Source organism: Xanthomonas sp. CFBP 8445, from assembly GCF_025666235.1.
Taxonomy (GTDB): Bacteria; Pseudomonadota; Gammaproteobacteria; order Xanthomonadales; family Xanthomonadaceae; genus Xanthomonas_A; species Xanthomonas_A indica.
The window spans coordinates 4521415-4576305 of sequence record NZ_CP102594.1 but is presented as its reverse complement, the minus strand read 5'-3'; the positions used below and the strand labels follow the sequence as shown (position 1 = coordinate 4576305).

Annotated in this window: 53 protein-coding genes and 1 pseudogene (1 of these 54 only partly in view); 25 read left to right on the top strand and 29 right to left on the bottom strand. The window is 69.2% G+C overall.

What is annotated here, in order from left to right; all coding sequences use genetic code 11:
- Positions 1-174 precede the first annotated feature (174 nt).
- From rocF to NUG21_RS19815, 4 genes are all read left to right on the top strand, one after another.
- Positions 175-1098 (top strand): arginase, encoded by a 924-nt coding sequence (gene rocF / locus NUG21_RS19830; RefSeq protein ID WP_160946089.1) that lies wholly within the window; start codon positions 175-177, stop codon positions 1096-1098.
- A gap of 141 nt (positions 1099-1239) precedes the next feature.
- A complete protein-coding gene (locus NUG21_RS19825; protein ID WP_010341023.1) occupies positions 1240-1392 on the top strand; it encodes an entericidin A/B family lipoprotein in 153 nt (50 codons plus the stop codon).
- 53 nt (positions 1393-1445) lie between these two features.
- Positions 1446-1580, top strand: a complete 135-nt coding sequence (locus NUG21_RS19820) for an entericidin A/B family lipoprotein (protein ID WP_010341024.1) — start codon at positions 1446-1448, stop codon at positions 1578-1580.
- Positions 1581-1763: 183 nt separating this feature from the next.
- Positions 1764-1979 (top strand): CsbD family protein, encoded by a 216-nt coding sequence (locus NUG21_RS19815; protein ID WP_010341025.1) that lies wholly within the window; start codon positions 1764-1766, stop codon positions 1977-1979.
- Positions 1980-2050: 71 nt separating this feature from the next.
- Here the strand turns inward: NUG21_RS19815 and NUG21_RS19810 are convergent, their stop codons facing one another.
- Positions 2051-3001, bottom strand: a complete 951-nt coding sequence (locus NUG21_RS19810; protein ID WP_263391805.1) for a hypothetical protein — start codon at positions 2999-3001, stop codon at positions 2051-2053.
- Positions 3002-3110: 109 nt separating this feature from the next.
- On the opposite strand from NUG21_RS19810, the gene NUG21_RS19805 reads away from it, so the two are divergent.
- The 3 genes and pseudogenes from NUG21_RS19805 to NUG21_RS19795 form a co-directional block, all read left to right on the top strand.
- On the top strand, positions 3111-4403 hold the full coding sequence (locus tag NUG21_RS19805) for a tryptophan--tRNA ligase (protein WP_263391804.1): 1293 nt from the start codon (positions 3111-3113) through the stop codon (positions 4401-4403).
- 226 nt (positions 4404-4629) lie between these two features.
- Positions 4630-5562 (top strand): MBL fold metallo-hydrolase, encoded by a 933-nt coding sequence (locus NUG21_RS19800; protein WP_263391803.1) that lies wholly within the window; start codon positions 4630-4632, stop codon positions 5560-5562.
- Between the two features lie 107 nt (positions 5563-5669).
- Positions 5670-5780 (top strand): annotated as a pseudogene (locus tag NUG21_RS19795) (peptidase); the annotation flags it as partial.
- A gap of 367 nt (positions 5781-6147) precedes the next feature.
- On the opposite strand, the gene NUG21_RS19790 reads toward NUG21_RS19795, so the two are convergent.
- Together NUG21_RS19790 and NUG21_RS19785 are read right to left on the bottom strand one after the other, a co-directional pair.
- Positions 6148-6762, bottom strand: a complete 615-nt coding sequence (locus tag NUG21_RS19790; protein WP_019797324.1) for a hypothetical protein — start codon at positions 6760-6762, stop codon at positions 6148-6150.
- 439 nt (positions 6763-7201) lie between these two features.
- A complete protein-coding gene (locus NUG21_RS19785; RefSeq protein WP_263391802.1) occupies positions 7202-7612 on the bottom strand; it encodes a Rap1a/Tai family immunity protein in 411 nt (136 codons plus the stop codon).
- A gap of 122 nt (positions 7613-7734) precedes the next feature.
- Here NUG21_RS19785 and yedA point away from each other — a divergent pair, with 122 nt between their 5' ends.
- Together yedA and rarD are read left to right on the top strand one after the other, a co-directional pair.
- Positions 7735-8631, top strand: coding sequence for a drug/metabolite exporter YedA (gene yedA, locus NUG21_RS19780; protein WP_263391801.1), 897 nt, complete (start codon positions 7735-7737; stop codon positions 8629-8631).
- Positions 8628-9545: an EamA family transporter RarD gene (gene rarD / locus NUG21_RS19775; protein WP_263391800.1), complete on the top strand. Its 918-nt coding sequence runs from the start codon at positions 8628-8630 to the stop codon at positions 9543-9545. Before yedA ends, rarD begins: the two co-directional genes overlap by 4 nt.
- A gap of 100 nt (positions 9546-9645) precedes the next feature.
- Here the strand turns inward: rarD and NUG21_RS19770 are convergent, their stop codons facing one another.
- From NUG21_RS19770 to NUG21_RS19750, 5 genes are all read right to left on the bottom strand, one after another.
- Complete coding sequence (locus NUG21_RS19770; RefSeq protein ID WP_263391799.1) at positions 9646-10788, bottom strand: alpha/beta fold hydrolase; 1143 nt, start codon at positions 10786-10788, stop codon at positions 9646-9648.
- A 150-nt stretch (positions 10789-10938) separates the two neighbouring features.
- Complete coding sequence (locus NUG21_RS19765; protein ID WP_263391798.1) at positions 10939-12249, bottom strand: ABC transporter permease; 1311 nt, start codon at positions 12247-12249, stop codon at positions 10939-10941.
- Positions 12250-12313: 64 nt separating this feature from the next.
- Positions 12314-13471, bottom strand: a complete 1158-nt coding sequence (locus tag NUG21_RS19760; RefSeq protein ID WP_263391797.1) for an ABC transporter permease — start codon at positions 13469-13471, stop codon at positions 12314-12316.
- 13 nt (positions 13472-13484) lie between these two features.
- Positions 13485-14174 (bottom strand): ABC transporter ATP-binding protein, encoded by a 690-nt coding sequence (locus NUG21_RS19755; protein WP_010340093.1) that lies wholly within the window; start codon positions 14172-14174, stop codon positions 13485-13487.
- A gap of 812 nt (positions 14175-14986) precedes the next feature.
- Positions 14987-16231 carry an efflux RND transporter periplasmic adaptor subunit gene (locus NUG21_RS19750; RefSeq protein ID WP_263391796.1) on the bottom strand — a complete coding sequence of 415 codons (1245 nt, stop codon included), beginning with the start codon at positions 16229-16231 and terminating at the stop codon, positions 14987-14989.
- Between the two features lie 250 nt (positions 16232-16481).
- On the opposite strand from NUG21_RS19750, the gene NUG21_RS19745 reads away from it, so the two are divergent.
- From NUG21_RS19745 to NUG21_RS19725, 5 genes are all read left to right on the top strand, one after another.
- Positions 16482-17384, top strand: a complete 903-nt coding sequence (locus NUG21_RS19745) for an ABC transporter ATP-binding protein (protein ID WP_263391795.1) — start codon at positions 16482-16484, stop codon at positions 17382-17384.
- Positions 17381-18166 carry an ABC transporter permease gene (locus tag NUG21_RS19740; protein WP_263391794.1) on the top strand — a complete coding sequence of 262 codons (786 nt, stop codon included), beginning with the start codon at positions 17381-17383 and terminating at the stop codon, positions 18164-18166. Before NUG21_RS19745 ends, NUG21_RS19740 begins: the two co-directional genes overlap by 4 nt.
- A 79-nt stretch (positions 18167-18245) precedes the next feature.
- Positions 18246-19469 carry a sensor histidine kinase gene (locus NUG21_RS19735; protein ID WP_263391793.1) on the top strand — a complete coding sequence of 408 codons (1224 nt, stop codon included), beginning with the start codon at positions 18246-18248 and terminating at the stop codon, positions 19467-19469.
- A 52-nt stretch (positions 19470-19521) separates the two neighbouring features.
- Positions 19522-20124 (top strand): response regulator transcription factor, encoded by a 603-nt coding sequence (locus NUG21_RS19730; protein WP_160946104.1) that lies wholly within the window; start codon positions 19522-19524, stop codon positions 20122-20124.
- A 103-nt stretch (positions 20125-20227) separates the two neighbouring features.
- Positions 20228-21916, top strand: coding sequence for a diguanylate cyclase (locus tag NUG21_RS19725; protein WP_263391792.1), 1689 nt, complete (start codon positions 20228-20230; stop codon positions 21914-21916).
- A gap of 57 nt (positions 21917-21973) precedes the next feature.
- Here the strand turns inward: NUG21_RS19725 and fhuE are convergent, their stop codons facing one another.
- The 3 genes from fhuE to NUG21_RS19710 form a co-directional block, all read right to left on the bottom strand.
- The gene (fhuE, locus tag NUG21_RS19720) at positions 21974-24139 is read right to left on the bottom strand and encodes a ferric-rhodotorulic acid/ferric-coprogen receptor FhuE (RefSeq protein WP_263391791.1); all 2166 of its coding nucleotides are present in this window, start codon (positions 24137-24139) and stop codon (positions 21974-21976) included.
- A gap of 394 nt (positions 24140-24533) precedes the next feature.
- The gene (locus NUG21_RS19715) at positions 24534-25100 is read right to left on the bottom strand and encodes a cytochrome b (RefSeq protein WP_263391790.1); all 567 of its coding nucleotides are present in this window, start codon (positions 25098-25100) and stop codon (positions 24534-24536) included.
- Complete coding sequence (locus NUG21_RS19710; RefSeq protein ID WP_263391789.1) at positions 25097-26194, bottom strand: catalase family peroxidase; 1098 nt, start codon at positions 26192-26194, stop codon at positions 25097-25099. The genes NUG21_RS19715 and NUG21_RS19710 overlap by 4 nt, the downstream gene beginning before the upstream one ends.
- A 210-nt stretch (positions 26195-26404) precedes the next feature.
- On the opposite strand from NUG21_RS19710, the gene NUG21_RS19705 reads away from it, so the two are divergent.
- Entirely contained in the window at positions 26405-27355 is a 951-nt protein-coding gene (locus NUG21_RS19705) for a calcium/sodium antiporter (RefSeq protein WP_263391788.1), read from the top strand.
- Between the two features lie 181 nt (positions 27356-27536).
- Here NUG21_RS19705 and NUG21_RS19700 read toward each other — a convergent pair whose 3' ends face one another.
- Genes NUG21_RS19700 through NUG21_RS19675 form a run of 6 tightly spaced genes read right to left on the bottom strand, consistent with a single transcriptional unit; the run spans position 27537 to position 33446 of the window.
- The gene (locus NUG21_RS19700) at positions 27537-27908 is read right to left on the bottom strand and encodes a Na+/H+ antiporter subunit G (protein WP_019797517.1); all 372 of its coding nucleotides are present in this window, start codon (positions 27906-27908) and stop codon (positions 27537-27539) included.
- On the bottom strand, positions 27905-28189 hold the full coding sequence (locus NUG21_RS19695; RefSeq protein ID WP_019797516.1) for a K+/H+ antiporter subunit F: 285 nt from the start codon (positions 28187-28189) through the stop codon (positions 27905-27907). Before NUG21_RS19695 ends, NUG21_RS19700 begins: the two co-directional genes overlap by 4 nt.
- Complete coding sequence (locus NUG21_RS19690; RefSeq protein ID WP_160946110.1) at positions 28186-28689, bottom strand: Na+/H+ antiporter subunit E; 504 nt, start codon at positions 28687-28689, stop codon at positions 28186-28188. Before NUG21_RS19690 ends, NUG21_RS19695 begins: the two co-directional genes overlap by 4 nt.
- A gap of 1 nt (position 28690) precedes the next feature.
- Positions 28691-30253, bottom strand: coding sequence for a monovalent cation/H+ antiporter subunit D (locus NUG21_RS19685; protein WP_263391787.1), 1563 nt, complete (start codon positions 30251-30253; stop codon positions 28691-28693).
- Positions 30250-30615 (bottom strand): Na+/H+ antiporter subunit C, encoded by a 366-nt coding sequence (locus tag NUG21_RS19680; RefSeq protein WP_017908199.1) that lies wholly within the window; start codon positions 30613-30615, stop codon positions 30250-30252. The genes NUG21_RS19685 and NUG21_RS19680 overlap by 4 nt, the downstream gene beginning before the upstream one ends.
- A complete protein-coding gene (locus tag NUG21_RS19675; protein WP_263391786.1) occupies positions 30615-33446 on the bottom strand; it encodes a monovalent cation/H+ antiporter subunit A in 2832 nt (943 codons plus the stop codon). Before NUG21_RS19675 ends, NUG21_RS19680 begins: the two co-directional genes overlap by 1 nt.
- Positions 33447-33868: 422 nt before the next feature.
- On the opposite strand from NUG21_RS19675, the gene NUG21_RS19670 reads away from it, so the two are divergent.
- The gene (locus tag NUG21_RS19670; protein ID WP_263391785.1) at positions 33869-34804 is read left to right on the top strand and encodes an NAD-dependent epimerase/dehydratase family protein; all 936 of its coding nucleotides are present in this window, start codon (positions 33869-33871) and stop codon (positions 34802-34804) included.
- 122 nt (positions 34805-34926) lie between these two features.
- On the opposite strand, the gene NUG21_RS19665 is transcribed toward NUG21_RS19670, so the two are convergent.
- From NUG21_RS19665 to NUG21_RS19645, 5 genes are all read right to left on the bottom strand, one after another.
- Complete coding sequence (locus NUG21_RS19665) at positions 34927-35409, bottom strand: Mpo1 family 2-hydroxy fatty acid dioxygenase (protein ID WP_160946114.1); 483 nt, start codon at positions 35407-35409, stop codon at positions 34927-34929.
- Between the two features lie 515 nt (positions 35410-35924).
- Positions 35925-37694: a peptidoglycan-binding protein gene (locus tag NUG21_RS19660; protein ID WP_263391784.1), complete on the bottom strand. Its 1770-nt coding sequence runs from the start codon at positions 37692-37694 to the stop codon at positions 35925-35927.
- A gap of 107 nt (positions 37695-37801) precedes the next feature.
- Entirely contained in the window at positions 37802-38365 is a 564-nt protein-coding gene (locus NUG21_RS19655; RefSeq protein ID WP_263391783.1) for a hypothetical protein, read from the bottom strand.
- 213 nt (positions 38366-38578) lie between these two features.
- Positions 38579-39061 (bottom strand): hypothetical protein, encoded by a 483-nt coding sequence (locus NUG21_RS19650; protein ID WP_263391782.1) that lies wholly within the window; start codon positions 39059-39061, stop codon positions 38579-38581.
- A gap of 309 nt (positions 39062-39370) precedes the next feature.
- Positions 39371-40297 (bottom strand): phosphoribosylaminoimidazolesuccinocarboxamide synthase, encoded by a 927-nt coding sequence (locus NUG21_RS19645; protein WP_019796669.1) that lies wholly within the window; start codon positions 40295-40297, stop codon positions 39371-39373.
- 142 nt (positions 40298-40439) lie between these two features.
- Here NUG21_RS19645 and NUG21_RS19640 point away from each other — a divergent pair, with 142 nt between their 5' ends.
- The 9 genes from NUG21_RS19640 to NUG21_RS19600 all read left to right on the top strand — a co-directional run bounded on the left by NUG21_RS19640 (position 40440) and on the right by NUG21_RS19600 (position 49096).
- Complete coding sequence (locus tag NUG21_RS19640; RefSeq protein WP_010341396.1) at positions 40440-40772, top strand: J domain-containing protein; 333 nt, start codon at positions 40440-40442, stop codon at positions 40770-40772.
- Between the two features lie 9 nt (positions 40773-40781).
- Positions 40782-41450 carry a ribulose-phosphate 3-epimerase gene (rpe, locus tag NUG21_RS19635; RefSeq protein WP_160946117.1) on the top strand — a complete coding sequence of 223 codons (669 nt, stop codon included), beginning with the start codon at positions 40782-40784 and terminating at the stop codon, positions 41448-41450.
- Position 41451: 1 nt separating this feature from the next.
- Entirely contained in the window at positions 41452-41934 is a 483-nt protein-coding gene (locus tag NUG21_RS19630; RefSeq protein WP_017910180.1) for a GNAT family N-acetyltransferase, read from the top strand.
- Positions 41935-42151: 217 nt separating this feature from the next.
- Entirely contained in the window at positions 42152-43090 is a 939-nt protein-coding gene (gene yegS, locus NUG21_RS19625) for a lipid kinase YegS (RefSeq protein WP_160946119.1), read from the top strand.
- Between the two features lie 373 nt (positions 43091-43463).
- A complete protein-coding gene (trpE, locus tag NUG21_RS19620) occupies positions 43464-44939 on the top strand; it encodes an anthranilate synthase component I (RefSeq protein ID WP_242084719.1) in 1476 nt (491 codons plus the stop codon).
- A complete protein-coding gene (locus tag NUG21_RS19615; RefSeq protein WP_263391781.1) occupies positions 44936-46006 on the top strand; it encodes a threonine aldolase family protein in 1071 nt (356 codons plus the stop codon). The genes trpE and NUG21_RS19615 overlap by 4 nt, the downstream gene beginning before the upstream one ends.
- Positions 46007-46027: 21 nt before the next feature.
- On the top strand, positions 46028-46804 hold the full coding sequence (locus NUG21_RS19610; protein WP_160946122.1) for an SIMPL domain-containing protein: 777 nt from the start codon (positions 46028-46030) through the stop codon (positions 46802-46804).
- A gap of 192 nt (positions 46805-46996) precedes the next feature.
- Positions 46997-48262 (top strand): tyrosine-type recombinase/integrase, encoded by a 1266-nt coding sequence (locus NUG21_RS19605; protein WP_011793666.1) that lies wholly within the window; start codon positions 46997-46999, stop codon positions 48260-48262.
- 297 nt (positions 48263-48559) lie between these two features.
- Positions 48560-49096, top strand: coding sequence for a HEPN domain-containing protein (locus NUG21_RS19600; protein ID WP_263391780.1), 537 nt, complete (start codon positions 48560-48562; stop codon positions 49094-49096).
- Between the two features lie 89 nt (positions 49097-49185).
- On the opposite strand, the gene NUG21_RS19595 is transcribed toward NUG21_RS19600, so the two are convergent.
- The 7 genes from NUG21_RS19595 to NUG21_RS19565 form a co-directional block, all read right to left on the bottom strand.
- Entirely contained in the window at positions 49186-49539 is a 354-nt protein-coding gene (locus tag NUG21_RS19595; protein ID WP_263391779.1) for a hypothetical protein, read from the bottom strand.
- Positions 49536-50498 carry a phosphoadenosine phosphosulfate reductase domain-containing protein gene (locus NUG21_RS19590; RefSeq protein ID WP_263391778.1) on the bottom strand — a complete coding sequence of 321 codons (963 nt, stop codon included), beginning with the start codon at positions 50496-50498 and terminating at the stop codon, positions 49536-49538. Before NUG21_RS19590 ends, NUG21_RS19595 begins: the two co-directional genes overlap by 4 nt.
- Positions 50495-51886, bottom strand: a complete 1392-nt coding sequence (locus NUG21_RS19585; RefSeq protein ID WP_263393126.1) for an integrating conjugative element protein — start codon at positions 51884-51886, stop codon at positions 50495-50497. Before NUG21_RS19585 ends, NUG21_RS19590 begins: the two co-directional genes overlap by 4 nt.
- Positions 51887-51915: 29 nt before the next feature.
- Positions 51916-52845 carry a TIGR03756 family integrating conjugative element protein gene (locus NUG21_RS19580; protein ID WP_019796064.1) on the bottom strand — a complete coding sequence of 310 codons (930 nt, stop codon included), beginning with the start codon at positions 52843-52845 and terminating at the stop codon, positions 51916-51918.
- Positions 52845-53216, bottom strand: coding sequence for a TIGR03757 family integrating conjugative element protein (locus tag NUG21_RS19575; protein WP_263391777.1), 372 nt, complete (start codon positions 53214-53216; stop codon positions 52845-52847). The genes NUG21_RS19580 and NUG21_RS19575 overlap by 1 nt, the downstream gene beginning before the upstream one ends.
- Before the next feature lie 208 nt (positions 53217-53424).
- The gene (locus NUG21_RS19570) at positions 53425-53928 is read right to left on the bottom strand and encodes a JAB domain-containing protein (RefSeq protein ID WP_263391776.1); all 504 of its coding nucleotides are present in this window, start codon (positions 53926-53928) and stop codon (positions 53425-53427) included.
- A 273-nt stretch (positions 53929-54201) separates the two neighbouring features.
- Positions 54202-54891, bottom strand: the 3' portion of a protein-coding gene (locus NUG21_RS19565; protein ID WP_263391775.1) for a hypothetical protein. The gene runs 252 nt beyond the window's last position; the window shows 690 of its 942 coding nt (coding positions 253-942); the start codon falls outside the window, past its right edge — the gene reads right to left on this strand; its stop codon occupies positions 54202-54204.

Here is a 54891-nt window from a genome sequence, read left to right as displayed (position 1 = left end):
TCGGTAGCGCGGGTCCTTTCGTCTTGCATCGCCAGTGGCATGCACCGTTCGCCGAACGCTGTCACCCAGCATGGTCACCATCGCATGTGCCCGTGTCGCCTGCTGCGCCGCGGCGGGTCGTGTCATGCCGGTCCCGCTAGACTGGGCCACTTTTTTTGGCTGGAGCGTATGCGCATGAAGTCGTCTTTCTTGCCGGTGTCCCTGATCGGCGTGCCTACCGATATCGGTGCGGGTCATCGCGGTGCGCGCATGGGGCCGGAGGCGCTGCGCATTGCCGGCCTGCACGAGGCGCTGGCCAATCGTGGCGTGGAGGTGCGCGACATCGGCAATATCGACGGCCCGCGCAATCCCTGGCAGGCGCCGGTCGACGGCTATCGCCACTTGGTCGAAGTGGTGGCCTGGAACCGCGCGCTGATGGAGGCCAGCTATGCCGAGCTGCGCGACGGGCGCATGCCGATCGTGCTCGGCGGCGACCACTGCCTGGGCATCGGCTCGATCACCGCGGTGGCGCGGCATTGCCGCGAGCAGGGCCGCAAGCTGCGCGTGCTGTGGCTGGACGCGCACTCGGACTTCAACACCAGCGAGGTGACGCCCTCGGGCAACGTGCACGGCATGCCGGTGGCCTGCCTGTGCGGGCTGGGGCCGCAGGCGCTGACCGAACTCGGCGGCAGCGCGCCGGCGCTGCGGCCGGAGCAGGTGCGGCAGATCGGCATCCGTTCGGTCGATCCGGACGAGAAGCGGTTGATCAAGCAGCACCGCGTCGACGTGTACGACATGCGCTACATCGACGAGATGGGCATGAAGCGGACCATGGAGGCCGCGCTGGACGGGCTGGATGCCGACACCCACCTGCACGTCAGTTTCGACGTGGACTTCCTCGACCCCAGCATCGCCCCGGGCGTCGGCACCACCGTTCCGGGCGGCCCCAATTACCGCGAGGCGCAGCTGGTGATGGAGATGATCGCCGACAGCGGACGCATGGCCTCGCTGGACATCGTGGAGCTGAACCCGGTGCTGGACCATCGCAACCTGACCGCGGAACTGGCGGTGGACCTGGTGGAGAGCCTGTTCGGCAAATCGACGCTGATGCGCGACTGATCCGGTGGCGTCAGCCTGAATGGGCCGCCGGTTCATTCACGTGAAATCCACAGTCGTGACGGCAGATTCACCGCCAGACGGTAGCGCGGCGACGCCTATCGCCGCCCACCCGACCACCTGCGATTGCCCGAGGAAGACACGATGAAGCGACTGACCACCCTGTTGATGCTGACCCTGTTCTGCGCTGGCGTGCTGACCGGCTGCAACACCGTTGCCGGCGCCGGCAAGGACATGCAGAAGGCGGGCGAGAAGGTGGAAGACAAGGCGCAGGATTGCAGCGCTGGCAAGTGCTGAGTTTCGCGCGGCCTGCGTGCCGCGTCCCATGACCAAGTAAAGGAGTGAAACCCATGAAGCGTACATTTGCGTGGATGCTGCTGGCGATGTTCTCGGTGGGCCTGCTGTCCGGCTGCAACACCGTTGCCGGTGCCGGCAAGGACGTGCAGAAGGCGGGCGAGAAGGTCGAAGACGCTGCCAAGAACTGAGCCTGGTCTCAGTCACGAAAACGGGTCGGCTTGCCGGCCCGTTTTTTTGCGTGGCCACCGGCCATGGCGTAACGATTCACGATGCTCATGCACCGCTGACGCCGCGTTGATCGGGCTGCGACACCGGCTGCGCGATGCTGCATGACCGGCGCGCAGCGCCGTTCACACATCACGAGAGATGCCATGAACAAAGACATCATTGCCGGCAAGTGGACCCAGCTCAAGGGCAAGATCAAGGCGCAGTGGGGCGACCTGACCGACGACGATTTCGACGTCGCCGAGGGCAACACCCAGTACCTGGCCGGCAAGCTGCAGGAACGCTATGGCTGGGCGCGCGACCGCGCCGAGAAGGAAGTGCACGCCTTCCGCGACAGCCTGGGCAAGGAATACCACGACTGAGCCGCGTACCGCGGTAGCGTCGTCGACACGGGCCGCCTCGCGGCCCGTGTTTTTTTTTTGGGTGTACTGGCTCAGCGCGCCGGCGGATCCGGCACGTAGTCGCCGGGAAAGGCGTTCGGCGCGACCGCCACGCGCGGCGGCAGCAGGTCGCGCGGCAGCACGCCGCGGGCCACAAGCCGCGCGCGGCTGTCGTAGCGCACCTCGGTCCGTTGCATCGGCACGTCGCTGGCACGCTGGAACTCGGTGACGCGCGAGGGCGACCATTCGCGTGCGCCGTGGCCGGTGCCCAGACGCTGTTGCATGGCCACAGTGGCGTTGCCCTCGCGCGCATAGGCCCGGGCGTCGGCCGCCGGGGCCGCGGCGAGCGGCGCGGCCGCACTGCGCTCTGGAATGCCTGCGGCCGCTGCCGGTGCAGGCGCCGCATCCGGCGCCGGGATGCCCGGCGTTGCCGCACGCGCGGCTTCGGCGGCGAGCTTGTCGGTGTCGGTGTTCGCGTCGCTCAAGGCGGCATCGGGCCATGCGCGCGCTTCGTCGAACACCGCCATGCCGATCACGCCGACGTTGCGCGGGCGTCCGGTGCGTGCCGCGTAGCTGTCGTCCAGGTCGGTGAACACGAACTGCGCCACGTCCTCGGACGATTTGCGCCAACCGGCGATCTCGGTGCGTTGCCAGGGCGCCAGCACGTAGCCGCGCTGGTCGCTGGCCGCGGTCTGCCCGCTGATCGCGTTGACGCCGTCCACCGACAGCACCACCAGCACCCGCGCGCCGGTCAGATTGGTCAGGCGCAGCGTGTAGCGGTGGCCGGGCGTGGCCGCGATCCAGCGCTCGCCGCGCCAGGCGTGCGCGGGCAGCGGCACGCCACCGGCGTCGCGATCGATCACCTGCAACTGCACCGCCGGCGCCGGCGCCGAGGCCGGTGGCGCAGGCAATGGACGGAAGCCGCACAGCCCGCCGATGCATGACAGCGCGAAGGCGAGGGCGGCGAGGGAACGGCGGGGCAGGGACGGAGCAGGAACGTGCATCGTGGCGACTCCAGGACGGGGACGCCGGATTGAACGCCCCATGCGCCGGAACGGGGTTGTCGCGCAGCGGGTAAACTCGACGGGTTACTTCCCGGACCGTCCCTTCCGCATGACCACCCGCGTTCTCACCGGCATCACCACCTCCGGCACGCCGCACCTGGGCAACTACGTCGGCGCCATCCGTCCCGCGTTGCAGGCCAGCCGGCGCCCCGGCATCGAGAGTTTCTTCTTCCTGGCCGACCTGCACAGCCTGATCAAGGCGCAGGATCCGGCGCGCACCCAGCGCTCGACCCTGGAGATCGCGGCGACCTGGCTGGCCGCGGGCCTGGATCCGGCGCAGGTGTGGTTCTACCGCCAGTCGGACGTGCCGGAGACCAACGAGCTGACCTGGTTCCTGACCTGCGTCGCCGGCAAGGGCATCCTCAACCGCGCGCACGCCTACAAGGCGGCGGTGGACAAGAACCGCGCCGACGGCGAGGACGACGATGCCGGCGTCACCGCCGGCTTGTTCATGTACCCGGTGCTGATGGCCGCCGACATCCTGCTGTTCAAGGCGCAGCAGGTGCCGGTGGGCCGCGACCAGATCCAGCACATCGAAATGGCGCGCGACTTCGCGCAGCGCTTCAACCACGTTTACGGCCGCGACCACTTCGTCCTGCCCGATGCGCTGATCGACGAGCAGGTGGCGACGCTGCCCGGGTTGGACGGGCGCAAGATGAGCAAGAGCTACGACAACACCATTCCGCTGTTCGCCCCGCGCGAGGAGCTGAAGAAGCGGGTGTTCGCCATCGTCACCGATTCGCGCGCGCCCGGCGAGCCGAAGGACACTGAGGGCTCGGCCCTGTTCCAGCTGTACCAGGCCTTCGCCAGCGCCGAGGAAACGGCTGCGTTCGCGCAGGCGTTCGCCGCCGGCATCGGCTGGGGCGAGGCCAAGCAGCAGTTGTTCGAGCGCATCGAGGCCGAGATCGCGCCGATGCGGGTGCGCTACGAGGCGCTGATGGCGCGCCCGCAGGACATCGAGGCGATGCTGCGCGACAACGCGCAGCGCCTGCGCGAACGCTATGCGATCCCGTTCCTGGCCGAGCTGCGGCACGCGGTGGGCCTGCGCGATCTGGCGGCGCAGGCCGGCGGCGGCGCCGACACGGCGACGGCCAAGCAGGCGCTGCCGAGCTTCAAGCAGTACCGCGAGGCCGACGGCCAGTTCTACTTCAAGCTGCTCGATGGCGAGGGCACGTTGCTGTTGCAGAGCGGCGGCTTCGCCTCGCCACGCGATGCCGGGCAGACCATCGCCGCGCTCAAGCAGGCCACGCAGGCCGATGCGCTGCAGGCGGCACCGGTGACCCTGGCCGCGCCGGCCGAGACGGTGCTGGCGGCGCTGGCGCGGTTGCGCGAGGCAGGCTGAGCACACGCAGCGGTTCCTACGGACAAATGACGCGTTCTATTGCGACATCCGCAGCGCGTGTGTTTGCTGGTCGCATGCAGTCGGGACTGAAGTCCCTCCCACAAACCGCGCCTACAGTCGTCTGGGCCGTTACGTCATTCGTCCTCATCCGGTCCTTGCCGCGCAGCACTGGCAGCGCCCTCCATACCGCCTAGAATGGAGCCTCGCCCAGCCACGCTTCTGCGCCATGCCACGCGATCCCAGCATCCATCTCGTCGATACCGGCTTCCAGCGCGCGCAGTTCGATGCCGCCTACCTGATCGTGGAGAACGGGCGCGGCGCCTTCGTCGACTGCGGTACCAGCCATGCGGTGCCAGTGCTGCTGGAGGCATTGGCGCACGCCGGCCTGGCGCCGGCCGACGTGGACTGGCTGATCCTCACCCACGTGCATCTGGACCACGCCGGCGGTGCCGGTGCGCTGCTGCAGCACCTGCCGAACGCGCGCCTGCTGGTGCATCCGCGCGGCGCGCCGCACATGATCGATCCGGCGCGGCTGATCGCCGGCGCCACCGCGGTGTACGGCGAGGCGGAGATGGCGCGCAGCTACGGCAGCATTCTGCCGGTGCCGGCAGAGCGCGTGGTGGTGGCCGAGGACGGCCATCGCGTGTCGCTGGCTGGGCGCGAACTGCTGTGCATCGACACACCTGGGCACGCACGGCATCACCTGTGCGTGTGGGACGCACGCAGCCGCAGCTGGTTCAGTGGCGACACCTTCGGCCTGTCCTATCGCGAACTGGACAGCGCGCACGGTGCGTTCGCGATCCCGACTTCGTCGCCCGTGCAGTTCGAGCCGGAGGCGATGCAGGCCTCGATCCAGCGCATGCTCGGCTACGCCCCGCAGACGCTGTATCTCACCCACTACGGCCCGGTGGCAGGCGCAGAAACGCTGGCGGCGGAACTGCAGGAACAGCTGGAGGCGATGGTGGCGATCGCGCGCGGCTGCGACGGCCGTTCCGACCGCCATCGTTGCCTTGTCGCGGCGCTGACCGCCTTGTATCTGGAGCGCGCGCGGCTGCATGGCTGTCCGCTGGACGATGCCGGCGTGGAGCGCGTGCTGCACATGGACATCGAGCTCAACGCGCAGGGCCTGGCCTGCTGGCTGGACCGCCCCTCGCGCTGAACGGCAGCTCGCCTCGCGCACGCAAAAGCGTCGCCGCGCTGTCTCGGCGCGACGCCATTCTCTACACTGTGCGGCCCGCTTGTTGCCAGGTCGTGACCGTGAACCCGATGCGCATGTTGCTGCTGTCCGCTTCCCTGTTCATGGGAGATGCGGCACAGGCGGCCAACGATGCGCTGGCCGGCGAGACGGGCGGCGACGCCGACGCACTGGAGCGGCATGCGTCGCCGGCGGCGTGCGATGCCTCTGAAGGCCGTGGCCCGGCGATGCCGGGCTGAGCGATCTTGCAGGAGGACGATGCCGGGTCTGCGGCATCGCTGGCCACCACGGCAAGCCGGTTGCGCAGTGCTGGCGCCTGTTGGCGATGGCCGCCGACGCGCACGGTTGCGCTGGGTGTCGCGGCAGAAGGGACTTCCCAATCGTGCTGCAGGGTCATCCGTAGGAGCGGCTTCAGCCGCGACGGGCGTTATCGGTCACGCCTGTCGCGGCTGAAGCCGCCCTACGGGGGACGTGCGCTGTCGGGCGCGTCGTGACGAGAAGGGCCGCTGACCGGTCAGACGCACGCTGGCGCTGCAGGGCGGCCGCCGCTCAGGCAGTGGTATCGATCAACCCGCCGACGATGCCCTGATTGAGCAGATCGCCGGTCACCGTGCCGCTGAGGCTGGGATTGGACTGCAGCAGCGACGACAACTGCGGGGTCAGGCCCTGGCTGCTGAAGACGCCAGAGGCGTTGTACAGGCCGGGGGTCGACGGCGGCGCGGTGATGGTGCCGAGCAGGCCCTGGTCGTACGTCTGGGTAGCCTGGTCGAGGGTGGGATACGGCGAGGTGGTCGTCGAGGTCGAGGTGCCGGTGCCGCTGGTCGACGTCGAGGGATCGGTGCTGGACCCGGAGGTGCCGGTGGTGGCGGTCGAACTCGCGTCGCTCGGGCCCGCGCTGACGATGCTGTTGAACAGCCCGGCTGCGTTGTAGGTCAGGCCCGTGTCGGCCGGGATGGTCCCCGCGAGGCCGCCGAGGCCGAAGATCAACGAGGCGTCGCCGGACAGTTCCACGGCCTGCTGCACGGCGGCCGGGTCGTTGCTGCTGACCACCGGATTGCCGGCCTGGGCCGCGTCGCTGGAGGCGCCGGGGGTGGAAAAGCCATACGGCGAGGCGCCATACGGAGTGACGGTGCCCAGCGGCGACAGTGCGGTATCGATGGCCATGGCGGTGCTCGGCGAGCAGGTGTGTGTGCGTACAGATACGCCCGTGCGGCTGAACCGTCTCTTAGGTCTTTCGGGGGACCGCGCAGCGCCGGTGCAGGCGCCAGCCGCGTCGGCATGGACGTCCACTGATCGGCGAAGACGTCAGTGCCGGAACTGCATTGAGCAGCACGCTCCTTGCGCGAGACCGATCGCGTTTCCTCCGCGGGGGCGCGGCGCGGGACGGCCGCGCACAGGGCGGCCGCTGACGCGTCGTGGCGCGCTCGTGCTGGCCTGCAACACCGGCCTGGTGGTGCAGATGGAACGCCGGGCGCCGCTGCGGCGGGTGGCGGCCGGCTGTGCTGCCACGGTGGATGACCCGCCGGCACTCGCTACGGTTATCGCGCCAGCTGTGGCGAATCACGGTCTCGCCGCGCCGACGCGGCCCTGCAGTCGGGCGCCCTCAGCGCGACGGGCGCCGCGGCGTGGACTTGCAGGGATACCGTTTGGCCAAGGCCTGCACGACCAGGTCGCTGGCGCGCGCGTCCAGGCGCGCGTCGGGCAGCGCGGCGAGATCGGCGACCAGTGCCTGGACATCCGGTGGACCGGACTGGCCGGCCGGTCGGCACCATCGCACGCCCTCGCTGCCGGCGGCGATGCCGAGCATGTATGCCGCCGCCGTGCGCGAGGACACCATGACCCGAAGTTCCTGCGGTTGCTGCGGGCCCAGGTCGGCCGCCAGCGAGCCGTCCAGCGGGGCTTCCAGCAACTGATGCCCGTTCAAGTCCCAGGGGGCACCAGGCGGACGTGCCGTGCTGGTGCTGCTGAGCGCGGCCAGCAAGGGCAGCGCGAGCCAGGTGCGGTGTGATGTCATCCACGACTCCTTTCTTGGCGAGTGATCTGCACGCCGCGGCAGCGCGACACGCGCGGGTGAGAGGGCTTGCGCGCAGAGCAGGTGCTCTAGAATAGCGCCCCTGCTGTCTCTGGCGCCGTCCGATGCCGTCTGCTCCTGTCGCTGCCGCGCCTGCGCGCGGCGGCTTCGTCGTTCTCGCCCTGTTCCTGGTCTACGTCGTCTGGGGCTCGACCTATCTGGCGATCCGCTTCGCCCTGGAAGGCGGCGCGCCGCCGCTGAGCGTGGTCTCCGGCACCCGCTTCGTGATCGCCGGCAGCGTGCTGTACGCGGTGCTGCGCTGGCGCGGCGTGGCCGCGCCCACGCCCGCGCAGTGGCGGCCGCTGGCCATGCTCGGCGCACTCATGCTGGTCTGCGGCAACGGCCTGGTGGTGCTGGCCGAGCGCCAGGTGTCGTCGGGGTTGGCGGCGGTGGCGGTGGCCTCGGTGCCGCTGTGGATGGCGCTGTTCGGCGCGCTGCGCGGCCACCATGCCAGCCGCGGCGAGTGGCTGGGTATCGTGGTCGGCTTCGCCGGGGTGGTGTGGCTCAACGCCGGCAGCAGTCTCACCGCCAGTCCGCTGGGCCTGGTGCTGCTGTTGATCGCGCCGATCGGCTGGGCGTTCGGCTCGGTGTGGTCGCGCGGGCGCGACCTGCCGATGCCGTTCATGGCGGCTGCCGGGCAGATGCTGTGTGGCGGCGTGATGCTGGTGGCGATCGGCCTGCTCAGCGGCGAACGCCTGCACACCCTGCCGAGCGCGCAGGGCCTGCTGGCGGTGGCCTACCTGTGCGTGTTCGGCTCGATCGTCGCCTTCACCGCCTACGTGTGGCTGCTGCAGAACGTGCGCCCGGCCCTGGCCGGCAGCTATGCCTACGTCAATCCGGTGATCGCGGTGGCGCTGGGCAGCTGGCTCGGCCAGGAGCGCTTCAGCGCCAGCGACGTCGGCGCGATGGCGGTGATCCTGGCCGGGGTGGTGGTGATCACCGTGGCGAGGACCCGGCGATGACCACGGCCTCCGCGCAGGACGCGCGGCGCGGGCTGTGGATCACCGCGGCGACCTTCGCCCTGTGGGGCGTGGTGCCGGTGTACTGGCACCTGCTGCAGGCGGTGCCGTCGCCGCACATCATCGCCCACCGGATCGTGTGGAGCACGCTGTTGGTGGTGGCCTGGCTGGTGTACAGCGCGCGCCTGCAGTGGTGGCGGCGCATCGCCGCGCAGCCGCGCGCGCTGGCCACGCTGGCGCTGAGCAGCCTGGCGATCGCCTTCAACTGGGGGCTGTACATCTGGGCGGTCAATGCCGGCCACGTGATCGAGACCAGCCTGGGCTACTTCATCAATCCGCTGGTCAACGTGCTGCTCGGGGTGCTGGTGCTGCACGAGCGGCTGCGCCCGTTGCAGTGGCTGGCGGTGGCCTGTGCCGCGCTCGGCGTGGCCTGGCTGACCGTCGACGCCGGCACCCTGCCGTGGATCGCACTGGGTCTGGCCGGCTCGTTCGGGCTGTACGGCCTGCTGCGCAAGCTGGTGCAGGTGGATGCGGTGGCCGGGCTGGGCGTGGAGAGCCTGTACCTGTTCCTGCCGGCGCTGGGCTTCGTGCTGTGGGGCGAGGCCGGCCACGGCGGCGGCTTCACCGGCGGCTGGGGCTGGCGCAACGACCTGCTGCTGGTGTTCGGCGGCGTGGTCACCGCGGTGCCGCTGATCGGTTTCGCCTACGGCGTGCGGCGCATCCCGCTGTCGCTGGTCGGGCTGCTGCAGTACATCGCGCCGAGCCTGCAGTTGCTGCTGGGCGTGTGGTTCTTCCGCGAACCGTTCGACGCCGGCAAGGCGATCGGGTTTGCCGCGATCTGGGTTGGATTGCTGCTGTTCGCGGGCGAAAGTCTGTGGCGGTCGGGCGTGTGGCGGCGAGCGGGGATTAGGGATTAGGGATTCGGGATTTGCAAGAGCAGAAGCAGCGCAGCCCGCTGTTATGAATCCCCAATCCCGACTCCCCGCTTTCCACAGCCGAATGGCTGGTCATCCCGGCTCAGCCCCGGCTACCGTTCGCCGCCGGCTCACCCGTTAGCTGCAGCTCGGGGTCTGCACGCGGCGGCAGCGGCTGCGGGCAGCGGCCGCCGTGGCGCGGCGCCGGCAGCTCGGCGAACCAGTCCTCCACGGTCGGCGCCAGCAGGTCCAGCCGCATCGGCAGGCTCAGGTGGTTCTCGCCGGGCATCTCCAGGTAGTGCGCGCGCGGGGCGTCCAGCGCCAGCAGGCGGCCGTGCGCCACCGGGATGTGCTGGTCGGCGCTGCCGTGCAGCAGCAGCACGCAGGCCGGGGCGGCGCGCGCGGCGGCGGTGACGTCGACCTGGTCCAGGTTCAGCGCGAGGCGCTGGTTGGCGTTGGCGATCACCGCGTCCAGGTTCTGCCCGCCGTAGCGCCAGCGCGCCAGGTCCATCGCCGCGCTTGCCATCCAGCCGCGCGGGCGACTGGCGAGCATGTGCGGGATCATGTCGCGGATGCCGCGGCCGGCGTTGGCGAACGATTCCATCGCGACCACGCCATCGACCTGGTTGCCGAGCTTCTGCGCGGCGAACAGCGCAGTGGCCGCGCCATAGGACACGCCGAACAGGTACACCGGGCCCTGCACCTCGCCGCTGGCGCGCAGGGCGCGGATCACCGCGACCACGTCGTCGGACTCGCGGGTGCCGTAGCCGGCCGGGCCGCCGCCGGAGCGGCCGTGGTTGCGCAGGTCGATGCTGATGCTGCGGTAGCCGGCCTGGGCCAGGTCCAGCGACCACGGCAGCAGCGAGTCGCCGTCCATCATCCAGCCGTGCAGCAGCACCACGGTGCCGCGTGGGGCGGCGTGCGTGGCCGGCGCCGGGGTCGCCACCTCCATGGCGAAGTCGGCGTGCTCGTGGCCGCCGGCGTCGCGGCCGGCGTGCTCGTAGCGGTAGCGCATGTGGTAGTCGCCCGGGTCGATGGCGCGCCAGAAGATCGGGATGCCGCCCGGCACCACCACGTGGCCGCTGCGGTTGGGCAGGGTCGCCAGCAGGCTCTGGATGCGTTCCTCGTCCATCAGCGGCGACACGCCGCCCGGCGCGACCAGGCGGTCGCTGAGCGAGGTGGAGGAGCAGGCGCTCAGCCACAGGCTGGCGCAGAGGACGAGCAACAGGCGCAGGCGCGAGGACATGGGGGTGGCGGCGTGGAACCAAATGGCCGCGCAGGCTAGCGCCTCGGCGGCGGCCGTTCTACCGCGTTTCGATGACGAAACGATGACGCGTCATCCGCCATTGGGCCGGGCCGGGACAGGGGTCCCGGCCCGGTGCGTTCAGCGCTGGCGCTACAGCGCGCGCAGGGCGGTGGTGATCGGCAGGCGCGCCGCGCGCAATGCCGGGAACAGGCCGCCGACCAGGCCGATGCCCAGCGCCCACTTCAGTCCGGTCCACAGCAGCGGCGGGGACACCTTGAACTGGAACACCACCTGGCTGAAGTTGCTGCCCAGGGTGGAGACGCTGTAGCCGTTGAAGATCGCCCAGGCGATCAACCCGCCCAGCACCCCGCCGAGCAGCGCCAGCAGCATGGTCTCCAGCATCACCGCCATCACCACCGGCAGCCCGCGGAAGCCGAGCGCGCGCATGGTGGCGATCTCGCGGGCGCGGGTGGCGACCGCGGCGTACATGGTGTTGAGCGCGCCGAACACCGCGCCGATCGCCATGATGGTGCCGATGAAGGTGCCCAGGACCTCCAGCACCTTGCTGAGATTGCCGCCCTGCTTGCGGTAGTACTCGCGGGTGGTGAACACGTCCAGCTTCAGCCGCGGGTCCGCGTCCATCGCCGCCTTGAACTGGCGGAAGCCGTCCTGGCCCTGGGTGCGCACGCTGATCGACTGGTAGGCGCTGCGGTTGTAGGTGGTGGCCAGGGTCTGGGTGTCGGTCCACAACTCCGAGTCGTGCGCGTCGCCGCTGGCGAACACGCCGACCACGGTCCAGGTCTGGTTGCCCAGGGTCAGGGTCTGGCCGAGCTGCAGGCCGCGGAACTGCGACTGCGCGCCCTTGCCGACCACGATCTCGCGCAGGCCGGGGGTGAAGCGACGGCCCTGCAGGATCTTGACCTTGTCGTGCACCGCCCAGCCCTGCGCGCCGACGCCGCGAAACTGTGCGTTGACGTCGGTGCCGTCGGACTTGGACAGCAGGTTCACCACCTGCGACAGCTCCGGCGAGACCAGCGGGCGGTTGTCGGCGCCGCGCGCCACACCGGCCAGGCTGGCGATCAGCGGCACCTGGTCGCGGGTGATGACCGAGTTGGTCTCGGCCTGCGAGCCGCCACGCAGCACGATGGCGGTGGTGTCGTCGCCGGTGCTCTCCAGGGTCGCCTGGAAGCCCTGGCCCATCGCCAGCATCGCCACCAGCACGCCGACCACGCCGGCGATGCCGACCACGATCACCGAACTGGCGCCCCAGCGCTGCGGCAGGCTGGCGATGCCGATGCGCGCGGCGGCGAGCGACAGCCGGCCGCTGCGGGTGACCAGCAGCAGCACGGCGAGCACCGCCACCAGCGCCAGGACCATGAACCAGGGCAGGGCGATCCAGATTCCCAGGCCGATCGCCAGCGCCGCGATCGCCAGGACATTCCATAACCATTGCATCTTCATTGCGTTGTTCCTCGGGTCTGCGTCGCCGTCCGTGGCATCGATGTGCTGGAGAAAAAGCGCGGGCTCAACGCCCGGCCAGGGCGTCGACGATCTTCAGCCGCTGCGCGCGCAGCGCCGGCAGCAGGCCGACCACCACGCCGATGACCAGCATCAGCGCCGCGCCGATCAGCCAGGTCTGCACCGGCACCGCGTGCACCGGCAGCGCGCCGCGGCTGGCGCTGGCCAGCACCGGGATCGCCGCCGCCGCCAGCGCCATGCCGAGCAGGCCGCCGAGCACGATCAGCAAGACCGACTCCACGATCACCAGGGTCAGCACCGTGCGGTCCTGGAAGCCCAGGGTCTTGAGCGTGGCCAGTTCCGGGATGCGCTCGCGCACCGCCTGCGCCATGGTGTTGCCGGTGAGCAGCACCAGGGTGAAGAACACCGCGCCCATGATCGAGGTGACGATCAGGCCGATGTCGGCGAACTGCTTGACGAACGCCTGCTGGAACGCCGACTCGGTCTGCGACTTGGTCTCGTGGTCGGAGTTGGCCGACAGCGCATCGATCGCCTGCGCCACGCGCGAGGCGTGCTCCGGGTTGTCCAGCCGCACCGTGTACCAGCTGACCTTGCCCTTGATGTAGTCGTTGCTCTCGTCGAAGTACTTCCAGTTCATCATCAACTGGTTCTCGGCCTGCACGTTGGCGCGGTCCTTGGCGCGGAAGATCGCCTTCAGCTCCAGCGGCCAGTCGTTGCTGCCGCCACGCGGGAAGATGGTGGCCTGCAGCGGGATCACGTCGCCGACCTTCCAGCCGTACTTCTTCGCCAGCGCTTCGCCCACCGCCGCCCCGGTGCGGGTGTCGCGGAAGGCCTTGAGCTGCTCCGGCGGCAGTTCGTATTCGCTGTACACGTCGAAGAAGTTCGGCGCGACCGAGAAGTTCGGGAAGAAGTCCTTGGGATCCTTGTAGATGCCGCCGAACCACATCGCATAGGTCACGTCGCGCACGCCGGGCACGCTGCGGATCTGCGCTTCCAGGCGCACCGGCAGCGACTGGGTGATCGACAGGCGCGAGGCCACGACCAGGCGGTTGACTCCTTCCACCGAGCCGCCGGCGGTGAACGCCACGCGCACCGAGTCGAGCAGGCCGAACAGCAGGAACGCGACGATCACCGAGAACAGGGTCAGCACGGTCCGCGTCTTGCTGCGGAACAGTTGCGCCCAGATCAACGAGAAATACTTCATGGCATCGCCTCGCTCAGTGCGCGGCCGGCGCGTCGGCCAGCTCGCCCTTGTCCAGGTGCACGGTATGGGTGGCGTACTCGGCGGCCTTGGGATCGTGGGTGACCATGACGATGGTCTTGCCGTGGCTTCGGTTGAGTTCCTGCAGCAGGCCCAGCACGTCCTCGGCCGAGCGCCGGTCGAGGTCGCCAGTAGGTTCGTCGCAGATCAGGAAGGTGGGGTCGGAGACGATGGCGCGGGCGATGGCCACACGCTGCTGCTGGCCGCCGGACAGTTCGCTGGGCTTGTGGTTGCGGCGCTCGGCCAGGCCGACCAGGGTCAGCGCGATCTCGGCATTGCGCTTGCGCTGGGCGGCGCCGAGCGAGGTCAGCAGCAGCGGCAGTTCGACGTTCTTCTGCGCGGTGAGCATCGGCATCAGGTTGTAGAACTGGAACACGAAGCCGACGTGGTGGCTGCGCCAGGTGGCCAGCTGGCCACCGCTCATGCGGTCGATGCGCTGGCCTTCGATCTCGATCTCGCCGCCGCTGGGCGAGTCCAGCCCACCGATCAGGTTGAGCAGGGTGGTCTTGCCGGAGCCGGACGGGCCCATCAGGGCGACGAAGTCGCCGCGGGCGATATCCAGGTCGATGCCGTGCAGGACCTGGACTTTCTCGGGGCCGCGCTGGTAGGTCTTGGTGACGTTGCGCAGGGTGACGAGGGTGGACATGGTGGTGTTCCTGGCGGTGGACGAGATGGAGGCGATGCGGTCGCCGATGGCGGCGATGGGATTACCGTTGCTTTGCTTTTGCTTTTGATTTTTCTGTTGCTGTTGCAAGTGCAGCTGCAGTGGTTGTTGCTTCTGCCGTTGTCGTTGTTTTTGCTTTTGACTTGCCGGGTTCCCTTCCGAAGCGGCGGCCAGCGCGGGGAAAAACCCCGAAGGGGCGGCGTACATGGATGTACGCCGTCCGCGGCAGGGGCAGGATGCCCCTTCCGCGGATCCCCGGGCTGGACGCGGACCCGGAGCGCGTTAGCGCGGAGGGCGCGAGGCAGGGCGCGCTTTCTTTTGGTTACTTTTCTTTGCGCGAGCAAAGAAAAGTAACTCGCCCGCAAGGGCGAAAGCCTTTGCCGTTGCTGATGCTTTTGCTGTTAAAGCTCTAAAGCTTTAAACGCTTGAAGCAAGAGCAACAGCTTCCGCTAACGCGGGTCACTTTTCTTTGCTTGTGCAAAGAAAAGTAACCAAAAGAAAGCACACCCCGCAGCGCGCCCTCCGCGCTTCGCGCTCCGGGTTCGCAGCCACGACGGGGATTCGCGGAAGGGGCATCCTGCCCCTGCCGCGAACGGCGTACATCCATGTACGCCGCCCTTCGGGTTTTTCCCCGCCGTGGCTGCCGCGCCGAGGGGGCCCGGGTAAAGCAGAAGCAAAAGCAACGGCGCAACAGCAAAAGCAAAAGCAAAACAGCGACAGCGAACGCTATGTATTGCGGTTGCGGTATGGACGCGGTTGGAACATCGGGAAACCTTCGGTGAGACGACGTCGCATTACTGCGCCGCGGCCTCCGCCGTCTTCACCTGCATGCCGGCATGCAAGGCCTCTGGCGGATCCAGCACCACCGTGTCGCCGGCGGCCAGGCCGGACAGTACCTGGCGGTCGTCGCCCAGGGCGATGCCGGTCTTCAGCGCGCGCTGCTCGACCGTGTTGTCCTCCTTCACCGCGAACGCCACGTCCTGACCGGCGCGCTTGACGATCGCCGCGCCCGGCACCCGCACGCCCTGCGGCGTGTGTTGTGCCTGCGGCTGCGGCGCCTCCAGGAAACTGACCCGTACGCCCATCTCCGGCACGATCCGCGCGTCCTTCTGCTTCAGCGCCACCCGCACCTTCACCGTGGCCTTGCCGCGGTCGGCGGAGGGGATGATCGCGATCACCTCGGCCGGGATCTTCCAGTCCGGATACGCGTTGAGCACCGCTTCCACCGGCATGCCCGGCTTGACCCGGCCGATGTAGGACTCGCCCACCTCGACCTCGATTTCCAGCGAATCCATGTCGACGATGGTGCCGATGCCGGTGCGGGTGAAGCCGCCGCCGGCCGACAGCGGCGAGACGATCTCGCCCGGCTGCGCCGCCTTGGCGGTGACCACGCCGGAGAACGGCGCGCGCACGATGGTGTTGTCGACGTTGAGATCGGAGATCGACAGCTGGTTGCCGGCCACCGCCACGTTGCGCTGCGCATTCTGCAACTGCGCACGCAGGGCATCGCGCTGCGCCACCGCCTGCTCGTACTGCGAACGCGAGACCAGTTGCTGGCCGGCCAGGGTCTGCAGCCGCTGCGCGTCGGCGTCGGCCTGGCGTACCTGCGCCTGCATGTTGGCCACCAGGCTGCGCGCCGCGTCCAGTTGCGAGGCCGACAGCACCCGCTGCGCGTTGGCGTCGATCGGGTCCAGTGTCGCCATCACCTGGCCTTCCTCCACGCGCATGCCTTCCTCGATGCGCACCTCGCGGACCTTGCCGGTGATCTTGGCCGAGACCGTGGCCATGCGCCGCGCCACCACGTAGCCGCTGGCGTCCAGCACCGAGGCACTGCTGCTGCCGGGGGCGATCGCCACCACCGCGGCGGTGCGCACCTCCAGCGGCTTGCTGCGGCCGAACAGCAGCCAGGCGCCGGCGCCGAGGGTGAGCAGCACCACCAGCAGCACGGCGATCCACAGCCCGCGCCGCGACGGCGGTTCGCTCGGCGGCGCCTTGCGGTCGATACGGAGTTCCTTGAGCAGGTCGGAGGAAGTACTCATCGTGTCCTTGAACGAAACGGTCGGCGCGCTGCAGTGTGCGAGTCCCGGGCCGCCGTGGGCATGGCCGGAAGTCACTTTCTGCGGTGCGCTGTAGCGGGAGAACGCCGCCCCTCGGCGTGGACCGCAGCATGCGGCAATCGTGCCGGGGCTGCCAGTGACAGATGTCATTCGATGCAGTTGACGCGCCGCACTGGGACGCGTCCCCGCCGCGGCGCAGCCTAGGCACTCCCTGCCACCACCGGAGTGTCCCATGCCCGACCACGATGCGTTGCCGCTGGCGCAGCTCAGCGGCGTCCACAAGCGCTACGGCGCGCTGGTCGCGCTCGATGGCGTCGACCTGCAGTTGCACCGCGGCCAGTTGCTGGCGCTGCTGGGCGCCAACGGCGCCGGCAAGAGCACCGCGGTGGGCCTGCTGCTCGGGCTGCAGACGCCCGATGCCGGCAGTGTGCGCCTGTGCGGGCGGGAGCCGCGCTCGCTGGCGGCGCGCCGCCAGACAGGGGCGATGCTGCAGACCGCCGGGCTGCCGGAGACGCTGCGCGTGGGCGAACTGCTGCTGCAGGCGCGCGGTTACTACCCGCGCCCGCGCAGCGTCGCCGATTGCGTGGCGCTGGCCGGGTTGGATGGGCTAATGGCGCGCCGCTACGGCCAGCTGTCCGGCGGCCAGCAGCGGCGCGTGCAGTTCGCGATGGCGATCTGCGGGCGGCCGCAGGTGCTGTTCCTGGACGAGCCCAGCACCGGCCTGGACATCGAGGCGCGGCAGGGCCTGTGGCGGGCGATCCGCGAACTGGTCGCCGACGGCTGTGCGGTGCTGCTGACCACGCACTATCTGGAAGAAGCCGAGGCGCTGGCCGATCGGGTGGCGGTGCTGCAGCGCGGCACGCTGATCGCCGAGGGCGGTGTCGCCGACCTGCGTGCGCGCTTCGAGCAATGCACCATCCGCTGCCGCAGCGCGTTGCCGGCGGCCCAGGTGGCGCAGTGGCCGCAGGTGCGCCGCGCCGACACCCGCGATGGGGTGCTCGAGGTGGTCGCCGAGCCGGCCGAGCCGGTGGTGGCGCGGCTGCTCGCCAGCGATCCGGCGCTGACGGCGCTGGAAGTGCGCCGCGCCGGCCTCGCCGACGCCTTTCTCGCCCTCACCCGTGCGGAGGCCGCATGAACCCGAGCGATTTTCCTGTTGCTTCGCCGCCGGCCGCCTGGTCGCTGCGCGACCAGCTCGCGCTGCTGCTGCGCGAGATCCGTTACGAGGTGCTGCGCTGGCTGCGCACGCCGTCGTTCGCCTTGCCGACGTTGCTGTTCCCGCCGCTGTTCTACCTGCTGTTCGGCGTGCTGCTCAATCATGGGCGCCACGACGCAGCGGTGTACCTGATGGCTAGCTACAGCGTGTTCGGGGTGATGGCGCCGGCGCTGTTCGGGTTCGGCGTCGGCCTGGCCCTGGACCGCGAGCGCGGCCTGCTGGCGCTGAAGCGGGCGATGCCGGTACCGCCGATGGCGCTGCTGCTGGCGCGGACCGCGCTGGCAATGGCGTTCGCGCTGGCGATCGGGGTGTTGCTGCAGGTGCTGGCCGCGTTGCTCGGCGGGGTCATGCTGAGCCCGGGGCAGCGGCTCTGGCTGCTGCTGATCGATGTGCTGGGCACGCTGCCGTTCTGCGCGATCGGGCTGGCGCTGGGGACCTACGCCGGCGGCAGCGGCGCGCCGGCGCTGGTCAACCTGATCTATCTGCCGATGGCGTTCCTGTCGGGGCTGTGGATCCCGCTGCAGTTGCTGCCGGCGTGGCTGACCACGCTGGCGCCGCTGTGGCCGTCCTACCACCTGGGCCAACTGGCGCTGCGCGTGGTCGGGCAGAGCGACGGCCATGGCAGTGCCGGCCACGTCGCTGCGCTGCTGGCGGTGACGGTGGTGTTCTACGCACTGGCGCAGCGGCGCCTGCGCCGCGGCTGATGGCACGCCGTGCCGATCCCGGCGTCGCCGCGCGGTTCCGCACGCCGGCGCCTTCGCTAAGCTATGCGCCGCGGCGGCCATGCCGCCCTGGGAGCCCGACGTGATCGCCTTGCTGCACGCCTCGCCAGACTCGCTGATTGCCCGCCGCATCGGTTGGAGTTCCGCCAAGTCCAGCACCCACTGGTTCGTGTGGCTGTCGCTGGTGTGGTCGATCTGGCTGTTCGTCACCCCGCTGTACGAGCCGCACTACTTCCGCAACTGGTTCCCGCTGACGCTGGCCAGCTATGCGGTGTTCCTCGCCCTGTACTACGTGGCCTATTACCTCCACCGGCGCTACCTGCCCTGGTGCGTGGCGGGCATGGCGGCGCTGGCGTTCGTGCTGCTGCCGTACAACCCCGGTGCGCAGTGCTACATCATTTATGCCTGTGCCTTCCTGGCGTTCTGCCTGGAGCCGGTGCGGGCGGTGGCGGCGATGCTGCTGGTGCTGGCCTTGTTCGCGCTGGCCTGGATGCTGCGCGGCTGGTCGCCGCTGTACATGGTCAGCGCGGTGGTGGTCGGCCTGTCGGTGGGGCTGATGAACATCAGCTTCGAACGCCGTGCGCGCGGCGAGGCGCAACTGCGCCTGAGTCACGAGGAAGTGCGGCGCCTGGCGGCGGTGGCCGAGCGCGAGCGCATCGGCCGCGACCTGCACGACCTGCTCGGCCATACCCTGTCGCTGGTGGCGCTGAAGTCGGACCTGGCCACGCGCCTGCTCGCCCGCGACGCGGCCGCGGCGCAGCGCGAGATGGAGGAGGTGGGCCAGGTCGCACGCGAGGCGCTGGGCCAAGTGCGGCGCGCGGTCAGCGGCATCCGCGCCGCGCAATTGGCGGCGGAGATCGCCGCGGCCAAGCTGCTGCTGGAATCGTCGGGGGTGACGTTCCGCTACCAGGTCGAAGCCTTGCCGCCATGCCCGCAGCTGGAGACGGTGTTCGCGCTGGTGCTGCGCGAGGCCGCCACCAACATCCAGCGCCATGCCCGCGCCAATCACGCGCAGTTGCGGCTGTGGTGCGAGCGCGGCCAGGCCCTGCTGGAACTGCGCGACGACGGCCGCGGCGGCGCGCTGCAGCCGGGCACCGGGCTGAGCAGCATGCGCGAACGGCTGGAGGCGGTGGGCGGCAGCCTGCGCATCGCCTCCGAGCGCGGCCTGGGCACCTGCCTGGTCGCCGCGGCGCCGTTGCCGCGGGTCGAGGCGGCCGTCGTGCCGGAGGCCGCAACGGCGGCGCGGAGGCCCGCCCCGGCCGACCAGGACGCCGCGCTCGGCTGAGCGCCGGCCCGGCCCGGGCACTACAATGGGCCGACAAGGACCGGGGGGTGCCGTGATTCGTTTAGTGCTGGCGGAGGACCAGGCGATGGTGCGTGGTGCGCTGGGCGCACTGCTGGGCCTGGAAGCGGATCTGGACGTGGTCGCCAGCGCGGCCGACGGCGAGGCCGCCTGGCGCGCACTGCAGGCGCACTCCCCGGATCTGCTGGTCACCGATATCGAGATGCCCGGCCTCAGCGGCCTGGAACTGGCCCAGCGCATCCAGCGCCAGCAGCTGCCGGTACGCGTCGTCATCGTCACCACCTTCGCCCGCCCCGGCTTCTTGCGGCGCGCGCTGGACGCCGGAGTCGGCGGCTACCTGCTCAAGGACGCGCCGCCGCAGCGGCTGATCGAGGCGATCCGCCAGGTCCACCGCGGCGGCCGCGCGATCGATCCGGAACTGGCGCTGGAAGCCTGGTCGGAGGCCGACCCGCTCAACGACCGCGAGCGCCAGGTGCTGCGCTTGGCCGGCGAGGGCGCCTCGGCCGGCGACATCGCCACGCAGCTGGGGCTGTCGTCGGGCACGGTGCGCAACTACCTGTCCGAGGCGATCGGCAAGCTCGGCGCCGGCAACCGCATCGAGGCGGCGCGGCTGGCGCGGCAGAAGGGCTGGCTGTGACGCGGCATGCCGTTCGGCCTGCAACTTGCATGGCTCCCTGCGCTTGACTGCGCAGCGCAGTGCAGGGCGCGCGCGGCCTCCCACCCACCCATTGGCCGACGCCATGCCCTCCACCACGATCAACCGCTATGGCGTGCCGCTGGCCTTGCTGCTGCTGTTGGGCATCAGCGGCGGCGTGCTGGTGGGCAGCCAGCGCTTCCTGGCCGATACCGCGGCGGTGCAACGCAGCCACCGGGTGATCGCCGAGATCGACGGCCTGCAGCTCAACCTCGCCGACTGCGATGCCTCCCTGCGCGGTTTCCTGCTGCTGGAAACCCACGAACACCTGGTCGATTTCCAGCAGTGCCAGCGCGCGCTGCCGCCGCGGCTGCAGCAACTGGCCACGCTGCTGCAGGACAACCCGGCCCAGCAGCAGCGGCTACAGGAGGTCCGCGTCCAGATCGAGACGCGCATGCGCGACAGCGCACGCGCCGTGGCCCGCTTCCAGGGCAAGGGCGCAGGCATGGTCAAGCTCGACCCCGAGCGCGCGCGCCACGGCCGCGCGCTGTCGCAGGCGATCCGCCGCAACACCGACACCATGGTGCGCAGCGAGCGCGCGGCGCTGGCCGGCAGTGCCCGCTCCACCGCCGCCAACGCCGACCTGCTGCGCCGGCTGGCGGTGGTCGGCATCCCGGCGGTGTGTGCGCTGACCCTGGTGCTGTACCTGCTTTTGCGCCGCGAGATCGGCCGCCGCAGCCAGGCCGAGCAGCGTGGTCACCAGACCAACGCGCTGCTGGTGGGCACCGTGCAGCAGATGCAGCGCACCGAACAGGATCTGCGCACGCTCAACCGCTGCAGCCGCGGACTGCAGAGCTGCATGCAGGCGGACGAGGCGGTGGAGGTCGCGCGGCAGGCGCTGGAACGCCTGCTCGGGGATGCCGGCTGCAGCGTGTACTGCACCGACGCGGCGGGCGAGCAGGCGGTCTGCGTCGCACATTGGGGCGAGGACGCGGTGTGTGCGCCGACGCTGTCGCTCGGCGGCTGCGAAGGCCTGCGCAGCCGCGCCACCCAGATCCAGCGGCCCGGTGCCGCGCCGGCCTGCGCCCACGCCGGCGCGGCGCGGCATGGCACCTGCGTGCCGATGGTGGTGCAGGGCGAGCCGCTGGGCCTGATCCATCTGTCCAGCCGCGATCCGACCGTGCTCGAGCGCCTGCCGCTGGTCGAGGTGGTGGCCGAACAGCTGGCGATGGCGCTGCACAACCTGCAGTTGCGCCAGCGCCTGCGCATGCAGTCGATCCGCGATCCGCTGACCGGGCTGTACAACCGCCGCTACCTGGAAGAATCGCTGCTGCGCGAGCTGGCCCGCTGCGAGCGCCGCGAGCAGCCGCTGGCGCTGATGATGCTGGACCTGGACCACTTCAAGGCCCTCAACGACCGCCTCGGCCATGCCGGCGGCGATGCCTTGCTGGCCGCGTTCGGCCAGTTGCTGGCCGGGCTGGTGCGGCCGGAGGACATCGCCTGCCGTTATGGTGGCGAAGAGTTCACGGTGATCCTGCCCGGCGCCGCCGCCGACGTGGCGCAGCGCCGCGCCGAGCAGATCCGCGCCGCGGTGGCGGACCTGCAGGTGCAGCACCAGGGCCAGGTGCTGCCACCGGTGACCGTGTCGATCGGCGTGGCCGCCTACCCGGACCACGGCGGCAGCACCGAGGAACTGCTGCGCTGCGCGGACGCGGCGCTGTACCGCGGCAAGCGCAGCGGCCGCAATCGCGTCGCCGCCGCCGGCGACGTGCCGCTGCGCGTCGTCGAGGCCTAAGCGCCTCCTCCATCGCCACGCATGCCGCGTCGCGGCATGCACGGGTCGGCGATCGACTCAGAACGACCAGCTGAAGCTCAGCGTCCCGCTGCGCGGCTCGCCCCAGGCGCCGTAGCCGTAGATCTGCGCGTAGTAGCGCTTGTCCAGCAGGTTGTTGAGGTTGAGCTGCACCGAGAACGCCGGCGACAGGCGGTAGCGCGCGAAGGCGCTGACCAGCGCGTAGCCGCTCTGCTCGAAGCGGCCGTAGGTGGCGTCGACGTAGTAGATGCGGTTCTGCCAGTTGACGCCACCGCCGAAGGTCAGTTCGCTCAGGCTGCGCGGGGTGTAGCTGCTGTAGAGCTTGAGCGTGGTCTGCGGCAGCTGGCTGTTGATGTCGGCGCCGGCGGCATCCTTGGCGACATAGCGCGAGGCGCCGAAGGTGGCGTTCCAGCCCGGCGCCAGTTCGCCGTTCAATTCGAACTCCACGCCGCGGCTGGCCGTGCCCTGCGCGGCGATGTAGGCGGTCTCGGTGGTGCCCTGCACGAATCCGCTGGTGGCCTGGGCGACGTTGTCCTGCTCGATGCGGAACACCGACAGCGCAGCGTTGAGGCGGTCGTCGAACCAGGCACCCTTGACCCCGGCCTCGTAGCTCTTGCCGATCACCGGGTCCAGGTAGGCGCCGCTGGCGGTGCGCGCGGTCTGCGGCTGGAAGATGTCGGTGTAGCTGGCATAGACCGACCAGACGTCGTCGAGCGTGTACACCAGGCCGGCATAGGGCGTGGTCTTCTCCTGGTGCAGGACGTAGCCCACCCCGCCCTCGCTGCCGTCGACCTTCCAGTCGGTGTAGCGCGCGCCCACGATCAGCTTCAGCGGATCGGCCAGCGACAGCCGCGCCGCCGCATAGCCTGCCTTCTGGGTGACGGTGCCGCGGCTGAACTCGCTGATCGGCGACCAGGCCGGTTCCGGATAGGCGCCGGTCCAGCCCAGGTAGCTGGGCAGCGGCCCGGGGAAGTCGAAGGCGCCGGTGTTCACGTAGCGGCGGCGGTTGTAGCTGACCCCGGCCATCAGCTCGTGCTCGCGCCCGCCCAGCTGGAACGGGCCTTCGGCGTAGGCGTCCAGGCCGTCGACCTTGCGCCCGATGATGTAGTAGCCCGAATACGGCACCACGCCGGCGCCGGTCTGCCGGTCGAAGCCGTAGATGGTGTAGTACGGGTAGAACAGCTTGTCGGTGACGTCGGTCTGGTCGTGGGTGGCGTTGAGCTTGAGCTGCCAGCCGTTGCCGAAGGCGTGCTGCAGGGTGGCGAAGGCGCGCTTGCTGGTGGTGTCCCAGAACGTCCAGTCGGCGGCCGGGTTGAACCAGCGCGGGTAGTCGGTGCGGCTGCCGTCGGCATACCACAGCGGGAAACCGCCCCAGGTGACCCCGCCGGAGTGCTTGTTCTGGTAGTCGTAGCCCACGCTCAGTTGCGTGTCCGGGGTCAGGTCGGCATCGATCACCGCATAGCCCAGCGACTTGCGTTGGCTGTAGCGCTGCACGTACGAATCGGTGTCCAGGTAGCTGCCGATCACCCGTGCGCGCACCGTGCCGCTGGCGTTGAGCGGGGTGGTGACGTCGACCGTGGAGCTGGTGCGGCCCCAGCTGCCGGCGCTGACGGTGACGCTGCCGGTGAGTTCGGCGCTGTCGGCGTGCTTGCGGATCAGGTTGACCGAGGCCGAGGGGTTACCGGCGCCGGTGAGCAGGCCGGTGGCGCCGCGCACCACTTCCACGCGGTCGTACAGGGCCAGGTCCAGCGCCGAATCGCCGTAGCTCCAGTTCTGCACCATCGTGGTCGGGATGCCGTCGAACTGGTAGTTGTCGATATAGAAACCGCGCGCGTAGAACTCGAAGCGCTCGCTGTCCGAGCGCGTGCTGGACACGCCGGTGGTGTTCTCCAGCACGTCGATGATGTCGTCCAGGCCCTGATCCTCGATGCGCTGGTGGCTGATGATGCTCACCGACTGCGGGATCTCCCGCGGCGCCAGCGTGAAGCGGGTGCCGGCACTGGTCTTGCGCACGCTGTAGCCCTCGGCGCGCTCGCCCTTGACGCTGATCTTGTCCAGGGTGGTGACGTCGCGCTCGGCATCGTCCGCGCCGTCGTCGGCGGACGCGCTCGGGGTCGCGGCGAACGCCGGCACGGCGGCCAGCAGGCAGGCCACGGCCAGGGCCGAACGGCGCGGGAAACGGCAGGTGGGGGCAACACGGGACATCGCGGACTCCAAGGCAGCAGGCAGGGCCGTCGCTGGCGCGGATGCGGCGCCGGGCGACGATCGAGGGTGAGCTGGCTTGGCGTGCGGGCCCGCACGCCGAGGTGGCGGGCTGCGGGACAACGGCGCTGGCTGGCGCGGCCGCGGCGCCGGGTCCCCAGGGGGCACCCGGTGCGCGGGAAGAACAGGGGCGGACGAGCGCGCCCGTCCGCCGACAAGTGTACCGGCGGTCAGAGGCTGGGACCATGTCGGCGCCGACATAAACGCTGCGCGTGGGTCGGATGAAGGGCGAACCCGAGCCGCCGCTGTGAGCGTGGCGGGCCAGCGTACGCGTGGCGTGGCCAGTGCAGGCGGCGCATGGCGCCCGCGCATGCTGCGCGGGCGCGTCGTGCGTGGACTACCCCTGCTCGCGCCGCGCGTCCGCCGCCGGGCCGCGTGCCATGCTCGAGAACACGCCGTCGCGGCGCACCCAGGCATGGAACAGCGCCGCGCACAGGTGCGCCAGCACCGTGGCGAACAGCAGGTAGGCCAGCCAGCCGTGCGCGCTGCGCAGCCAGGCGTACAGCGCCGGGCTGTGCGGGGCGATCGGCGGCAACTGCACGCCGGGCCACAGCACGATCGGGTAGCCGCCGGCCGAGAGCATCGACCAGCCCAGCAGCGGCATCGCCAGCATCAGCGCGTACAGCAGCCAGTGCGAGGCGTGCGCGGCCACCTGCTGCCAGCGCGGCAGGTCGGCCGGCAGCGGCGGCGGCCGGTGCCGCAGGCGGTTGCCCAGGCGCACCAGCACCAGCAGCAGGATGGCGATGCCGAGCGGGCGGTGCAGGTTCAGCAGCCAGGGCCGCTGCGACACCGAGGCGACCATGCCCACGCCGACGAACAGCATGGTCAGGATCATCGCCGCCATCAGCCAGTGCAGCACGCGCGCGAGCAGGTTGAAGTGCGCGGCGCGGTCGTCGCGGTTCATTGTGCACCTCCGTGCGGACGGCCGGTGGCGTCGGGCGCCTGGCCGCGGGCGATCTCGCGCTCGCGGCGGTTGAAGGACTGCGAATACACCGCCGAGCGCGCGGCCAGGACCGGGTCGCCGGAGCCGGCGATGCCGCGCGGCAGGATCAGTGGATCGTAGTTGAGGTCGCGGCATGGCCCGGTGGCCTGCGGCTCGGCATGGTCCAGCACCAGGGTGCCGGCGACCACCTGTGGGCGGTCCTGCGGCCAGGGCTGCGAGGGGTCGTCGACCGGATCGCCGGGTGCGGCCACGGTCAGCACCAGGTCCCAGCGCAGCGGGCCGCGCGCCAGCCGCGCCTGCAGGTCTTCGCTGAGGAAGTCGGCATCGGCCTTGGCGCGTTGCTCGGCCGACAGCGGCGCGAACGGGGTCTGCGGGCGCATCGACCAGCGCACCGCGTGCGTGCTGCCGTCGGCGGCGGTGAAGCGGAACGCGTTGACGCCGTTGTACTGGGTGTTGGCCCAGCTATTCGACCATGGCGCGGTCTTGGCCCATTCCTGGAACTTCTTCGCTTCCGGGTAGCGCTGCAGGAACGCCGCCATCTTCGCCGGGTCCGGCTTGCCGGTGGCCGGGTCCGGGCGCGCGGCCACGGTCTGCGCCATGAAGCCCTCGGGGCTGGCGACCACGAAGAACGGGAAGCTGTTCATCGCCGTGCGCCACTCCTGGCCGTCGTCGCTGCGCAACTGCAGCGCCATGCTGCGCACGCGGGCGGCGCCGTCGGCGCCATGCGGGTCGCCACCGCCGATCGACAGGCGGCCCAGCACCGGCACCGAAGCCTGTGCGAACACCCGCGCCGAGGACAGCGCGCTGCCCTGGCCGTTGCCCTCGAAATAGCCGCTGACGCACACGCCCTTGCTGTGCGCGCGGCGGAAGCCCGGATGCGGCGGGCCGCCAGCTTCGATGGCGTCGGTCATGCGCTGCGCGGTCAGCCGCTGCGGGCCGCCCAGCCAGCCGGCGCTCCAGGCGAAGGCGGCGGCGAGCACCGCGGCGATCGCGGCGATGGCGGTCAGCGCCGGCCAGGGCCGCCGGCGCGGCGGCGTGGGATCGGGACGGGACATGGGGCGGCTCCTGTGGCGAGGCGAAGGGAGGGACGCGGTCGGGCGCGCGACAGGCGCTAGCAGACACGGTCGGGCATGAACGCGGTGCAGTCGTGGCGGGCCGCGCGCGGCCGGCGGCCGCAGCGTGCCATGAGCGGCGGCGGCACGACCACGGCGGCATCATCGACCCTGCGCATAGAATCGCCGCATCTTGCGGGCAGGGAGTCGGTGATGGCCGGTGCGATCGGGTGGGTGCTGGTGGGGCTGGCGTTCCTCGCGCTGGGCGGGGATTCGATCGTGAAGGCCGCCTCCGGCCTGGCGCAGCGCTGCGGCGCCTCGCCGTTCGTGGCCGGGTTGCTGCTGGTGGCCTTCGGCACCTCGTTGCCGGAATTGGCGGTCAATGCGAGCGCCTACGCAGCCGGCGCGCAGGACCTGGCGCTGGGCAACGCGGTCGGCAGCAACCTGGCCAATCTCGGCCTGACCCTGGGCCTGGCCGCGCTGGCGGCGCCGCTGCTGCTGCGCACGCGCCTGCTGCCGCCGCTGCTGGTGCTGCTGACCCTGGCGACGCTGGCGCTGATCGGCTTCGGCCTGGATGGCGCGATCTCGCGCGCCGAAGGCGTGGCGCTGCTGGTGGCCTTCGTCGGCGTGGTCGCCTTCCTGCTGCTGCGCGCGCGCCACGAGCCGGCCGCGCGCCAGCTCGGCGTGTCCGGCTATGCGGTGACCCGCACCGGGCTGGTGCTGAACCTGCTGCGGCTGCTGATCGCACTGGTGCTGTTGAACGCCGGCGCCAATCTGGTGGTGGAGCACGCGCCGCGGCTGGGCGCGGCCTGGGGCCTGTCGCCGTTGCTGGTCGGCCTGCTGCCGGTGGCGATCGGCACCGCGCTGCCGGAAGCGGCCGCCGCGGTGGCCGCCGCGCGCCGTGGCCAGGGCGACATGGTGGTCGGCCACGTGCTGGGCTCGAGCCTGTTCAATCTGCTGGTGGTGATCGGCGGCATGGCGGCGCTGCGGCCAGTGCCGTTGCCGGCCTCGTTCGTGCGGCTGGAATTGCCGGCGGCGATCGCGCTGGCGGTGGTGCTGTACCCGATGCTGCGCGGCGACATGCGGCTGAGCCGCGGCGAGGGCGCGGTGCTGTTGGTGGCGTTCCTGGCGTGGGTGGGGCTGGAGCTGGCGTTGGTGGCGTGAGTAGCTGGGAGTGGGGATGCGTGGTGACCAGCCTGCGGCTGCTGAAAGCGGGGATTCGAAAAAGCGGCTGGCGTCTGCCGCAGGAGCGGCTCTTGTGCCCTTGTGTGGGATCAGCCGCGACGGAGCTGTCGCGGGAACGCCCGGTCGCGGCTGAAGCCGCTCCTACGAGGTACCCGATGTGCTACGGCCCGTCCGGCTGCTCCGGCGGCGGCAGGCCTTCCTGCTCGGCATGGTCGCTGCCCGGCACCTGCGGGCGCTGTTCCAGCATCAGCGACAGTGCCGCCTTGGCCATCATGTGCGCGCTGATCGGCGCGGTGATGAACAGGAACGCGGTGATCAGCAGCTCGCGCGGCTGCGGGTCCTGGCCCAGGAACAGGTGGTAGCCGACCGAGGCCAGCAGCACGCAGCCCACGCCCAACGTGCTGGCCTTGGTCGGCGCGTGCAGGCGCTTGAAGAAGTCCGACAGCTTCACCAGCCCCAGCGCGCCGACCAGGATGAAGAAGCAGCCGACGATCAGCAGCAGCGACAGCCCCACCTGCAGCACGCCGATCATTCGACGATGTCCCGGCGCAGCACGTACTTGCTCAGCACCACGGTGCTGCCGAAGCCGAGCATGGCGATGATCAGCGCGGCCTCGAAGTACACCGGCGAATCCAGGTACATGCCGAACAGCATCAGTTCGGCGATGGCGGTCACTGACAACGTGTCCAGCGCCAGGATGCGGTCGGGCACGGTCGGCCCGCGCAGCAGCCGCCACAGCGCCAGCAGCATCGCCAGCGCCACCACGTGCATGCACACCACGATCGTGGTCTCGATGAACATGTGGCTGTTCATGGGAAGATCTCCATCAATGGTGCCTCGTAGCGCGTCTTGATCTGCCGGATCACGGTCTCGGCATCGTCCAGGTGCAGCACGTGCACCAGCAGGTATTTGCGGTCGTCCGACAGCGCCGCCGACACCGTGCCCGGGGTCAGGGTGATCATGCTGGTCAGCGCGGCGATGCCGTGGATGTTGGCGATGTCCAGCGGCACCCAGATGAAGCCGGGGTGGATGCGCTTCTCCGGGCCGAGCACCTGCAGCGCCACCACCACGTTGGAGCGCACGATGTCCCACGCCGCCACGCACAGCATCTTCGGCACCGAGCGCAGCGAGCCGATGCGGGCGAATTCGCGGTCCAGGCGCGCGGCGAACAGCGGTACCGCCACGCCCAGCCCGGCACCCAGCAGCAGTTGGCCGAGACTGAAGCTGTCGCTCATCAGCAGCCAGAACGCGATGACGGTCAGGCTCAGCGGCCAGGACGGGAACAGGCGGCGCGACCAGGGACGGGCGGACATGTCAGGGCTCCCGCAGGATCGGCGCGGTGGCGCGCAGCTGGGTGGTGTAGTCGGCCGGGCGCAGCAGTTGCGCGGCGGCGGCTTCGCTGTAGCGCAGCAGCGGCCCGGCGGCCACGGTCATCGCCACGCCGTAGCCGAGCAGCAGCACGGTGGCGGCGGTTTCCAGCGGCCGCGCCGGCGCCTTGCGCGGCGCCGGGCGCGGCACTTCCACGGTGCCGTCCTCGGCGGTGTCCTGATCGCCGGGCACGCGCCAGAACAGGCGCACGCCGCCACGGGTCAGGCCCATGATCACCATCAGGCTGCTGAGCAGCACCGCGGCCCACACCGGCGCGGTCAGCCCGCCCGGGGTCGCGCTGAGGATCGCCACCTTGGCCAGGAAGCCGGACAGCGGCGGCAGCCCGGCCACCGAGATCGCCGCGATCAGGAACAGCACGCCGGGCACGGTCTTGCCCGGCAGCGGCGCGATGATCTCCTTGCGGTCGCTGGCGCCGCCGCGGCGGCGCCGGATCAGGTCGGCGATCATGAACAGCGCCGCGGCGACGAAGCTGCTGTGCGCCAGGTAGTACAGCCCGGCGCCGAGCGTGCCCGGCGCGTCCAGGGCGAAGGCCACGAACAGCGTCGCCGCCGACACGATCACCAGGTAGCCGATCAGCACCCGCAGGCGTACCGCCGCCAACACGCCCAGCGCGGCCAGCAGCAACGTCGCCAGGCCCAGCCACAGCAGCCAGTCGCGGCCGTAGCCGTCCAGCGCCTGCGCCTGGCTGCCCAGGATCAGCGTGCTCACCCGCAGCACCGCATACAGGCCGACCTTGGTCATGATCACGAACAGCGCCGCCACTGGCGCCGGCGCGCGCGCATAGGTCTCCGGCAGCCACAGGTACAGCGGCAGCAGCGCGGCCTTGGCGCAGAACACCAGCAGCAACAGGCCGAACGCGGCCTTGATCAGCGCCACGTTCTGCGGCGGCGCCTGCGCCACGCGCTGCGACAGCTCGGCCATGTTCAGCGAGCCGAGCAGTGCGTACAGCAGGCCCAGCGCGATCAGGAACACGGTGGAGGAGGTGACGTTGAACACCACGTAGTGGAAACCCACGCGCAGGCGCAGGCTGCGCCCGCCGCTGAGCAGCAGGCCGTAGGAAGCGATCAGCATCACCTCGAAGAACACGAACAGGTTGAACACGTCGCCGGTCAGGAACGCGCCGTTGAGGCCGACCAGCTGGAACTGGAACAGCGCATGGAAATGCGGCGCGCGGCGGTCCCAGCCGGCGCAGGCGTGCAGCAGGCAGGCGCCGGCGAGCAGGGTGGTGGTGGCCAGCATCCACGCCGACAGGCGGTCGGCCATCAGCACGATGCCCAGCCGCGAGGGCCAGTCGCCGAGCAGGTAGGCGTGGACTTGGCCATCGCGCACCTGCACGCACAGCGCCAGCACCGCCGCAGCCAGCGCCGCCATCGCGGTCCAGGCGACCACGCGGCGCACCTTGCGGCCGTAGCGGCGGTGCTCCACGAACAGCGACAGCGCCGCGCCGAGCAAGGGGATCAGGATCGGCAGGATCAGCAGATGGGTCATGGCGCCTCCCCGTCGGCGGGATCGGGGTCCGGGCGCGCATCGACGTGGTCGCTGTGGTTGTCGCCGCGGCTGCGCATCGCCAGCACGATGCTGACCGCGGTCATCGCGAAGGCGATCACGATCGCGGTCAGCACCAGCGCCTGCGGCAGCGGATCGGCGTGTTCGGCCAGGGTCGGGGCGATGCCGTCGCGCAGTACCGGCGCCTTGCCCTGCACCAGTCGGCCGCCGGCGAAGATCAGCAGGTTGGTGGCGTAGGACAGCACGGTCATGCCCAGGATCACGTCGAAGCTGCGCGCGCGCAGCAGCAGGTACACGCCCACCGCGGTCAGCACTCCGATCGCGCTCGCCAGTGCCAGTTCCATCAGGGCATCTCCCCGGTGATGGCCGACCGCCGCGCCGGATCGATCTGCCCGCGCTGCGAATCGCGGGTGCGCGAGGGCTTGATCGTGCCCATCATCGACAGGGTCAGCATGGTGCCGCCGAACACCACCAAGTACACGCCGGTATCGAAGATCAGCGCGCTGGCCAGCGGCACGCTGCCGATCAGCGGCACCTCCAGGTCGAGATGGCCGCTGGTCAGGAACGGCACGCCGAACAGCATCGAAGCCATGCCGCCGAGCGTGGCCAGCAGCAGGCCCAGGCCGATGCAGCGGATGTAGTCGAAGCCGAAGCGCGACTCCACCGAGGCCGCGCCCTGGATCACGTACTGCATCAGCAGCGGCACCGCCAGCACCAGCCCGGCGATGAAGCCGCCGCCGGGCGCGTTGTGGCCGCGCAGGAACAGGAAAATCGACACGGTCATGGTCAGCGGGAACATCAGCTGCGCCAGGTCGGCCGGTACCGGCAGCTTGATCGGCGGCCCGGGCATGACCTTCTCAGGCGCCATCCGCGCGCGCCGCAGCAGCGCGTGCACGACCAGCGCGGCGATGCCGAACACGGTGATCTCGCCGAAGGTATCGAAGCCGCGGAAGTCCACCAGGATCACGTTGACCACGTTGCGGCCATAGGCCTCCGGCAGCGCGCGCTGCAGCAATTCGCCGGCCATGGTCGCCGCCGGCCGGGTCATCACCGCATACGCCAGCAGCGCCATGCCGCCACCGGCGGCGATCGCCAGGATCGCATCGCGCCAACGCCGCCAGCGCCGCGGCTCCGGTGGCGAGGCCTTGGGCAGGTAGTTCATGCCCAGCAGCATCAGCACCAGGGTCACCATCTCCACCAGCAACTGGGTCAGCGCCAGGTCCGGCGCCGACAGGAACACGAACACCAGGCTCACGCCCAGCCCGCTGCCACCCAGCACCAGCACCGCCAGCAGGCGCTGCCGGTACAGGAACAGCGTGGACAGCGCGCAACTGAGGATCAGCAGCCACAGGCCCCAGCCCAGCAGCGGCATGCCCTGCGGCGCCGGCCACTGCTGCCACAGCGGCGGCGCGCGCAGCAGCGGTGCGGCGGCCACCACCACCGCGGCCAGCACCAGCCAGCGCAGGCTGCGCTGCAGGCTGCCGTTGGCGAGTACGCGGGTGAAGCGCGCGGCCAGGCCGAACAGGGTCTGCACGTGCCAGTGGAACACGCGCTTGCCCAGCGAACGACTGACCTCGGTATACAGCGCGGTCAGCCGGCGCAGGCCGAAATACAGCACGACACCGCCGACCACGCCGGCGATGCTCATCGCCAGTGGCGCGTTCCAGCCGTGCCACACCGCCAGGCTGTAGTCGGGCAGGGCATCGCCGAGGATCGCGCCGGCGGCGGCGCGCAGCACCGGCGCCACGGTCAGCGCCGGCACGATGCCGACCGCCACGCACACCAGCACCAGGATCTCCACCGGAATCTTCATCCAGCGCGGGGGCTCGTGCGGCATCGCGTCCAGGTCGCGCGGGCCGCGGCCGAAGAAGGTCTCGTAGACGAAGCGCAGGCTGTAGGCCACGCCGAACACGCCGGCCAGCAACGCCGAAGTCGCGGTGAACACGCGCATCGCCGCCGGGCCGTCGGCGCCCAGCGCCTCGGCGAAGAACATCTCCTTGGACAGGAAGCCGTTGAGCAGCGGGATGCCGGCCATCGACAGCGAGGCGGTGATCGCCAGCGCGCTGGTGATCGGCATCCAGCGGCGCAGGTTGCCGAGCCGGCGCATGTCGCGGGTGTGGGTCTCGTGGTCGATGATGCCGGCGGCCATGAACAGCGAGGCCTTGAACACCGCATGGTTGAGGATGTGGAACACGCCGGCCACCACCGCCATCGGCGTGGACAGCCCGAACAGCATGGTGATCAGGCCCAGGTGCGAGATCGTCGAATACGCCAGCAGGCCCTTGAGGTCGTGCTGGAAGATCGCGAACCAGGCGCCGGTGAGCAGGGTGATCGCGCCGATGCCGCTGACCGTGTAGAAGAACAGGTCGCTGCCGGCCAGCGCCGGATGCAGCCGCGCCAGCAGGAACACGCCGGCCTTCACCATCGTCGCCGAGTGCAGGTACGCCGACACCGGGGTGGGCGCGGCCATCGCGTGCGGCAACCAGAAGTGGAACGGGAACTGCGCGCTCTTGGTGAAGATGCCGAGCAGGATCAGCCCCAGCGCCCACGGATACAGCGCACTGGCGCGGATCGCGTCGCCGGCGGCGAGCACCGCGTCGAGCTGGTAGCTGCCGACGATGCGCCCGAGCAGCAGCACGCCGCCGAGCAACGCCAGGCCGCCGCCGCCGGTGATCACCAGCGCCATGCGCGCGCCGTCGCGCGCGTCCTGGCGGTGCGACCAGAAGCCGATCAGCAGGAACGAACTGATGCTGGTCAGTTCCCAGAACACCATCAGCAGCAGCAGGTTGCCGGCGATCACCATGCCCAGCATCGCGCCCATGAACAGCAGCAGGCAGGCATAGAAGCGCGCCGCGTTCTCGCGCGCGCTCAGGTAATAGTGCGCGTACATCACCACCAGCGCGCCGATCGCCAGCACCAGGCCGGCGAACATCCAGGCGAGGCCGTCCAGGCGCAGCGAGAACTGCAGGCCGATCTGCGGCAGCCAGGCGTGGTCGGCGCGGACGATGCCGCCTTCGAGCACCGTCGGCGTCAGCGCGCCCAGCACCGCCAGTCCCGCCAACGGCGCCAGCGCCGCGGCCCAGGCCAGGGTGGCGCGCGAGCGGTGGCGCAGGGCAACCACGGCCACTGCCATCAGGAACGGCAAGGCCAGCAGGAGGTCGAGGGCTGGGATCATGCAGGGAATACGAGATTCGCGAGCAGGAGCCCGAGTGTAACAGGCGCATCACGGCGGTGGCCGGCGCGGGAACGGAAGACGGGCACGGTCATGCCGACAGCGTAGCTGCGGGCAAGTGACGCGCTTGCGAGCGCGCGTGGCATGGGCGATGTCGAACGCCGGCGCTGCACGCGTGCGCTTGCCGTATCGCGCGAGCATCGCCCTGTGTGGCCGCGTTGTGCAGCAGAGGTCCTCGCGGCGCTCGCTGCTGACGAGGGCGCGTGCGGCGCGGGCGAGATCGTCGAAGAGCGTGGCGATCGTCGGCGCCTCGCGCCTCTCTGCATCGCGCCTTGCCGGCCTCTGCCAGACGTGGCGCGCCGTGCAGCGGAACGATCCGGCGCGGTGGCGGCCGCAAACGGCGGCGCACGCACTATCCTGTGTCGATGACCGATTCGCCTGCCGCCGCATCCGCTTCCTCTTCGTCCCTCGCGTCGCCGCGCATTGCGCTGGTGTTCGGCGGCAGCGGCCAGATCGGCGAGCGCCTGTTGCATCGCCTGCTGGCCGCCGGCTGGGAGGTGCATGCCTATTCCCGCCAGGCGCGCGCGGCGCAGCCGGGCCTGCACTGGCATGTCGGCGAACTCAGCGCGCTGCAGGCGCCGCCGGTGGCGGCCGAGGTGGTGTTCAGTTGCGGGCCGCTGGACGCCTTCGCCGATTGGTACCGGCGCGCGCCGGTCGCGGCCGCGCGCGTGGTCGCCTTCGGCTCCACCAGCCTGGAGGTCAAGCGCGACTCGCTGGATGCCGCCGAGCGCGACGTCGCCCGGCGCCTGCGCGAGGCCGAAGCCATCGTGTTCGCGGTCGCGGCCGAGCGCGGTGCGGCCGCGACCGTGCTGCGGCCGACCCTGGTCTACGGCGCCGGCCGCGACCGCACCCTCAGCGCGATCGCGGCGCTGGCGCGGCGCACCGGCTGGTTCGTGCTGCCACGCAGCGCCAGCGGCCTGCGCCAGCCGGTGCACGTGCAGGACCTGGCCGACGCGGCGCTGGCGGTGCTGGCGCATCCGGCCACGCACGGGCGCAGCTATGCCCTTGGTGGCGGCGAGACGCTCAGCTATCGCGAGATGGTGCGACGGGTCCTGGCCGTACTAAGGCCACCGGCGCGGCTGCTGTCGCTGCCGCACGCGCTGTTCGCGCTGGCGCTGGCGCTGGCCCACGCCTGCGGCCGCCTGCAGGGCATGAACCGCGCCGCGCTGCAGCGCATGCGCGAGGACCTGGCGTTCGATCTGCAACCGGCGCGGCAGGATTTCGGCTATGCGCCGCGCGCCTTCGCGCCGGATGCGGCGATGCTGGGTCTGGAGACCGGGGACACGGTGACGCAGGGTTGATGCGATGTCGCACCGCGGCAGTCGCCAGCTCGATGCCGATGAGGGCGGCAATCGAGTGGACGAGGGGAAGAAGCCCGGCGTCCCCGCCTACTGGCGATGCCCGGCAGCGTTCTCGGCCGCGCTCAGTAGCGCCAGTGCATGCGCCGGTACAGCTTGGCCATCACCCAGGCCGGGCCGATCAGCAGGTAGGTCAGATCGGTGAGGAAGCTGGGCCGATGGCCTTCCAGCGCGTGGCCGATGAACTGCGCGATCCAGGCCACCACGAACACGCCGATCGCCAGCCACAGCAGCCCCTGCAGACCCAGGTGCGCCTCCAGCAGCCGGCACAGGCAGCCGCAGAAGAAGAACGCCGCCAGCATGCCGTAGCCCAGCGGGCGCGACAGGCGGTTGTAGTACATCCACGCCGCGAACATGCCCAGCGCCGCCCACAGCCCGCTCTGGAACCAGGTGCCGCCCACCGGGATACACCACAGCAGCGCCACCACCGACCACAGGATCGCCGGCACCGCGACCACGTGGATGCGCTGATTGGCGGCATTGCGGTGATCGTCGGAATAACTGGCGAAATAGCGGTCGATCGGGCGCGCGTAGGCGGTGGTATCCATCTTCCCTCCCAGGAACCGGCCCAGCATAGCGCCATCGCTGGCGCGATGCGGAGACACTGGGCCGCGGGAGGCGAGGAGCGCGGCGACGGGATCGTCTGCGGCGATCCGGCGGAGCGGATAGCCGTTGCCTGCGGCACGGACGTCCTTCCCGTTTGCCGGTTGGACCCGACTCCGCAAAGTTCCCCGCCCGCGCAGCCAGCATGCAGGCTGCCCGGCCAGCGGAGCGACCTTTCGAGGGGCTCTAGAATCTCTGGGACGTGTCCCGTAGGAGCGGCTTCAGCCGCGACAGGTTTGAGCGGGAACGCGCCCGTCGCGGCTGAAGCCGCTCCTACAGGAGGACCTTGCAGGCGGCTCGATCGTGCCCGAAGCAGGTATGAGACGTGCTTTTCCGTTTGGACGAACGAGGTCCGAGACGCGTCGGACGCCGCCTGGCCGGTTACCACAGGCAAGCGGTGGCGTCGCCGATCAGGGGCGACCGCGCTGTCGGCGCGATCGCCCCATCGCTGCTTGGCGGCTCAGGCGCGCGCCATGCTCCTGTTCGCTTCCTGCTGCTGCTCGCGCTGCACCGACTCCTGCTGCTGCGCGGACTGGCGGGCCAACTGCGCGCTGGTCTGCTCCAGCGGCGGTGCCGGCTGCTGCAGGTCCACCACCGCACGGAAGCCCGGCGTGTTCCCGGCGACGAAGGCCTTGTCGTTCGCCACACTGACCTCCTTCAGCTTGTCGGGGCTATCGATCCCGGCCTGCTTGGCCTGCAAGGTGAGATTGGCCACCGCCTCGCTCGACAGCTTGGCATGCGGCGGATTGGCCTTCTCGGCACCCCGATCGGCTTCCGTGCGCATCTTGTCGTACAGCGGGGTATCCGGGTGGCCGGGCTCGCCGAGCTGCGGGCCTTTCACCGGCTTGGCTTGCGCCTGCTCGACAGCCGCCAGCCCGGCACGGGTGTCGCGGCCGACGATGCCGTCCTGGGTGAGGCCGCGCTGTTTCTGCAGAGCGGTCACCGCCTCCTGGGTGTTGTCGCCGAAGCGGCCATCCTCGGCCAGCGGACGGCCTTGCGCGTCGCGGATGCCGAGGCGGTTGAGCTGCTGCTGCAACTCACGCACCTCCGGGCCGCGGTCGCCCTGGCGCAGCGTGCCGTTGCCCTGCTGCGCCTGATCGCGGCCATGGGCCTCGACCTGCTGGCCGCGGTTCCACCACGTCTCCGGACTGACGGCCTTCCCGTTCGCATCGTGCATCTGGTAGTGCACATGCTGCGCGTACTGGTTCGCTCCGTTCGGGCCGCGTCCGCCCATGGTGCCGATCGCATCGCCGGCGCGCACCACGTCGCCTTCCTTCACCGAGCGCGAATCCAGGTGCAGGATTTCGTGCGAGTTGCCCTGCGCATCGCGGATCTTCACCGTGCCGTACTGGCCGCCGGAGAAGGTCACGGTGCCGGAGATCGGCGCGTGCACCGTCGGATGCTGCCGGTTGATTCCCGTCTGGCCGCCTTCGTAGTTGAAGTCGGTACCGCCGTGCGGGCCACGCGCGCGGTGTTCGCCGTAGTGCCCGGTGATGTGCGGATCGACCTTGCCCTGACTCGGCAGCATGCGCTCCATCGTCTGCTGGAATGTGCTGTGACTGGCGGCTTGCGGCTGCTGTGCCAGCGCAGCCGTGTGCTGCTGGCTGCGTCCCTGCTCCTGTGCCTGCCCGTGCCCTTGCCCCTGTCCCTGGGTGCGCGACTGGTGCTGCTCGACGAACTGCTGATAACGGTCGAGATAAGGCGTCACTTCGCGCCGCGAAATGGCCAGGCCATCGTAGTCCTTGCTCGGGCCATCGTGGTGATACTTGTAGATGTGGTCTTCGCCCTGGCCGCGGCGCTGCGCCAGGTCGCGGTTGTCGATGTAGTGCTGCACCAGTGCGCGCGACTGGGTGTCCACGTCGAACCGGTTGGCATTGTTGACGCCGTAATGCGCACCGGTGCGGTCGACGAACTGGCCGAGGCCGGACGCGGAAGTGGTGCCGGCAGCCGCATCCGGATTGAAGCCGGATTCGACCCGCGCGATGGCCAGGACATAGGCGGTTTCCCGCGACGACAGGCCGGCCTTGCGCGAGGCGTCCATCAGGCTGTCGATCACCCTGGACTGCGTTTCTGGTGTGGCATCGCCCCAGCGCCGCGACTCGCCATGCAGACGGCCATCGTTGGTGTCGATGGGTTCGCGGTAGTGGCTCCAGGGCTTGACGTTCTCGCTGCGGTAGGCGGGCCCCCGCGGCTGCACCATGTCGTTGTAGATCGTGTTGTTGTCGCTCATGTGCGTTCCTTTCTGTGAGACGGATTCTTCCTTGGGGTGGGTGTTGCTCCATGTACTGCGTACTGCGTGTGCCATGCGCCGTTCCTCGGCGCATGATCATGCTTGGCTCAAGGCAGGAAGGGCTCCATGTCCGGATGCTTCAGGCCCAGTGCCTCCAGTTGGTGTTCGTATTCGTCGTTGTTCGGGCTTTGCTGCCCCTGTTCTTCGCGCAGCGGCGGATTGGCATGATTGAGCAATTGGCCCTTGCCGTCGTAGAGGAAGAACCACTCGCAGAACTCGCAGCCGTACGGCAGTTCGCCGTATTGCACGACAAAGTACGTGTCGCCCTTGGCGTTTTCGCTGCAGCCCAGTCCCACGGCCGTGTAGTCGGCCATCTCCGGCGGGGGCGCGAGCATCTGCTGCTGTCCGTTGCGCTCCAGGGCGACCTGGGTCTTGGCGGGAGCGGACGCGTCCGCAGCAGGAAGCGGGGTCAAATGCAGACGCGCTCCAGGGCATTCCTTGATCATGCCGTCTTTTCCTTTTCTGGCCGAATCGGGTGTCGCAGGCGCAGGAGCGGCTTCAGTCGCCGCCGCCTTCGGTGCCGCGTCGCTCGCAGGGTGGGGTTGGCCGCCGCAGGCGGCGAGCATCAACGTCAGGCCGAAAGCGGAAGACAGGGTGATCGGATGTGGCATCGGCGCCTCCTTGGCGAGCGGTTACGCAGCCTGAAATCTGCTGTTCGAGATTACAACCAGTGACAAAGCGCGCTGCCGTGCACTGCGGGGTCGGTCTTGTGGGCAAATGCCGCGCAGAGCGCCCATCCGGCTCGCCGCGAGTCGGCGGCCACCGACCTTAAGACGCAGGTAGGAAGGAATGTCGGCAGCACGTCCATGACCAGTCAGTCACGTCTACAACCCCTGATCGTCGACCTTCACCAGCGTCCAGCACGGCTTCTGCGCGAACTGGTAGACCTGCTGGTCGCTGGTATCCGGCGTGCGCACCAGGACCTGACGGCCCTCGGCGTTCTGCGTTACCACGACCTCACGCCCGCCCTTGCGAGCCGCCTCCAGATTAGGGATCACCGGCCATTCGACCTCGGCCAGGGGCACGTTGCGGGTCACCGGCGCCGGTTCCGGTTGCGCGTCCGGGTCGATGTGGATCATCGTCAACGGGTTTGCGGTGGCCTTTTCCTGGACCGCGATGTCGGCGCTGAAGCGCTTGAGGAAGGCGTCGAAATCGGCATCCTGGCAACGCGGGGCGGCTGCGGTGGGCGCGGCCTGCGCGGGGGCGGCTGTCGACGCCGCGACCGTGGAGCCGGCCGGTTGCGCCTTGCACGCGACCAGGGCCGCAGCCAATGCCAGGGACGTCAGAATGGGGCGTGCGATAGCCAACGGATCCTCCTGATCGGGTCGGGCGGGCAATCGCCCTTCGGGCGGGTAAGTTTAGTTCACCAGGATCATCATGTCGTGAAGCGGAGGCGAGGTGTTTCCGCCATCTCTACGGCTCACACTGCCAGGGCGGAAAGTAGCCCGAGCAATCCGCTATCGAACACCGGTGCGCCGCGACGGAGCACAGCCCGTTCGCGATGAACATCCATGCGCATCCGATCGTGAAGCGGCAGCAATTACCTCACGGGCCGCAAGGCGGCCGCCTTCAGCGACCACCCTCACGCGCCGGCGCATCCCGGCGCACGACCCCACTCAGTCGACCGAAATCCCCGCCAGCCGCTGCAGCGCCTCGGCGTACTTGGCGCGGGTGCGGTCGATCACGTCCTGCGGCAGGCGCGGGCCGGGCGCGGTCTTGCCCCAGTCCAGCGTCTCCAGGTAGTCGCGCACGAACTGCTTGTCGTAGCTCGGCGGGCTGGTCCCGATTTCGTATTCGTCGGCCGGCCAGTAGCGCGAGGAGTCCGGGGTCAGCATCTCGTCCATGATGTACAGGCGGCCGTCGGCGTCGGTGCCGAACTCGAACTTGGTGTCGGCCAGCAGGATGCCGCGCTCGGCGGCGAAGTCGGCGGCGAAGCGGTAGATGCGCAGGGTGGCGTCGCGCACGCGCTCGGCCAGTTCGGCGCCCACGGTCTTGACCATGGCGTCGAAGTCGATGTTCTCGTCGTGGTCGCCGACGGCGGCCTTGGTCGACGGGGTGAAGATCGGTTCGGCCAGTTTCTCGGCCTGGCGCAGGCCGTCGGGCAGTTCGATGCCGCTGACCTTGCCGGTGCGCTGGTAGTCCTTCCAGCCGCTGCCGATCAGGTAGCCGCGGGCGATGGCTTCCACCGGCACCGGCTTGAGCTTGCGGGTCACCACCGCGCGCTTGGCGTACAGCGCGGTGTCCACGCCCTCGGGCAGCACTGCGGCCACGTCGATGCCGGTGAGGTGGTTGGGCATCAGGTGCTCGGTCTTCTTGAACCAGAAGTTGGAGACCTGGCACAGCATCTCGCCCTTGCCGGGGATCGGGTCCGGCAGCACCACGTCGAAGGCGGAGAGGCGGTCGGTGGCGACCATCAGCAGGTAGTCGCCGGGCGGCGCGTCGGCCGGCAGGCGCTCGCGGGGAATATCGAACACGTCGCGGACTTTGCCGCGGTGGCGCAAGGGCAGGCCGGGCAGATCGGATTGCAACAGCGTGGTGGACACAGGCACTCCTACGGACTTCGCAATGGCGACCGTCCCGGGACCCGGCGGGCCCGCGGCGGACGGCGGGCCGCGTAGTGTACGGCCGGAATGCCCCGCTGTGCCGTAAAATGGCCGGCCCTGACGCCGCGCCCGCCCTTGCCCCATGCCCTGGTACGGAAAACTGCTCGGCGCCATCGCCGGGGCCCTGCTGCTGCGGCCCACGCCGGTGCTGGGCGCGCTGATCGGGCTGCTGATCGGGCATGCCTTCGATGCTGACTGGTTCAAGCTGTCCCAGCGCGAGGATCCGTACCGGGAGCTGGGCCTGACCCGCGACGCCACCGACGCCGAGATCGAACTGGCCTACCGCCGGCTGATGTCCCAGTACCACCCCGACAAGGTCGCCAGCGCCAGCCCCGAGTTGCGCGCCCGCGCCGAGAAGAAGGCCAGCCAGCTCAACACCGCCTACGACCGTATCCGCACCCTGCGCAAGCGCTGAGACCCCGCCATGTCCGACTGCATCATCTCCCCGTCCATCCTGTCCGCCGATTTCGCCCGCCTCGGCGAGGAAGTGGATACCGTGCTGCGCGCCGGCGCCGACTGGATCCACTTCGACGTGATGGACAACCATTACGTGCCCAACCTGACCATCGGCCCGATGGTCTGCCAGGCGCTGCGCAAGCACGGCGTCACCGCGCCGATCGACGTGCACCTGATGGTGGAACCGGTGGACCGGCTGATCCCGGATTTCGCCGAGGCCGGCGCCAGCATCATCAGCTTCCATCCCGAAGCCAGCCGCCACGTGCACCGCAGCATCCAGTTGATCAAGTCGCACGGCTGCAAGGCCGGCCTGGTGCTCAACCCGGCCACCCCGGTGGACATCCTCGACTGGGTACTGGACGACCTGGACCTGGTGCTGGTGATGTCGGTCAACCCGGGTTTCGGCGGCCAGGCCTTCATTCCCTCGGCGCTGGACAAGCTGCGCGCGATCCGCGCCCGCATCGACGCCAGCGGCAAGCCGATCCGGCTGGAGATCGACGGCGGGGTCAAGCCGGACAACATCGCCGCGATCGCCGCCGCCGGCGCCGACACCTTCGTCGCCGGCTCGGCCATCTTCAATGCACCGGACTATGCCGAGGTGATCGCGCGTATGCGCGCCGCGGTGGCGGAGCGCTGAGGTGGCGGCCCTGCACATCCGCCCGGCGGTGGCCGACGATGCGGCGCTGATCCTGCGCCTGATCCGCGACCTGGCGCGCTACGAGCGCGCCGAGGACGCGGTGCAGACCGACGAGGCCGGCCTGCGCGCCAGCCTGTTCGGCGCCGACGCCCGCGCGCAGGCACTGATCTGCGAGGCCGACGGCCAGCCGATCGGCTACGCCGTGTACTTCTACAACTACTCCACCTGGCTGGGCCGCAACGGCCTGTACCTGGAAGACCTGTATGTGGACCCGGCGCACCGCGGCGTGGGCGCCGGCAAGGCGCTGCTGCAGCATCTGGCGCGGCAGGCGGTGGCCGAGGGCTGCGGCCGCTTCGAATGGTCGGTGCTGGACTGGAACCAGCCGGCGATCGACTTCTACGAAGCGGTCGGCGCCCGCGCGCAGGACGAGTGGACCGTGTACCGGCTGCAGGGCGAGGCGCTGGCCAGGTTCGCCGCCGGCTGAGCGGCGCCGGGCGGCCAAAAGAAAAGAACCGCACCGTCGCCGGTGCGGCCCCTGGGAGAGAAATCGGAGGCTGATCCTGCCTCCATCCGTCTTCCTTGCTATGGCCTTCCATGTTCCGGACGCACGGTGACGTGCGTATGACAACGGCCGCGCCGGGATTCACGCATCGCCCATGCCGCGCCCGTTAGCGTGGGCGCCTCATCCCGGGATGGTTCGCATGGCTGCAGCGCACTGGCGTTTGATCCTCAACGGCAAGTCGGCCGGCGACGAGACGCTGCGCGAGGCGGTCATGGACATGCGTGCACGCGGCGTGGCGCTGCAGGTGCGGGTCACCTGGGAGCAGGGCGATGCCGAGCGCTACGTCGCCGAGGCGGTGGCCGATGGCGCCGCCTGCATCGTCGCCGCCGGTGGCGACGGCACCCTGAGCGAGGTCGCCAGCGCGCTGGCGCATCGTCAGGAGCCGGCCGCGGCATTGCCGGCCCTGGGCCTGGTGGCCCTGGGCACGGCCAACGATTTCGCCACGGCCACGGGCATCCCATTGCCGCCGCTGGAGGCGCTGGAACTGATCGCGCGCACGCCGGCACGGCCGATCGACCTGCTGCGCATTGAGGCCGAGCACGGCCCGCACTGGTGCGCCAATGTCGCCAGTGGCGGCTTCGGTACCCAGGTCACGGTGGAGACCGACGAAGGCCTGAAGAAGATGCTGGGCGGGCTGGCCTACCTGGTCACCGGCATGAGCCGGCTGGGCCGGATCGATCCGATTCGGGCCCGTTTCGAGGGGCCGGAATTTTCCTGGGAAGGCGATTTCATCGCGCTCGGCCTGGGCAACGGCCGCCAGGCCGGTGGCGGCCAGGTGCTGTGCCCGGATGCGTTGCTCGACGACGGCCTGCTCGACCTGACCCTGGTGCCGGAACTGACCGGCGAGGTCGCCGCGACCCTGGGCACCCTGGTCACGTCCGGCAAGCAGGCCGCGCTGGAGCGGGTGGCGGTGCGTGCGCGCCTGCCGTGGCTGCGGATCGAAGCGGCGCAGCCGCTGACCCTGAACCTGGATGGCGAACCGGAAACCTCGCGCCATTTCCGCATCGACTGCGTGCCCGGCCGCCTGCGCATGCACCTGCCGCCGGAATCGCCGCTGTTGCAGGCACGCGGGCGCTAGCGAACCCCGCAGCGCACGCCTTCCATCTGCGATCGTGTCGCTCGCGTGTTGCTCTCGTAGGAGCGGCTTCAGCCGCGACCGGCATTCCCGGTAACGCCCGTCGCGGCTGAAGCCGCTCCTACGGAGATGTACCCAGGCAATGAATCCCCTGTGGGAGGGACTTCAGTCCCGACGCGACGCCCTCACCGACCACCTCCGCACCGCGATCGATTGGTGGCGCCTGCAACCGTTGCCAGTCGCCGCAGTTGCGGTAAAGTAGCCGCCGTGTCCAGCCTGACGACCCCGCGTTCCTTCACTTCCGCTCGCCGTGCGTGGCGATGGTGGCCTGCAGCCGTCGTCCGCCCTGTCACCGAGTCCCGGAAGGAAAGCCGTCTTGATTACCCGCGAGCAGTTCCAGCGCTACGCCGCTGAAGGTCACACCCGCATCCCCGTCGTCCGCGAAGTGCTGTCCGATCTGGACACGCCGTTGTCGGTCTATCTCAAGCTCGCCGATGCCCCGCACACCTACCTGTTCGAATCGGTCGAAGGCGGCGAACGCTTCGGTCGCTACTCGATCATCGGCCTGCCGGTGCGCCGCGTGTACACCTTCCGCGGGCACACCCTGGACGTGCGCGACCATGGCGAACTGATCGAGCGCCGCGAGGTCGCCGATCCGTTCGCCGAAGTCGAGGCGCTGCGCGCGCAGCATGTCGTGCCCAAGCTCGCAGGCGTGCCCGGCTTCACCGGCGGCCTGGTCGGCTGGTTCGGCTTCGAATGCATCGGCTACATCGAGCCGCGGTTGGCCGGTGGTGTCGCACGCGACGAGCTCGATACCCCGGACATCCTGCTGATGCTGTCCGAGGAAGTGGCGGTCTTCGACAACCTCAAGGGCCGCCTGTACCTGATCGTGCACGCCGACCCGGCCGAGGCCGACGCCTGGGAGCGCGCGCAGGCGCGCCTGGATGCGCTCACCACCACGCTCCGCCAGCCCGGCGCCGGCTACCCCGCGCCGCTGGCGCGCGACGTGCTGGACGAGAGCGACTTCGTCTCCGGCTTCACCCGCGAGGGCTTCATCGCCGCGGTGGAGAAATCCAAGGACTACATCCGCGCCGGCGACATCTTCCAGGTGGTGCTGAGCCAGCGCCTGAGCGTGCCGTTCACTGCGCGCCCGGTGGATGTGTACCGCGCGCTGCGTGCGCTGAATCCGTCGCCGTACATGTATTTCCTCGACGTCGGCGACACCCAGGTGGTCGGCTCCTCGCCGGAGATCCTGGTGCGGCTGGAGAACGGCCAGGTCACCGTGCGCCCGATCGCCGGCACCCGGCCGCGCGGCAAGACCCCGGAAGAGGACCAGGCGCTGGAAGCGGAGCTGCTCGCCGATCCGAAGGAGCGCGCCGAACACCTGATGCTGATCGACCTGGGCCGCAACGATGCCGGCCGGGTCTCGCAGGCCGGCAGCGTCGCGGTCGGCGAACGCTTCGTGATCGAGCGCTACAGCCATGTCATGCACATCGTCAGCGAAGTCACCGGCACCCTGCTGCCCGGGCTCAGCTACGCCGACGTGCTGCGCGCCACCTTCCCCGCCGGCACCGTCAGCGGCGCGCCGAAGATCCGCGCGCTGGAAGTCATCCGCGAGCTGGAGCCGATCAAGCGCAACGTCTACGCCGGCAGCATCGGCTACCTCGGCTGGCACGGCGACGCCGATACCGCCATCGCCATCCGCACGGCGGTGATCAAGCATGGCCGCCTGCATGTGCAGGCCGGCGCCGGCATCGTCTACGACTCCGACCCGCAGACCGAGTGGGACGAGACCATGAACAAGGGCCGCGCGCTGTTCCGCGCGGTCGCCGAAGCGGCGAAGGGGCTGTGAGCGCCGCCGCGCCGCGGATCGGCTTCCGCAACGACTACAGCGAAGGCGCGCATCCGCGCCTGCTCGCCGCCCTGGCTGCGGCCAGCGCCGAGCAGAATGCCGGCTACGGCCTGGACCGGCACAGCGCGCGCGCCGCCGAGCTGATCCGTGCCGAGATCGGCTGCGCCGACGCCGACGTGCACCTGCTGGTCGGCGGCACCCAGACCAACCTCACCGCGATCGCCGCGTTCCTGCGTCCGCACCAGGCGGTGATCGCTGCGGCCTGCGGCCATATCGCCACCCACGAGACCGGCGCGATCGAGGCCACCGGGCACAAGGTGCTCACCGTGGACGCGAGCGATGGTCGGCTCACGCCGGAGCGGATCGCGCCGCTGCTGGCCGAGCACGGCAACGAGCACCTGGTGCAGCCGCGGCTGGTCTACGTGTCCAATACCACCGAGGTCGGCACGCTGTACCGCAAGCACGAACTGCAGGCGCTGCGCGCGTTCTGCGACGCGCACGGCCTGCTGCTGTTCCTGGATGGCGCGCGCATCGGCAGCGCGCTCACCGCCGAGGGCAACGACCTGCGCATGGCCGACGTCGCCGCGCTGACCGATGCGTTCTACATCGGCGGTACCAAGAACGGCGCACTGCTCGGCGAGGCGCTGGTGATTCTCAACCCGGCCTTGAAAGCGGATTTCCGCTACCTGCTCAAGCAGCGCGGCGCGCTGCTGGCCAAGGGCATGGTGCTGGGCACCCAGTTCGCCGCGCTGTTCGAGGACGGCCTGTTCTACGAACTCGCCGCGCACGCCAATCGCATGGCCACGCGGCTGCGCGACGGGCTCGCCGCGGCCGGCGCGCAGTTCGCCTCGGACTCGCCGACCAATCAGCTGTTCGTGGTCCTGCCGGCCGCCGCGGTCGAACTGCTGGCGCAGCGCTACGACTTCGAGTGCTGGCAACTGCTGGGCGACGGCCGCTGGGTGATCCGCTTCGTCACCTCGTGGGCCACGCAGGACGCGGCGGTCGATACGTTGATCGCGGATTTCGCTGCGCTGACCCGGTCCGGCACGCAGCGTGCGGCCGGCTGACATTCCGCCAAGGAGAGGAAGATGAACATTCGCACGTTTGGTGCCTGGGCCGTTGCCGCGGTGCTGGCCTTGCCGGCCATCGCCAGCGCGCAGGTCAACAGCCTGCCGTCGCAGCCGCACTTGTTGGTGAAGGGTGAGGCGCAGCGCGAGGTGGTGCCGGACCGCTTCGGTTTGACCATCACCCTCAGCGCCGTGGATGCCGACCCGGGTGCGGCGCGCAAGCGCGTGCAGGCCAATGCCGAGAAGGTGCTGGCCGGGTTCGCACAGCACCACGCGCTGGCCGGCAGCGTGCAGGCCACGACGCTGTCGATCGCGCCCGAGCGTCGCTACCAAGACGACAAGCAGCTGTTCGAAGGCACGCGCGTGCAGCGCACGCTCTCGGCCGACTTCGCCGCATTGGACGATGTACGCGCTTTGCTGGGCGCGTTGGTCACCAGCGAGGAACTGCAGGTGTCGGGGATCGCGCCGCGCTACAGCGGCGAAGCCGCGCTGCGCGCCGAGCTCAAGCGCCAGGCGGCCGAGCAGACCCGCAGCTCCGCGCAATCCCTGGCCAAGGCCTACGGCGTGCGCCTGGGCGGCCTGTACACAATCTCCGAGGTGGCGCCGGACTTCGCCTATGGCATCCAGGCCGGGCATTGGCCCTCCGAGCCAGTCAGGATGCAGTTGGTGAGTGCGCCGCCATCGCCGGTCATCGACCTCGTGGCAGCGCGTGCGGCCGATGGCATGGCCGAATCCCTCGAAGCCGGCACCCTCACCCTTTCCGAAAACGTCTATGCGGTCTTCCTGATCGCGCAATGAGTCCTTCGCCATGCTGCTGATGCTGGACAACTACGATTGACGTCTGCTGAGTTCCAGGGAGTTCTGCTCGGGTGAGAATTTCCCTTTGTTTGCGGCAACTTAGGGCGGTTTAGTGTCTGCTGACGGCTGGGGAAATCTGCCGCAAATGTGTATATTTGGGTGTGTATCGGGTCCGTCGGAAGGGATATACACATGGCAGTCAACCTGCTTTCCGCGCGTAGGGTCGAGACCGCCCAGCCCCGTGAAAAGAGCTACATGCTCAAGGACGGGGGAAGCCTGTTCCTGTACATCACACCGCATGGTGCCAAGCTCTTTCGGTACCGATATCGCATCGGTGGGAAGCCGCAGATCTACTCCATAGGCGCCTACCCGGAGGTCTCACTTGAGGCTGCCCGAAAGGAGCGAGACCAGGCTCGCGAACTGGTGAAGAAGGGCATCCACCCGCTGACGAACAAGAAGATCAAGCTGGTGGAGCAGATCGCGAGCAATGACAACACGTACGAGGCGGTGGCTCGCCGATGGATGCAAGACAACAGCCACTGGAGCAGTGGGTACGCCGGTCAGGTCAAGCACTATCTGACCCAGGACGTTTTTCCCCTGATCGGCCGGTTGCCGCTGGTATCCATCAAGCCGTCGCACCTCCGTCCGGTGATCGAGGCCGTGTCTGCTCGTGGAGCGAAAAGCATCGCGGTGCTCATTCGGCAGTGGAGTGGTCAGATCTTTGCGTACGGCGCGACCCGAGGGCTCTGTGAGGACGATCCTGCGGCCCTGTTGAAGGGATTGGTCAAGCGTCCACCCGTGCGTCACAACCCGCCTCTGAGCTGGTCCGAGTTGCCGGGCTACCTTCGTAGAGTGGATGCGGAAGGCGGGTATCGGACCACGGTGATCGCACTGCGGTTGATGGCGCTGCTCTTCGTCCGCACGGCCGAACTGCGCAAAGCATGGTGGGAAGAGTTCGATTTCGAGGCCGCTTTGTGGATCATTCCCGCGGGGCGCATGAAGATGCGGCGGCCGCACATCGTGCCGCTATCTAAACAGGCGATTGCGCTCTTGCTTGAGCTGCGGCAACTCACCGGCGGCGGCAAGGTGCTCTTTCCTAGCTATCGCAAGCCTGGCCAAGTGATGTCCGCAAGCACGCTGAACCAGGCATTGAAGCGCATGGGATACGGCGGCCGATTCTCGGCACACGGTTTCCGTTCAACGGCGATGACGATGCTGAGCTTGCTGTCTTATCCGGAGAAGCGGGTGGACCTCCAGTTGGCCCACAGCGAGGAAGACTCTTCTCGCGCCCCATACGACCACACCAAGTTCATGGAGTCGCGCAAGATCATCATGCAGGACTGGGCAGACATCCTGGACGAATGCGCGGGCGGTGCATCCGTAGCGGACATCACAGCGAAGTTCGGTCCCATGTCCGAGCGTCGGAAAGCACTTTTGAGTGTCATCGAGCGCGAGTGACCGTAGAAGAGACAAGATCGGGCTGAAGCCTCAATTCTTGTAGCCCTATTTTTTGTGGCCCGGGGAGAAGTCGTAGAGAAATGTCGTCGGCCACCCCTTCTGGCGCATCTTGGCGGGCCACGGCCCCCCCGCACATGGCACGCCTTCCGAATGAAGGAAGTGGGCGCATTGTTTCCAGTGCTGGTTGGTTGAGTTCGACGCGGCGCTATCTGGGCTCGTCCAACCGTTCGCCATAGTAAACAAGCATCTCCTGGGGGCTATGAGGTGCAACAATTGGGCAAGAAGAGGAGGGAGCCTATGCCGTCTAGCGCCAGTGTGACGTTCAACCATGCGATTCAGGATGCTGTCGATCTCATCAACCACTTTGATCGCCTCAATAGTCAGCCGCCACCGCCCGAGAACGAGGTTTTGAAGCGGGCAAGTCTTGTCATGGCACTAGCGGCCCTGGAGACCTACTTCGAGGACCGCCTTCAAGAGGCTGTCGACGCCCTGGCCGGGTCCGGGGAGTCTTTTCTGTCGCGGTTTCTTCGGGACAGCCTCGCCCATGACCTGAAGACGTTCCACACGCCAAGCACCGACCGGGTGCGACCCATGTTCCTCAAGTACCTTGGGCGGGACATTACGGAAGGCTGGCGTTGGAACCAGATGGAGCCAGCCCAAGCGCGCGCCGAGTTGAACGCTTTGGCCAGAAAGCGGGGAAGTATTGCTCATCGCGCGGGCAGGCCCGCCACCGGCTGTGCCACCAAGCATGCGGTCTCCCGTGACGATCTCCGCCGGCACCTGCACTTCATCCGTCAGTTGGTCCTGGCCACCGACGCGATGCTGGCCGAGTAGCTGACCGTGGTGCCTTGTATCTGGCGTTAAGCCCATGGGTACGCTTCGCGAGCAAGTTGGGTTGCAACCAACAGATTCGCGACCCGTGCCTACCATCTTGAGCCAATCGCGGAGATCTCCCCGATGAGAATGACGGCCATAGCGGCGATCACCGCGCGGCGGAAGCGCATTGAATCGACGAGCGGTCTGTCCTTCTTCGAATCGACCCGGCGTATTCGCCACCAGCCAAAGGCAATGCATCCATAGACCGAGATACGCCAGACGAGCAGATGGCCCGCGTGCGCCTTGATCCATTGCTCCCAGGCCTCGGCGCTACCGACGGCTCTAATCCCGAGCACGTTGATCGCGAACGCCACGGCGATCAGCAGGCCAACCCAGATCGCCGCGTGGCCCAGGGATCGCACGATCGACATCGCGCCGCGGCGCTCTGCAGGCCTGGTCACAGGCTGTTCCTTTCGCACAGCGCCAGGTCGGAGGAACAGCCACCGCCGGGCTGGTCATCGAAGAACAGCGCGTACTGGCGCCCACCGCGGGCCGTGCGGCACCACTGCACCACGCGCCTGATGCCCGAGTACTGGCCGGGCCGGTCTGCGTCGGTGGGGTCCTTGCGCACCGGGAAGAAGGTCGCGGCATGGCGTTTGTTCGCCGCCGCGACGATGCGTTCCCAGCGCTCGATGCGATCGACGTGTTCCGGGAAGCGTTCGGCAATCGACCTGAGTTCTGCTTTCCGGGTGTGGATGCAGGGCATGCAGCCGACGCGGCCCATGCCCATGGAGTAGAGCGGGTTGGGGGTGAGCCCGTGGTCGGCGTGCTTTTTCCAGACCTGCGGCAGCGTCCATTCGAAGATCGGCCGCCACAGGTAGCAGCCGGATTCGTGGCGGTTGAGGCGTGGCTGCAGGGCGCGGTGCCGGCTTTCCTCCGCACGGATCCCGAGCCACTGGATGACGGGGCCGCGCCGGAGCATCGGCAGGACCACCTGTTCGGTGATCGGCAGCTCTTTCAGTTCGGAGGTACAGAACTGGGCCATCCTCGACGGAAAGCGTCCTTTGGTGATGCAGAGGTCGAGGAAGGGGTTGCCTGTGGGCTCGTGCAGTTCCGCAGCCTCGCGGACGAGCGCATCGGGAATGCCCATTTGCGGCCACCGCTCCAGCACATAAGCCTTGTGCTTCGCCATCCTTGCGCGGAAGTCTGCCCTCACCCACTCGATCGCGGGGCCGCCCGTGCGCTCCGGCAGCTGCTGCACGAATTCGTAGGTGAGCTCGTGCTCGTTGCCCGTGTCTGCGAAGACAGCACGAAAGTCCCGGCCGGACTCCAGGGCAAGCAAGTAGGTCGCGGTGGAGTCCTTGCCGCCGGAGACGTTGACCAAGTGCTGCACGCGCCTGACGCCGTTGCTGGCGTTCATTGCGTGCTCCGCGGTTTCTGAATCTCCTGGACACGGTCCCGGGTTGGATCCCCCTGGTAGATGCCGCGCGAGCCGGCGGCGCGCGTGCTGTAGCGCTGGATCAGCGTCATCGGCGAGTTGCCGGCGAGTTCGCGGCGCAGTTCGAGCTCGGTCTTCAGGTTCTGGATCTCCTGTTCCAGTGCGCCGCTCTCCTGGTCCACGGCCTTCGTCGCGAGTTCGTTGGCCGCGACGTTGGGCTCCTTGCGGCCTGTCAGCAGCGTGCGCTGCAGCAGAAGGGCCTTCTCCATCACCGAGGCGAGCGCGACTTCCGACGCCAGGCGCTTGCCCAGCAGATCCTGGTCGGGCTCGTCGCGCAGCGCTTCGATGACGCCGCGCGTAAGCGGCAGCGAGGCGCTGCCGGCGGCGTCCAGGTTTGCGGTGGTGGTCGGCTTGGCCCCGGAAGCGAGTTCCTGCAGCGCCTTGAGCTTGGCTTCGTACTCTTCCTGGATCAGCGGCGTCAGGCCTACGCCGGGTGTCGTCGAGGTCTTGGTACAGGTCTCGCAGGTGCGTTGCTCCCGCTCGCCCAGCACCCTCGTTGCCCACGTGGCTGCCGCCTGGGGCGAACTCCACGTCTGGCACGACAGGCGTCCGTTGCACTCGTTCGCCGAGATGGAAGACGTGTCGGTGGCTCCACGCCCGTTCAACAGGTTGTAGCCCGCACGCGTGACGTCCCCCACGATCTTGATCGAGGACTGGCCCGAGCCGCCCGCGCTGCCCCCGCCGACCCAGGGAACGCCGTTGTTGCCCTTGTTGGCCTCGGCGCGTTCGATGGCCGATACCGCGTCCGTACTGGATACCGCCTGCTTGAGGGCCATGCCCTCGGCCAGCTGGTCCCAGCCGGTCTGCCCGCCCGCCATGTCGGCCATGCGGCTCGCTATTGCGCGGCACGTCATCTTGGAGCGGTCGAAGTCCAGCCGGGCCTGCAGGATGCCGTTCGTCAGCAGGTTGTAGAGCCCAGGATCGGCGCGCTGGATGATGAGCGCTGGTAGCGAGGCGACCGCGCTCGTTGCGGACTGGATCACGTTGCTCATGATCGACTGGAAGCCGTTGCTGATGCCGTTGAGCTGGTTCTGCAGCGTGGTGGTGATGCTCATGTCCCCGCAGATCAGGTTGCTGTTCCAGCCCATGCCCACGCCGATGCTCTGCATGTTCCCGGCAGGGCTCATCGACACTGCGCGGCCGCCGCCGATGCTGTAGAGCACGTCGCTACCAATCACGTTGCCGCTGGCGCGGATGCCGTCCTCGTCGATCCGCGTCTGCGCACCGGAGGTGCTGCAGAGGGCGGCGAGTGCGGCGATGGCGATCAGGCTGCGCAGGCCTGCGCGGGGAGCAAAGCGGGGGGATGCCATGTCGTCCACGGGGTTCTCCGTCAGAAATCTCAGAAGTCGGTGCTGCCGAGGAAGACCTGGCCGCGCCGCTGGCAGCAGCTGTACGGGCGCCAGAGCGCCCAGGCGTAGTCACCTTGCTGCGCCTGCACGTGGGGGCCGCGGTTGGGGAAAACCGCGCATTGGCTGGACAGGGTGGGCGTCAGCTCCTGCCACTTGCCGGAATCCGGATTGCTCTCGACCAGCGGGCCGGCGGGCCAGTAGCCCGCGCGCGGGCTCGCGAGCAGGGGCTGGTACACGTGCGGCTGGCCGGTGCGTGTCACCACATCGCCAGCGCGCTGTGCGACCACGGCGCCACTGAAGTAGTCGTCGGTCTGGTGCAGGAAGCCACCGCGCGGATAGACGTTGCCCCACAGGTCCGCCGACAGCCGAGATCCGATCTCGCGCATGCCGGGGGTGAGCGATTCGGGGTAAGCGAGCTCGGGCACGTTGTAGCGCCATGCCAGCGTGTCGAAGGTGCTCAGCAGGTACGGCATGAAGGGCGTGCCTGCGCCCTCGCAGGTGTAGCCGGAAGCGCTGGCGAACGCGGAGAACGCTTCACCGGCCGGATGTCCGATCACGTCCGCGTTCTTGAACTTCGCGAGGTTGTTTTCGTGGCTCTGGTTGGTGGTTCCGTCGCCCCCGGCCTGCGCGGTGGGGTTGGGCACGCTCATCGCGCGGACTTCGACCCAGGGGTTCGCCCCCGTGTTGCTGTAGGTAGAGACGACAGCGTCGGGAACGTAGTGCCGCACCTTCACCGAGGTGCGTACCGTGCAGCCGCTCCAGGTGCAATACAGCCAGTAGCAAATGCCGGAGACGCGATACGCGAAGCAGTCGGGTGAAAACGCCGAAGCCACGATGGTCGCGGTATCCAGCGCATACGTCGGCACCGTGGCGGCGAACAGGACGCCGAAGGTCGCGGCGCGCAGTCTCTTGGAGCGCATCACTGGCCGGCCCTCCGGTACGCCGCGATGCGGCCCAGGGCGCGGCGTGTGTCGGCGTCGCCATACACGACGTAGCGCCCGTCGATCACGACCGCGGGCAGCTTGGCGACACCGAGCAAGTACGCGTCTGCCACGGCCTGGTATGCCTGGTCGATCCTCTTCTGCCTTTCGGCGAACGTTGGGTTCGCCAGACGCTGGCGCATCATGGCCTCCGCACGCTGCGGATCCCGCGGCAGGCCCGCGCTCAGGTCCGATACCAGGCGGGCGGGCGCGTCCAGCTCAATGATGGTCGCGCCGGGAACAGCGGTGGCTGGGTGGGCCGTGTCGGTGAAGATCCTCACGTCATCGGCGAAGGCAGACGCGGAGGCCATCAAGGCCAGGCCGGCGGTCGCCCTCGAGAGGAGTGCGAGGCTCGTGCGCATGGGAAGGCGGTGGACTTGCACGTGGGAACCCTGGATGTGTGTACACAGGGCTCCAAGTCGAACGCAGGTGCCCGGGCGCGGCCAGGAGAAATGGGTAACGTCCGCTGCCGTGTTGTTCGGCGAAAAGAGGACGCCCCGCGGCCGGGGCGTCTTTGGATCAGAGCAGGCCGGCTTCGGCGAAGGAGTAGGGCGTGCCCGAGCCGACGATCACGTGGTCCACCACGCGGACATCGATCAAGCCTAGCGAGGCGCAGATGCGCTCCGTGAGGCCTCGATCCGCATCGCTGCACTGGGAGGTGCCCGAAGGGTGGTTATGGACGAGGATGACCGAACTGGCGTTCAGATCCATCGCTCGCTTGACGATGACGCGCGGGTAGACCACCGCCTGATTGATCGTCCCTCGGAACAGGGCCTCGAATGCGATGGCTCGATTTTGGCAGTCGAGGAAGACAACGCCGAAGACCTCGTGGAGTTCGCCGGCGAGCTTGAGCCGCAGGTAGTCGTAAAGCTCCCTCGGGGTCGAGATCGCTGCCTCGCGATGGAACATGCGCTGCTCCAGCACGTGGAGTGCGCGATGGACCAGTCGGCTTTCCTGGACGGTGAGGGCTGGGCTGGGTGTGGTGCTGGGATGCAGCACCTCGGACGTGGCAAGTTGCGGCATGTGTAGCCTCCGAGTTTCTTACGAAGAGGGGCTGCACGCCCGTCGGGGTGGAGACCCCGTGGGTTGGCGATGAAGTGCATCCACCAGCGCTTTCGCGCTGGGCGTCCGCCGTTTCGGATGCGGAGCGGACTGGTGTGATCGGCGCTTGCGCGCCACAGCCTTGAAGATCGTGGCTGCCTGGGAAGGGAGGAGAAATCCTCCGCGACCTGCGGTCGATAGTGAGCATCCGGAGCGCGGGCGCCCAGGCAGAATCCGGGCCAGGAGGTGATCCCTTTAGGCCATGGCCGCGGGACGCGTGATGGGGAGGGATGGGCCGCCCAGGAGTAGCCGGCGAGCATCCACCACCGCATCGCGACCGTGATCGGTCAGTGCCCCCTCATCATCGATAAGGCGGATTTGCGCCAAGCGAAGTAACGCAGCGCATCCGGTGCGCATGCTGTGTTGCTGGTCCGAGTCGAACTCCGCATACACGTGGTCGGTGGGGAGCCCTCTGCCTGCTCCTGTGAATCGAGTCTCCATGGCAGAGAGGACCCTCAGACTCAGTGGGTCCAGCCGCTCGGAAAGCTGATTGAGCATCCAACAGCACTCCTGCATCCGAAGATGCAGGTCGCGCAGCGCGGAAGCCATGAAATCCCACTGTTGGATCGTGTCGCGGTAGCTTCCCTTGAGCGCTGCGCAGCTCGCTTCTGGCTGCTCGTCTTGGCGTCGGCCCAAGTCGCTCATCCAGCGTAGCAGCGGCGCGTCGATCACCCCTCCCAATACTTGCCAGGAGCCCCGGAGATACAGGGGAACTTCGCCGCAGGCGATCCAGCGCAGGGTCGGATTGTCCGCGGCTTCGGCAAAGCTGGCGTGATCGAATCCCAGGGCCCATGCGACCTGTGATGTCGTCGCCAACCCATGCCACCCGTGTTTCAGCATGCCGCTGGACCAGTTGGCGGCGTTGCGGTCTTGGGGCAATAGAAG

Excerpts from the sequence above, each read along its gene's own strand:
- yegS (WP_160946119.1), top strand. The coding sequence starts at position 42,152 with ATGGCTGCAGCGCACTGGCGTTTGATCCTCAACGGCAAGTCGGCCGGC.
- NUG21_RS19685 (WP_263391787.1), bottom strand. The coding sequence starts at position 30,253 with ATGACCCATCTGCTGATCCTGCCGATCCTGATCCCCTTGCTCGGCGCG.
- yedA (WP_263391801.1), top strand. The coding sequence starts at position 7,735 with ATGCCGTCTGCTCCTGTCGCTGCCGCGCCTGCGCGCGGCGGCTTCGTC.
- NUG21_RS19700 (WP_019797517.1), bottom strand. The coding sequence starts at position 27,908 with ATGATCGGCGTGCTGCAGGTGGGGCTGTCGCTGCTGCTGATCGTCGGC.
- fhuE (WP_263391791.1), bottom strand. The coding sequence starts at position 24,139 with ATGTCCCGTGTTGCCCCCACCTGCCGTTTCCCGCGCCGTTCGGCCCTG.
- NUG21_RS19695 (WP_019797516.1), bottom strand. The coding sequence starts at position 28,189 with ATGAACAGCCACATGTTCATCGAGACCACGATCGTGGTGTGCATGCAC.
- NUG21_RS19790 (WP_019797324.1), bottom strand. The coding sequence starts at position 6,762 with ATGGCCATCGATACCGCACTGTCGCCGCTGGGCACCGTCACTCCGTAT.
- NUG21_RS19735 (WP_263391793.1), top strand. The coding sequence starts at position 18,246 with ATGCCGCCCTGGGAGCCCGACGTGATCGCCTTGCTGCACGCCTCGCCA.
- NUG21_RS19805 (WP_263391804.1), top strand. The coding sequence starts at position 3,111 with ATGACCACCCGCGTTCTCACCGGCATCACCACCTCCGGCACGCCGCAC.
- NUG21_RS19770 (WP_263391799.1), bottom strand. The coding sequence starts at position 10,788 with ATGTCCTCGCGCCTGCGCCTGTTGCTCGTCCTCTGCGCCAGCCTGTGG.
- NUG21_RS19710 (WP_263391789.1), bottom strand. The coding sequence starts at position 26,194 with ATGTCCCGTCCCGATCCCACGCCGCCGCGCCGGCGGCCCTGGCCGGCG.
- NUG21_RS19810 (WP_263391805.1), bottom strand. The coding sequence starts at position 3,001 with ATGCACGTTCCTGCTCCGTCCCTGCCCCGCCGTTCCCTCGCCGCCCTC.
- NUG21_RS19675 (WP_263391786.1), bottom strand. The coding sequence starts at position 33,446 with ATGATCCCAGCCCTCGACCTCCTGCTGGCCTTGCCGTTCCTGATGGCA.
- NUG21_RS19600 (WP_263391780.1), top strand. The coding sequence starts at position 48,560 with ATGCCGTCTAGCGCCAGTGTGACGTTCAACCATGCGATTCAGGATGCT.
- NUG21_RS19705 (WP_263391788.1), top strand. The coding sequence starts at position 26,405 with ATGGCCGGTGCGATCGGGTGGGTGCTGGTGGGGCTGGCGTTCCTCGCG.
- NUG21_RS19740 (WP_263391794.1), top strand. The coding sequence starts at position 17,381 with ATGAACCCGAGCGATTTTCCTGTTGCTTCGCCGCCGGCCGCCTGGTCG.
- NUG21_RS19725 (WP_263391792.1), top strand. The coding sequence starts at position 20,228 with ATGCCCTCCACCACGATCAACCGCTATGGCGTGCCGCTGGCCTTGCTG.
- NUG21_RS19745 (WP_263391795.1), top strand. The coding sequence starts at position 16,482 with ATGCCCGACCACGATGCGTTGCCGCTGGCGCAGCTCAGCGGCGTCCAC.
- NUG21_RS19785 (WP_263391802.1), bottom strand. The coding sequence starts at position 7,612 with ATGACATCACACCGCACCTGGCTCGCGCTGCCCTTGCTGGCCGCGCTC.
- rpe (WP_160946117.1), top strand. The coding sequence starts at position 40,782 with ATGTCCGACTGCATCATCTCCCCGTCCATCCTGTCCGCCGATTTCGCC.
- NUG21_RS19750 (WP_263391796.1), bottom strand. The coding sequence starts at position 16,231 with ATGAGTACTTCCTCCGACCTGCTCAAGGAACTCCGTATCGACCGCAAG.
- NUG21_RS19575 (WP_263391777.1), bottom strand. The coding sequence starts at position 53,216 with ATGGCCTCCGCGTCTGCCTTCGCCGATGACGTGAGGATCTTCACCGAC.
- NUG21_RS19765 (WP_263391798.1), bottom strand. The coding sequence starts at position 12,249 with ATGAAGATGCAATGGTTATGGAATGTCCTGGCGATCGCGGCGCTGGCG.
- NUG21_RS19660 (WP_263391784.1), bottom strand. The coding sequence starts at position 37,694 with ATGAGCGACAACAACACGATCTACAACGACATGGTGCAGCCGCGGGGG.
- NUG21_RS19815 (WP_010341025.1), top strand. The coding sequence starts at position 1,764 with ATGAACAAAGACATCATTGCCGGCAAGTGGACCCAGCTCAAGGGCAAG.
- rarD (WP_263391800.1), top strand. The coding sequence starts at position 8,628 with ATGACCACGGCCTCCGCGCAGGACGCGCGGCGCGGGCTGTGGATCACC.
- NUG21_RS19655 (WP_263391783.1), bottom strand. The coding sequence starts at position 38,365 with ATGCCACATCCGATCACCCTGTCTTCCGCTTTCGGCCTGACGTTGATG.
- NUG21_RS19640 (WP_010341396.1), top strand. The coding sequence starts at position 40,440 with ATGCCCTGGTACGGAAAACTGCTCGGCGCCATCGCCGGGGCCCTGCTG.
- NUG21_RS19665 (WP_160946114.1), bottom strand. The coding sequence starts at position 35,409 with ATGGATACCACCGCCTACGCGCGCCCGATCGACCGCTATTTCGCCAGT.
- NUG21_RS19825 (WP_010341023.1), top strand. The coding sequence starts at position 1,240 with ATGAAGCGACTGACCACCCTGTTGATGCTGACCCTGTTCTGCGCTGGC.
- NUG21_RS19610 (WP_160946122.1), top strand. The coding sequence starts at position 46,028 with ATGAACATTCGCACGTTTGGTGCCTGGGCCGTTGCCGCGGTGCTGGCC.
- NUG21_RS19690 (WP_160946110.1), bottom strand. The coding sequence starts at position 28,689 with ATGTCCGCCCGTCCCTGGTCGCGCCGCCTGTTCCCGTCCTGGCCGCTG.
- NUG21_RS19820 (WP_010341024.1), top strand. The coding sequence starts at position 1,446 with ATGAAGCGTACATTTGCGTGGATGCTGCTGGCGATGTTCTCGGTGGGC.
- NUG21_RS19585 (WP_263393126.1), bottom strand. The coding sequence starts at position 51,886 with ATGGCATCCCCCCGCTTTGCTCCCCGCGCAGGCCTGCGCAGCCTGATC.
- NUG21_RS19605 (WP_011793666.1), top strand. The coding sequence starts at position 46,997 with ATGGCAGTCAACCTGCTTTCCGCGCGTAGGGTCGAGACCGCCCAGCCC.
- NUG21_RS19715 (WP_263391790.1), bottom strand. The coding sequence starts at position 25,100 with ATGAACCGCGACGACCGCGCCGCGCACTTCAACCTGCTCGCGCGCGTG.
- NUG21_RS19755 (WP_010340093.1), bottom strand. The coding sequence starts at position 14,174 with ATGTCCACCCTCGTCACCCTGCGCAACGTCACCAAGACCTACCAGCGC.
- NUG21_RS19590 (WP_263391778.1), bottom strand. The coding sequence starts at position 50,498 with ATGAACGCCAGCAACGGCGTCAGGCGCGTGCAGCACTTGGTCAACGTC.
- NUG21_RS19670 (WP_263391785.1), top strand. The coding sequence starts at position 33,869 with ATGACCGATTCGCCTGCCGCCGCATCCGCTTCCTCTTCGTCCCTCGCG.
- NUG21_RS19680 (WP_017908199.1), bottom strand. The coding sequence starts at position 30,615 with ATGGAACTGGCACTGGCGAGCGCGATCGGAGTGCTGACCGCGGTGGGC.
- rocF (WP_160946089.1), top strand. The coding sequence starts at position 175 with ATGAAGTCGTCTTTCTTGCCGGTGTCCCTGATCGGCGTGCCTACCGAT.
- NUG21_RS19580 (WP_019796064.1), bottom strand. The coding sequence starts at position 52,845 with ATGCGCTCCAAGAGACTGCGCGCCGCGACCTTCGGCGTCCTGTTCGCC.
- NUG21_RS19570 (WP_263391776.1), bottom strand. The coding sequence starts at position 53,928 with ATGCCGCAACTTGCCACGTCCGAGGTGCTGCATCCCAGCACCACACCC.
- NUG21_RS19800 (WP_263391803.1), top strand. The coding sequence starts at position 4,630 with ATGCCACGCGATCCCAGCATCCATCTCGTCGATACCGGCTTCCAGCGC.
- NUG21_RS19760 (WP_263391797.1), bottom strand. The coding sequence starts at position 13,471 with ATGAAGTATTTCTCGTTGATCTGGGCGCAACTGTTCCGCAGCAAGACG.